The organism is Streptomyces sp. C10-9-1 (assembly GCF_024497955.1).
Taxonomy (GTDB): Bacteria; Actinomycetota; Actinomycetes; order Streptomycetales; family Streptomycetaceae; genus Streptomyces; species Streptomyces sanyensis.
Genome location: NZ_JANHKP010000001.1, coordinates 461,374 through 519,044 on the forward strand (window position 1 = coordinate 461,374; position 57,671 = coordinate 519,044).

Here is a 57,671-nt window from a genome sequence, read left to right on the forward strand (position 1 = left end):
GGAGCAGGGGTGCGGGGTCCTCGCCCAGGCGCCGCGCGGCGTCCGCGAAGGCCCGTTCGACGAGACCCCCGTCGGAGACGGTGGTCCCGGCCATGTCGAGGACGACGAGGCCGACGGCGGCGCACGGGGCGGTGGCGGAGGGGACGGGGTTCACGGGGTTCACCAGCCCAGTTCGTTCGCGGTGGTCTCGGCGATGGCGGGAGCGCAGGTCATGCCGCGGCCGCCGGGCCCGGTCACCAGCCACACACCGTCACGGACACGCTGGCGGTGGACGATCCGGGCGGGGTCCGTGCACTGCGCGTACACCCCTGCCCAGCGGCGGCGCACGGGAGGCAGCGGACGCCCGAGGAATCCGCCCGCGACACCGGCGAGGTGCTCGTAGGGCTCCTCCTCCGTGTCGAAGGCGAAGGGCTCCTCGTACGCGTGGGTGTCGCCGACGGTGAGCCCCCCGTCGAGCCGCTGGACCATCAGCAGCTGCATGCGGTGGGCGGCGGGGACGGCTTCCTGCGGCTGGACGGCGTCGAGGGTCCGGGCGTCGTAGGCGGGGTAGTAGCGGAAGCTGTCGGCGTCGGCGACGGAGGTGGGCAGCGGCTCGCCGAGCGGGGCGGTCTGCATCATCTGAAGGCGGACGCGGCGGACCGGGACCTCCCCGGCCAGGTCGCGGACGAGGCCGCCGAGCCGGGCGCCGGTGCACAGCAGCACCGTGTCGCCGCGGTGGACCTCGCCGTGGTCGTCGCGGACGGCGCACTCCCCGACGGCCTCGCGCACCTCGCGGCCGGGGAGGAAGGTGTACCGCCCGGTGGCCCGGAGCACCCGGCGCAGGGCGAGCTGGGCGGTGCGCGGCTCCACGGCGGCGTCCCGGGAGCAGTGCAGCGCGGCCCGGAACCCGCCGCGCAGGGCGGGGTTGACCGCCCTGGCCCGTTCCGCGGTGAGCAGGGTGAAGCCGCGGTCGGCCGCGTCGGGGCGGGCCGCGGCGGCCTCCGCGACGGCGTGCTCCGCCTCGGTGCGCACGGGAGTGAGGGAGCCGTTGGGCCGGAAGCCGAGCGCCGGGACGCGGCGGCCGATCTCCTCCCACAGTTCGCGGGCGCGCAGGGCGGTCCCCAGTTCCCGGCCTCCGGCGCGCCCGCTGACCCAGATCTGCCCGAAGTTGCGGCAGGAGGCGCCCCGGGCCTCCTGTTCCCTTTCGAGGTGGACGACTTCATGGCCGCGCTCCAGGGCGTGCCAGGCGTGCAGGGTGCCGAGCACCCCCGCTCCGACGATGACGACTCGCTGTGTTCTCACACCCCGAACGCTCGACGCGCGGGGTGTCCCGGCCGGATCGCGGGGGCGGCCGTCCGGTGAACGGGCCGTCACGTTTGGACCAGACCCGTTACTTTTCCGTGATCGACGGGGAGCGCGGAGGAGGCGGCCCGGCTCGGGCCGTCAGCCGTCCAGCCGGGTGGTGAAGCTGAAGCGGTCCCCCCGGTACAGCGTCCGGACCCTCTCCAGCGGCCGCCCGCCCGCGTCCCGGGAGAGCCGGTGCAGCAGCAGCATCGGCAGCGCCGGCGGGGTGCCGACGAGAAGCGCCTCGCGCGGCGTGGCGAGCACGGTCTCGATGCGCTCCTCGGCGCCTCCGAGGGCCAGCCCCGGCCGCTCGCGGAGAAAGGCGTAGAAGGAGGAGTCGGGGTCGAACTCCTCGTCGAGGCGGGGCACTCGGGCGACGGCGACATAGGTGCTCTCCAGCCCGATCCGCTCGTCGTCGGCGAGCAGCACGCGCTCCATGTGCCACACGCCCTCCCCCTCGGGCAGGTCCAGCTCGGCGGCGAGCGGGCCCGCGGCGGCGAGGCGCTCCAACCCGATCAGCGTGCGGCCGGGGCGGCGGCCCTGGCGACGGACGCCCTCGGTGTAGCTGGAGAGGGAGAGCGGCTGCTCCAGCTTCGGCCCCGCCACGACCGTGCCGCGCCCCTGCCGCCGGAGGCGGCCTTCCAGGACGAGTTCGCGCAGCGCCTGGCGCAGGGTCTCGCGGGAGACCCCGTAGCGGACGGCCAGGTCGCGCTCGGCGGGCAGGGCACCGCCCTCGCCCAGCCCGTCGACGAGGGCGACGAGATGCGCCTTGACGGCGTAGTACCTGGGGACGCGGCCGTGCTCCGGGATGCCGGAGCGCACGGGGGCGCCGGGACTGGTGTCGTGCGGTTGCTCCACGGGGCGGATCCTGCCGGACCCGGGTGAACGGGCGGTGCCGCGGGGGCCGCGCACGCGGGCGCGGCGACGGGGCGGGAGGACCCCGGGGATCGCGAGGCGCCGTCCGCGGGGCGGTGCGGAAGCCCGTCCGCTGCGGGCTCCGGGGATGTGAGTTCGCTCACCGGACACCCCGTCACACCGCGGGGTGTGACCTGACCGTGCATCAGAACCCGCCGCGGCCCGTCTGGCCGAGATCCGAGGGCGCACCCGCCGGGCGGTCCCCCTCCCCCGGGACTCCCCCGCACCCCCTCCGAGCCGCCACGGGCCCGGCAGGACGGCGGTCCGGGCCCCGGGGGGCGCCCGTCCCGGCAGGGGCGCGGACGGTTCGCGACACGAGCGGCGAAGTGTCCGAAACTATCGGCTCAGGGCATGTGCCACCGCAATCACGGAGGTCGGCGGACCAAGAGTTCCCTATCGCTTAGCGATCCGTATACCGGGACAGGTCCATACCAATACCCGTAGGTGTGTGATCATGAGCGCCGCCAGGTGAACCAGGTACACAGCGTCGTGTGCTGGACATTTCGATCCACGCTCGACTGGAGAGCCCTTATGGCATTGACAGGGGAAGCCCTGCTCGATTCCGCGGAAGACCTTCCCGGCGGCGCAGCCGCCACCGGGACCACGACCCAGGCGGCGACCGCCCGCACGGCGGAGCGGACGTTGCCGAACGCACATCGCGAACCACTCCACGACACCGTCGTCGTGATCCCGGCCCGGAACGAGGAGGCCGAAGTCCTCGGCTCCCTGGAGTCCCTGGCCGCCCAGACGCACCGGCCCGACCTGATCCTGGTCGTGGTCAACAACTCGACGGACGGCACCGAGCGGATCGCCCGCGAGTTCGCCGGGCGCCCCGGCGCTCCGCGGACCCGGGTGCTGTCCCTGCCCAGCAACCCCCACAAGAAGGCCGGGGCGCTCAACCACGGCCTCGCCCGCCTCGCGGAGGAGGGCGGGAACCTGACCGGCGCCGCCCGCTACGTCCTCGTCATGGACGCCGACACCTCGCTGCACCCCCGTTTCCTCCAGCGGGCCAGGATGGTCCTGGAGTCCGACCCGCAGCTGGGCGGCGTGAGCGCCACCTGCTACGGCCGCAGCGGGCTGTGGCGGACCCCCTGGCAGCGCTACCTCGCGGGCATGCAGATCATCGAGTACGGGCGGTACGCCCACACCCGCTCCCGCAGCGGCCTGCACACGATGGCGGGCGCCGGGTCGTTCTACCGCTCGGCGGCCCTGCAGCACCTCATCGACGCCCGCGGGGAGGTGTTCTGGCAGCACAGCGGCAACCTGGTCGAGGACTACGAGACCACACTGTCGCTGAAGGAGGCCGGCTGGCGGGTGACGGCCAACCAGTACTGCGTCGCCTACACCGACCTGATGCCCGCCCTGGGCGACCTGGTGCGCCAGCGGGAGCGGTGGGTGCGCGGCACGCTGGACATCATGCGCCAGCGCGGCTGGACGCGGCACACACGGCTGTCGATCGTCCAGTACGTCCTCGGGCTGCTCGGCTTCGCCTACAGCCTCGGCTGGGTCGCCGTCTGGGCGGCGCAGTCGGTCGCCCAGGGGCAGCCCGCCGGGGACCCGCTCTGGCTGCTGCTCCTGCTCGCCTGGTCGCTGTTCTCCGCGGTCCGGGTGGCCCCCCTGGGCTGGAAGGCCATGCTGGTGTGCGCGCTGCTCCTGCCGGAACTGGTCTTCCAGTTCATCCGGACCTACTGGATGGGCACCTCCCTGTGGCGCTCCTACACCTCGGGGGCCGCGACATGGGCGTGACGCGCACCCTCTCCGCACTGGGGCCCCTCGGGCTGGTCTTCCTCGGCATCAGCCTGGCGATCCTGCTGTTCAGCGTCGCCTGCTACCTGGCCTCGTTCGCCCGCAGGCGGCGCGACGCCCGCGCCGTGCACGAGCGCGCGGGGCGGCCCCCCGCCGTGTTCCCCTCCCGCGAGCCGTCGCCGCGGTGAGGTCCGCCCCCGGGCGGGGCGGGGCCCGGCCCCCGCCCCGCCCGGTGACCGGCCGACGGCCCCGGACCGGCCGTCGCCGGACCGGCCCCTACCGGATCGGGTGAACTGTTCCCGAACCCCTGGGTGAGCACGTACCCCTGTGCTAGCGTCCAGGCCGCGATCGCACCCCAACGGGTGGACGGACAGCGGTCGTTGACACACGGGGGCAGGGCATGAACGCATCGCCGGCATCGGCACCCGAACGCCTGCTGCACGACGCGGTGGTCGTCGTCCCGGGCATCATGGGCAGCACGCTGCGGGACACCGAGACGGACACCCCGTTATGGGGCGTGGGAAGCATCCTCGGGTACTCCGCGCGCCTGCACGCCGACCGGCTGCGCGCGCTGCGGGTCACCGACGCCGAACGCGGCGGGGCGGTCCGGGTCGAGGCCACCGGACTGCTGGGCGTCGCGGACTGGCTCCCGGGCCTCGGCGGGGCCCAGCCGTACGGCGAGCTGGTCTCCCGGCTCCGCCGCGAGGCCCTGGACCGGGCCGCCGTGACCGCCTTCCCCTACGACTGGCGGCTGTCGGTCGAGCACAACGGCGCCCTGCTGGCCGCCGCCGTCCGCGAGCACCTCGCCGCCTGGCGCTCCCACGGCGCCCACCGCCGCCACCTGTCCGAGCACCCCGAGGCCGGTCCGGCCAAGGCCGTCATCGTCGCCCACTCCATGGGCGGGCTCCTCGCCCGCGAGGTGGTGCGGGACGAGGAGGCGGCCGCCGAGGTACGCACGGTCATGACCGTGGGCACCCCCTTCGGCGGCTCGGTGAAGGCCGCCGTGATGCTCAACTCGGGCCGCGGCGCACCGCTCGGCCTGCCGCCCGGCGTCCTGCGCGAGGTGACCCCGACCATGCCGGGGCTCTACGACCTCCTGCCCGGCTACCGCTGCCGCGAGGAGGACGGGGACATGCACGCGCCCGGGGTGGACGACATCGTGGCCCTGGGAGGCCGCCGCGACCTCGCCGAGGCCAGCACCGCCTGGCGGTCGAGCCGCTCCGGCACCCTGCTCCCGGACCATGTGATGGTCGTCGGCATCGGCCAGCGCACCTGGCAGAGCTACCGCATGCAGGGCACGGCCGCCGTCGCCCAGCGGTACATGCTCCGCCGCGACGGCGAGCGCCCCCTGCTGGACGGCGACGGCAGGCCGCGGTGCGAGGACCGCACCGGGGACGGCACCGTCTACCAGTTCGCCGCCCATCTGCCGGGCTCCGGCGCACGGCCCGTGCACGTGTACCAGGAGCACGGCGCCCTGGTCCGCAGCGCCTCCGTCGTCGACCTGGCCCGCGGCCTGCTGCGCGGGCTGCGCCACACCGACGGGCTCGGGGCGATGCTCGGCGGGGAGGGCTTCGGCCTGCACGTGCCCGAATGGGTCGCCGAGGACGAGCCGTTCACGGTCGAGGTGAGCGGTCTGGACCACGGCGCCGCGGACCCGGAGTGCACGGTCCGGGAGATCGGCGGCCTGGAGAGGGTCGGCCACCCTGGGCTGAGGCCGCTGCGCGGCACCCGGTCCTCCTGGTCGGCGCTCCACCGCACCGACGGGCCCGGGCTGTACGAGGTGGAGGTGCGCGGCGGGGCGGAGCCCTTACGCCGCCTGGTGGCGGTCCTCGCGGCGGTGCCCGGCTGACGCGATGAGCCCGGAGTTCACGCCCCGCCCCGGGGCGTCCGCCCCTCCGCCGCACCTGCGGCCGGGGACGGTCCCGCACCCCGCCGCCCCGCCCGGCGCGCCGTCCTTCGGCGCCCGCGCCCATCCCCTCCCGGCCCAGGACGACGGCGAGGTCGCCGACTCCTTCGACGTCCACGCCCTTCCGGTCGGACCGGTGAGCTGCTACCCGGAGGTGGACACCCGCGGCGAGGCGGACCGGGTCACGGCCGTGCTGCGGCGCCTGGGCGGCCGGCCCGCGCCCGGTCCCGGCGGGCGTCCCGGGCCTGCCCTGCTGCACTCGCTGTCCGAGGCGGACGACGCCCTGGCCCGCTGGGCCGGTGAGTACGGCGACCGGGCGGCGCGCCCCTCGGTCCTGCTCTGGATCGGACACGGGGTCGCGCAGCGGTCCGGTCCGGCGCTGCTGGTCCCCGCGGGCGCGGGCCGCCGGGACGACGCCCGGGTGACCCCGGACCTGGTCGCCCACCACCTCCACCGCGAGCAGCAGCTCCGCGACACCGAGGAGGGCCACTGGGCCGTCGTGGTGATCGAGGCCTGCAACGCGGCCGGCTTCGCCAAGGAGCTCAACGCCCGCCTCCTCACCCGGGACCTCTCGCCCTGCTCCCTGCTGCTCGTGGGCTCGGGCAGGCCCGCCGCCCAGGGCTACCTGGGCGCCTTCCGCGCGGCGCTGGAGGGCTACCTGGACGAGGTGACCTGCCGCGACGAGGTGTTCAGCCTCCGGGATTTGCAGTGCCGGCTGAAGGGCCGCCAGGTCTGGGCGGAGATCATCGGAGAGGAGACCGCCCGGGAGCTGCGGTTGCGGCTGCGCGACCGGGTCCCCCTCGCCGGTGCCGTCACGGTGGCCGAACAGCGGCGCCTCCAGGCCGAGTTCGACGGAGCGCCGGAGCGCTCGGCCTTCGAGCACGCCGCCGTCGGGCCCGGCTTCCTGGAGGTGGTCCCGGACTTCACCGGCCGCACGGCCGCCCTGGACGCCGTCTCCGCGTGGTACGCGGACCCGGGCGCACCACCCGTGCTCGTCGTCACCGGCCCGCCCGGAACGGGCAAGTCGGCCCTGCTCGGCGAGGTGCTGCACCGCTTCGCCGCCACGGCCCGCAGCTCCCCGGACCGGGCCCGGATCGGTGCGGTGCTGCGCCTGACCGGGAGCACCCCGGAGGACGTGTCCGGGCAGCTCGCCCGGGCGCTCGGCGCCCCGCTCCCCCGCGCCCCGGAGCCCTCCGCCGCGGGCCCGGGGGACGGCGAGCGGGAGGGGCTGCGGCGCCGCCTCGCCGACCGCGCCGCGCCGACCGCGCCGGCCCTGGTCATGGCCGACGCCCTGGACGAGGCCCGCGACCCGGTACGGGTGGGCGCCCTGCTGAGGGAGCTGACCGAGGCGGCGGGCGTCCGGCTGGTCGTGGGCACCCGCCCCAGGCCCTACGGGGAAGAGGGCACCGGCGGGGCCCGGCTGGACCTGCGGGCCGTCCTCGGCTCCACCACGGGCCGGGCCCGCGTCCTCGAACTGGCCGCCGACCCCGACGCGGCGGCGGACTACGCCGCCGACGGCGTGCGCCGCATCCTCGGGGAGCACCCGGTGCAGGACGCGGCCCGGGCGGAGGCCGCCGTCGGGCGGGTGCGCCGGGCGGTCCACGCGCATGTCGCCGGCGGGTCCTGGCAGTTCCTCCAGGCGGCCCTGGCCGTGCGGGAGCTGGAGCAGCGCCCCGGACTCCTCGCGGGGGACGAAGCCTCCGCGGCCGGGCTGGAGCAGGTCCTGGCCAGGGACCGCACCGGGCTCTTCGGCGCCGCGCTCGACCGCATCACGAAGGGTCTGCCCGCCGCCCGGCCGCTGCTGGCCGCCCTCGCGCTCGGGCAGGGCCGCGGGCTGCCGCGCGCCGACGGCGTGTGGGTCCAGGCGGCGGCGGGCATCGCGGGCGGGGCCGACACCCCCGGCAACGAGGACGCCTCGCTCCTGCTGAGCCGGGCCGCGGCCTATGTGCTGCTGGACGGGGAGGACCGGCGCAGCGTCTACCGGCTCGGCCACCGCACCTACGCCGAGCAGCTCCAGGCGGCGACCACGGCGGAGGAGCGCCTGGGCATGCTGGGCGCGCTGCTGGAGCTGGCGGACCGCCAGTGCGCGGCCGGGCAGCCCGTCAGCCCGCATCTGCGGACCCGGCTCGCCCAGTACGCCGCCGACTGCGGCGCGCCGGGCTGGAAGGCGCTCGCCGGGCACCCCGCGGTGCTGGACCGGCTTCCCGTGGCCGCCCTGGGGGCCCTGGCGCTGGCCCCGGGCGGGCGGCGGGGCGTGGCGGCGGCCGCCGAGCTCCCCGCAGAGCTGCTGGGCACCGTCGCCTCGGCCCACCTGATCGACCGGGCGGGCCCCGGGGACCGGCCCGGGCTGCGCCAGCTGGGCGGGCTGCGGGCCACCGGCCGGCTGCACCCGGCCGGGTCCGGGGCCGCCTGGGAGGTGTGCTGGGGGCGGCTGCGTCCCGCGCCCCCGCACCTGACCCTCGACACCCCGGACGGCGGGGTGTCTGCGCTCGCCGCCCGGCCCTCGGCGCCGTGGCTGGCCACCGGCTCGCTCGACGGGACGGTGGTGGTCTGGACCCCGTGGACCACGCACCGGCCCGCGCTGCTGCTGCGCGGCCACGACCGCCCGGTGACCGCGCTGGCCGCCCACGGCGGGCCGGAGGGGCCGGGCGTGCTGCTCGCGGCCTACGACGACCGCACCCTGCACCGGTGGGACACCGGTGCGCCCGAGTGCGCGCCGGCGGCCCTCGCCTCGCCGGAGGCGGTCCGGGTGCTGGTCGCCCTGCCCGACGGCAGCGGGCGGTTCGCCGCCGCCGGGGACCGCGGCCACCTCGCCCTGCTGGGACCCGGTCCCGGGTCGGTGCGGACGGTTCCCGGCCCGGCGGCCTCGGACGTGGTCGGACTGGTCCCGCTGCCCGGGCCGGGCGGCGGGCAGTGGCTGGCCGCCGCCCACCGGTCGGGCGAGCTCGAACTGTGGGACGTGACCGGGCGGGAGGCGTCCCGGGTGGCCTCGGTGCGCACCCGGGTGCCGCTGACGGCGCTCGCCGCCGTCACGGACGCCTCCGGGGCCCGCTGCCTGGCCACCGCCACGTCGTACGGGGACACGGGCGACGTGCGGCTGTGGCGCGTCGACGAGGCGGCGGGCCGGGTCGCGCTGCTGTCCTCGGGCGCTCCCGCGCCGGCCGCCGGCGCCCCCGGCGGCCGGGTGCTGGCCACCCTGCCGACGCCGCGGGGCGACGCCCTGGTCGTCGCCGGAAGCGGGAGCCCCCCGGTGCTCCTCCGTCCCGGCGGCGGCCCCGGCCGGACGGTGGGCCGGGGCGACGCGGGCGGCGCCACCGACGTCGCGGTCCTGGCCGGTCCCGGCGGCGGGCACGTGGTGGCGACGGCGGCCCTGCGCGATCCGCGGGTGCGCCTGTGGGCCCCCGGCCCGATGGACGGCACCGCCTCCGGCCGCCCCGCCGGGGCGCCGCGCGCCGCGGCCCTCGCCCGGTGGTTCGCCCCGGACGGCACCGAGACCGTGGTCGTGGCCGAGGAGGGCGGCGCGCCGGGGCTGCGTGTCCTGCGCGCGGCGGACGGCCGGGAGACCGCGCCCGGGGCACCGCCGCCGTCCCCCCGTGCGGGGGCGGGCCCGCCGGCGCCCGCCCCGGTCGCCGCCCGGCACCGGGCGCGGGTGATGGGCTGGGCGGAGCTGGAGGGCGCGGGCTGCACGGGGCGGTGGGCCAGCCTGGGGCGTGAGGGGGACCTCCGGCTGTGGCAGGAGCGCGCCGGAGGCCGCTTCGAGGAACTGCGCCGCGTCCCCCTCGGGTCCCCGGGAGTCGCTCTGGCGGCGCTGCGCGGCGGACGGCTGGCCGTCGCGGTGGAGGACGGGGTGGCCGTCCTCGCGACGGCCGCCGGGGAGGCGTGTGCGGCGGACGGCGGGGGAAGGGAGAGGACGGATGACTGAGGGTCTCGGCTCGGAGGAGATCGCCGACGTCCTGGAGCAGCTGTTCACCGGCCGGAGGGCGGTCTACGCCCCGGAGGGCGAGGTGCCCTACACGCTCGTCGGGGCGGTGGAGGAGGTCATCCCGGGGGAGCTGGTGCGCTTCGTGCTGCGCCACCCCGGGCTCGAACGCGACCGGGAGGTGTCGCTGTTCCTCCATGTCCACGGGGTGGTCGGCGAGTTGTGGGAGCACGAGGTCCGCAACCTGCTGCGGCTGCGGATGCTGGGCCATCCGGCCCTGCCGCTGATCGAGGACGGCAAGTTCGACCAGTCGCACCGGGTGGCGTTCATCATGACCCGGCAGGTCGGCAAGCCGCTCCCGGCGGAGGGGTGGCAGGACGTCCGCGCCTGGGCGACCACCTACCCGGTGGCCGCGTTCGAGCAGTTCAGCCTGCTGGCCGACGCGCTCAGCCAGCTCCACGGGACGCGGATCGTGCACCGGAACCTGACCCTCGGCGCGATCCGGATCACCCAGGTGGAGGGCAAACCCGCCCAGGCGGCGCTGTCGCTGGCCCGGTTCGAGCTCAGCGCGCTGCTCAACAACCTCCTGCAGGTGGTCAGCGGCCCCAGCGGCCGGGGGACCTACGACGACGCCATGCGGGCCCTGTTCCACACTCCCCCGCCGGGGATCGGCCGGGGCCAGCACCTGGCCTACCTGGCCCCGGAGAACTACCCGTGGGTCTTCGGGGACCTGCGCTCCCGGCGCCTGGACCACGGCAGCACGGACGTGTTCGGACTGGGGGTGCTGGGGTGGGAGCTGTTCGTGGACTCCCTCACCGAGCGGCTCCCCGAGGAGTGCGCGGCCGTGGACCGGGCCGGGCCCGAGGAGACGGCCGACGCGCTGCTGCGCCTGCACTCGGCGATGCGCACCGTCCTGCACACCGACACCCGGCTGCCGCGCCCGCTGAGGACCGCGCTGCTGTCGATGCTCGACCCCTCCCCCACCAGCCGCAGTTCGTCCTTCGAGGCCTCGGCGGCCCTCCAGCGCGACTGGACGGCGGTGTCCCTGGCCCTGGAGCCGCCCGCGGAGGGTGTCCGCCCCAGGCTGGTGGCCTTCATGCCGGAGCAGTCCGTGACCACCATCCACGAGACCCGGGGCTGGACGGACCACCGCACCGACACCCCCGAGGGCTGCCGGGAGCTCGGGGAGTTCCTGGCCGAGGAGCTGGCCCAGGCCGAACTCGTCCACTGCCCCGGCGGCGCCGAGGGCTACGTCCAGGGAGACGACCGCAGGGCGCTGGCGGAGGCGCAGTGGGTGCTCATCGGCACCCAGGCGGTGTGGTTCTGCGCGTACCTGTACGACGAGACCGTGATGCGCCGGCGTATCGCCACCCACAAGGACACCCTGGTCATCAAGTACCTGGTGGACAAGCGGTACGCGGGCGATCTGCTGTCGACGTGGCCGCGGCGCCGGATCGGCAAGTTCGACCTCGTGCCGTTCTACGTGAGCAAGTCGCTGGCCGACGAGCGGCGGGGGCGGCCCTCCTGGGAGGACCTGACCTCCGCGGTGGCCACCGAGCGGGTGCTCCAGGACAGCGAGGTCCAGTCGATGCTGCGGGCCTTCTCCTTCATGCTGGAGTACCGGGGCGCGGTGCTGCGCGCGCGGAGCTACCCGTACCGGCTGGTCGACGACGAGCAGGGGCGCCTGGTCCTGACGCACGACAAGGACCGGGACCGCCGCTGGCTGCACGGCGACCCGCTGCTCACCGCCTACGCGTCGGGAGGCAGGCGCCGCCCCCCGCTCGGCGACTTCGTGCAGCAGCTCGCAGGCGAGAACGAGTTCGCGCAGCTGGTGCTGGCGGAGGACCGCAACACCGGGCAGGGGACGGGCTTCGCCGGCCCCTACTTCGGCGGCCGGACCACCCGGGTCCGCATCGCCCGGCGGCTGGACGCCGACTCCTTCGTGGTGGACGCCCCGGCCCAGCGCCGGGCACTGCCCGAGACCGGCTGGCTGCGCCCGGACGAGGACCGGGGCACACAGGTCCAGTTGCGGCGCGAGGCCCGGGGCTACGACTCGCTCGTCCACAAGGCCGGGCTGGCGCGCACCCTGCACCGGCCGCGGTCGATCGCGCTGCGCGGCGGCCGGGCGCCGGCGACCGCGGACCGGGAGGGCACCCGGCTCCAGGGCAGGGCGCCGCAGATCGTCTCCGACATGCTGAAGCTGCACCCGTTCTACGCCCTCCAGGGTCCGCCGGGCACGGGCAAGAGCACGGTGGTCGCACGGGCGTTGCGGGACTACCTCGGCGGCGAGTACGGCGCCCGGGTCCTGGTGAGCGCCCAGTCCAACGACGCCCTCGACCAGCTGGCGGGGAAGATCGTCGAGGAGCTGGGGCCGCGGATCGAGGACCGCTCGCTGCTGGTGCTGCGCGAACTCTCGCGCTCCAGGGACCCGCAGGACCTGCCGCCCGGCCTCCGGCGCCTGACGGCCGAACCACTCGCGGAGGACATGGTCCGGCACATCGAGCAGCGGGTGGCCGACGGCTGCCGGGGGGCGGAGCCCGGCGAGGAGGACCTGATGCGCCGCTGGGCGGCCGTCGCGCGGGCCGACATGGTGGAGCTGACGCAGCGGATCACCTCGGGCGCGGACGTCGTGCTCGCCACCTGCTCCGTCGCGGGCGAGCTCACCGACGAGGTCCGCGACCCGTCCGACATGTTCGACTGGGTCATCATCGAGGAGGCCGCGAAGGCGTGGCCCACCGAGATCGTGATGCCCCTGGTCCTGGGGGTGCGCTGGACACTCATCGGGGACTACCTGCAACTCGGCCCGCACCGGGCGCAGGACGTGGAGAGCTTCCTGCACGGCCTCGCCTCCAACCAGCACGAGCGGATCCGCCTCCACTACGACCAGCGCGAGAGCTATCTGGAGTTCGTGCAGCTGTTCAGGCGCTTCTTCGACGGATACACCCCGGGCAGGCCCGCCGACGCGGCCCGCCCTGCCGACGTCCTCGGGATGCAGTTCCGGATGCATCCGACCATCGCCCTGCCGTTCGCGACCGCGTTCTACCCCTCCGGTCCGGACGGGGACCCGTCGGCACCCGCCGCGGGGGCACCGGAGTCCCGCACGTTTCTGCGGTCCGCCCCCGACCTCGGGAGGGTCCATGGCCACCGCAGGCCGGAGTACCTCAGGGACGCCCCGCTGGTGTGGCTGGACACCTCGCGGCGCGCGGGCTGCGGGGACATCGGCCACTGGTCCAACCCGGGCGAGGTGGAGGTGGTCGAGGAGCTGGTGCGGGAGCTGGGCCTGGCCGAGCGGACGGACGACCGGCAGCTCACCGTGCTGACCCCCTACCGGGGGCAGGTTCGGGCCCTGGAACGGGACTTCCTGAAGGGGCGGGTGCACACCGTGCACTCCTTCCAGGGCGGGGAGGCGGAGACCGTGGTCGTCTCCCTGGTGCGCAGCGTGGACCGGGGCCCCGACCCCCGCCGGAACGTCGGCCACACCGCCCTCCCCGAGGTCGTCAACGTGATGCTCTCCCGGGCCCGGAGCCTGCTCGTGGTGGTGGGGAACCTCGACCACTTCGAGCGCCACGGCGGGAAGGACTGGGAGACCGTCATCGGGGTCTTCCGCGAGGTGGGGCGGGTGGTGGACGCGGCGACGGGCGAGATCATGCCCCGGCGGGCCCCCGGGGAGGGGCCCGCGGCGGCCCGGGAGGGCACGGCCGGGCAGCCGCCCGCGCAGGCGCGGCCCGAGAGCGCCGCGGGCGAGGCGGCGGAGGAGAGCCGGTGACCGAGACGACACTGATCGCCGTCCCCTGCCGGGTGATCACCCTGCGGGTGGAACTCGGCGACGACTCGGGGGCGTCCACCCTGGAGTCCCTGGTCCTGGAGGCCGTGGACGGCGGCCGACGGACCGTCGGCGAGCTGGGCCGGCTGTTCTCGCTGCCGCACCGGCTGATGCTGGACGTGGTGCACGGACTGTGGAGCCGGGGGTTCCTCGCCGTGGACTTCTCCACCCACTCGCTCCGCAGCACCGCCCGGGCCGACCAGGTGGCCCCCCGCGGCGAGGACGGCCAGCACTCCCTGGCGACCAGGGTGCGGCAGCGCCGGTTCCTCTTCGACCCGGTGACCGCGACCGTCCTTCCCCACGAGCAGGGCCACAGCCGGGTGCCGCACGGAGCCCTGGAGATGCCGCTCGCCCGGGGGATCTCCGAGGACGACCTGCCCCAGACGGAGCTGCTGCGCGCCGTCCGGCACGCCGTCGACAGCGACGGGCGGCGGCGCAGCGACCACCACCGCGTGCTGAACGTGTCCTTCGCCAACCCCGTTCTCAGCCCCCCGCACGCGGTGTGCTGGCGCACGGTGGAGACCGTGGTCAAGCGCGACCCGGCCAGCGGGCTGGTCGCCGCCGTGCCCGTCTCCCCTCCGCCCGGCTGGGGCAGGCGGGCGCTGGAGCTGTTCCAGGCGCGCATCACGGACCTGGTGCGCAGCAGGCCCGAGAGCCGGTTCGTCCGCCTGCTCAGCGAGCGCCAGATCCCGGAGGCGCACAGCCCCCAGAGCCTGCGCAGCCAGCTGCTGGAGCTGGAGGGTCTGGCGAGGGAGCTGACCCGGGCCGCGGACGAGCGGGTCCCCGCGCTGCACGACGAGCTGACCGGCCGGGCGCTGCGGGTGTGGGAGGAGGTGGCCGAGGCGCGGCGGGCCAGGTGCTCGGCGCAGAGCGTGGCCGCCGGGGCGGGTGTGGACTGGGTGGTGCAGGACCTCGTCGAAAGCGCCACCCGCCAACTGGTGCTGGCGGTACCGGAGATCACCTACGACGCGCTGCACCCGGTGCTGCCCCTGCTGGAGCTGGCCGCGAAGCGCGGCGTCACCCTGGTGTTCCTGTGGGGCAGCCACCCCTACGCCAAGCTGGAGGCGCGGGTGGCCACTGCCCTGTTCGACCTCCAGGCGCGCTTTCCGCAGGCGGTGCTGCTGGAGCAGCGCAGCAGCGGCAGCGCAGCCTCGGTCGTCGTCTGCGACGACCGTGCGGCGTTCGTCGGCTCGCGCAGCGTCCTGTCCGGCGACACGGGCTCCGGGGTGCTGGTGGGGCCCGCCGACGGCGAGGACGGGCAGCCGGAGTGCGTGTCGGAGCTGCTCGGCTGGGCGCGGCGGACCTACCCGTACTGGGAGACGGGCCGGGGCATCGCCCTGGCCCCGGCGGACTTCGGGCGCCGCGAGGGGGCCGCGGAGAGGGGAGGTCCGCAGCGGCCTCCCCTGCCGGAGCTGGAGGAGAGGTGGGACGAGGACCCGGCCGCGCACCGGACCGGCTGGGCGGCCGCCTGGGGACGGGTGCTGCGCCGGCTGGCGGAGGACGTGGACGACGTCCACCGGGGCGCGCCGGTGGTCCGGGTCGCCTGGGACGGCATGTACGTCGAGCTGGCGCAGCGGCTGGCGTCCGGAGCCGTCGAGCGGCTGGCCCTGACCGACGACACCGCCGACCCCGACGGCGCGGAGGAGCAGCTCGCGGAGCGGCTGTCCGGGCTGCGCGGGAAGGGGGTCGTGGTGCACCTCCAGCATCCGCCGTCCTCCGAGGCCCGCAGGCGCGAGGGCGCCTACGCGGAACTGCTGAGGCGGCTGGCCACGGAGCGGACACTGCGCGCCACCAGGGCCCGGGCCCGTGCGGTGCTCAGCGACCACGAGGTGGTCGTCGGCAGCCACCACCCGCTCGGCGGCGGGGGCACGGGCCCGGCCCGCGGCCGCCCGCCCGGGGAGCTGGGTCTGCACATCGTCGGCACGGCCTTCACCGCGGACTTCGCCCGGGAACTCGGGATCCCCGACTGGTACGGCGTCGGAGGTTCGGCGGAGCCGCCGGTCTACCTTCCGCCGCTGCCCGCGCTGGACGCCGCCCCGGTGCGCGACGACCCGTGGGCCGTCCTGGACAGCCGGCGGGAGCGGGGGGAGCCGCCGGAGGTGCTGCGCCGGGAGGCGGCGGGCCTGCTGCTGGGGGGAACTCCGGGCGAGCGGGAGCGCCGCACCTGGGCGCGGTGGCTCGCGGACGACGCCTGGGCGCGGGGGGCGTTCGTGGAGGCGCTGCTGCTCACGCCGTTGCTCGGCGGGCCGGCGGGGGCCGGGGCGGACCTGGCCGCCGCGGCCGTCCCGGTCGAGCACGGGCCGCTGGGCTACCGGCTCTACGCCGGTGCGGTGGAACTGGCCTCGGCCCCGGCCGGGCACCGGGCGGTCGCCCTGGTGGGGGCCGTGGCGGAGATGCTGATGCACGGGGACGCCACGGGCGCGGAGGTGTGCGAGGTCCTCCTCGAAGGCCCCGCCGCCGAGGGGCTGCCGCCGTCCTGGGTGCGCCTGGGGGGTGCGGCGTGCGCCTACTTCCGGCAGGAGCCCGTACCCCTGCCGCTCCAGGAGGCCAACGAGTGGGCGGCCCGCCAGGCGCGGCTGACCGACGTGCGCGAGCGGTGGGAACGCCTTGGGGCGGAGCTTTCCGACTTCGAGCGGATCAGCCACCACTTCACCTTCCAGGACGGCGAGAAGCTCCACCGAGGGCTGTTCAGGGACGGCCGGATGCTGGCCGTGATCCGGGACGCGGCCCGCCAGGAGCAGCCGCCCGGCCACGCGGCCGGGGCTCTCGCGGCACTGCCGCGGAGCGAGCTGGAGGCCCGGGCGGTGATGGACCGGGTCTCGGCGGAACTCGGGGTGCGCAAGATCGAGTGGCGCCACCACATGGCGTACGCGGGCCGGATCGCCGAGTTCCTGCGCGAGGCGCGCGCGCTGGCCGGGCTGGGTGGCGACGGCACCGGCCGGGACACCCGCAGGCTGCCCGTGCTCAGCGCCGGGCAGCGGGAGTTCGCCCGGCAGCTGGACCGGGAGTGGCACGCGCTGCTGGCCGAGTCCCACGCGCTGGGTGAGCCGGCCCGCCATCCGGCGGCGGCCCTCCTCCAGGCGCTGTCCGCGCTGCCGAAGGCCGGACAGGAGGGCGCATGAGCGCGGAGGGGACGCACGCCGGTGCGGTGGACCGCGCCCTGCTGGAGGACTGGCCGGGCCGCTTCCGGTACCCGGGGGTGCTGATCGCCCTCACCGCAGGGCCGGAGGAGCCGTGGGACGCCGCGGAGCTGGCCCGTTCGGTGCTCGCCCGCATCGGCGGCCGCCCGCCGCGGGTGGTGTGCACCGAGCTCATCGAGCAGGGCGAGTTCGACGCGGCGGAGTACCTGCTCGCGGGTTGCCCGGAGCTGAGGGGGCACGAGGCCGGGGCGCTCGGGCGCAGGCTGCGCGCGGCGAGGTCGGCCGCGGAGGAGGACGTGCGCCAGCGGGTGGCCGCTCTCCGGCGCCGCGCCACGGCGGCGGGTGTCGCACCACAGGAGGTCGACACGGTGGAGCTGGCCGCCCGCGCCCGCCGCCGGACCGCCGCGGTGGACGGCGAGCTGGCGAGGGCGGGGCGGGCGGTGGAGGAGCGGCTGGCGCCCGTGGAGCGCGAGCTGCGCGACCTGTTCGCCCGGCAGGCAGGCGACGGGAGCCCGGCCGCCGGGGCGGGCGGCGGGCGGGTCGGGGCGCTGCTGGACGCGGGCGAGCTGGTGGCCGCGCGGACCCTCATGCAGCGGGAGCCGATCGGCTCGCCGATCCCCGAGAGCGCCGCCCGGCCGCCGCTGTGGGACGACCGGTGGGACCCGGAGGACGTCCTCGAGTACCACCTGAACCCCTCCGCCGCGCGGCCCCCGGAGTTCGCCACCTGGGCGTGCGCCGATGACGGCGGGGCCGCCCTGCTGGCCGCCTACGACCTGCTGAACCGGGACGACTCGGCCGCGGCGGCCGAGGCCTTCGCGGACGCCTTCGGCCGCTTCCTGGGAGCCGAGGGGGGCGGGGCGGTGGCGCACCGGGTGCCGGGGACCCGCTTCCATCTGACCTACTTCGACGGCCTGTTCGGCGGTGAGGGCCTGTCCGGGCTGCATCCGACCGGGCGCGTGGACCTGTACGTCGGGGGGCCGGGCGCCCAGGCCCTGCCACCCGGGCTGGCGGGGCAGGCACCGCATGTGGCCGTGGCCCCGGGCCTGGCGGCCCAGGAGTACACCGACCGCCAGGCGACGGCCGTGCTCTCGCTGCGGGACCTGCTGCGGCTCGTGGTGCTCCACCGCGACCGCCCGGCGGCCGCGCTCGCGGTGGTGGCACGGCAGTGGCCGGTCTCCGCGCTGGTCGGCCGCCGCGCCGCCGATCTGGCGGGCGTGCTCGGGCAGGAGCCCGCCGCCGCCTGGCGGACGCTGCGCTGGATCGCCCACCTCTCACTGGGGTACGGGCCCGACGCGGCGCAGGCCATGGAGAACTGCACCGCCATGGATCCGGGGTCGCTGGGGGTGATGCTGCGCTACGCGGAGCACCTGGCGGCGGACTCGGGCTCCGGGCCGTGGTCGGCGGAGGGCAGCGGCTGGCAGCGGGACGCGGCCCTGGTGCACGCGCTGCGCGAGGAGCTGGTGGGCCGCTGCGGCAGTCCGGAGGCGGAGGCCGCCTGGTGGGCGGCGCTGGCGGCGTGCGATCCGGCGGACGGGCAGCTCAGCCGGGAGAACCTGCTGCTGACGGTGGAGCTGTACGCGGACCGGCCGGAGGCGCCGCGGCGGGTGGCCGGGGGCCTGCGGGAGCTGGTGGCCGCCGGTCTGCTGGCCGCCGACGAGGGCGTCGGCGGCGAGGAGCGGCTGCGGGTGCCGCTGAGCGGGATCGCCCGGATGCTCCGGGCGGATGCGGACCAGCAGGTGGCCGGAGCACTCGCCCGGCTGCGGCCCTCCGGCGCGCCGCGGTCCGGAGGGGACGCGGAGGAGGGGGCGGCCGGGGAGGAGGCGCTGTCCGTCTGGGAGCGCAACCGCTTCGCCACCGTCCCGTCCGCGGCCCGGTACGGGGAGGCGGAGGCCGCCGGTGCGGACCGCGGGGCCCTGGCCGCGCTGCGCGCCGAGGCCGAACGCGAGCTGCACGGGCAGGACCCGGAGGAGCTGGTCCCGGACGGGCGTGCGCCGGGCACCGAGCTGGCCCCGCTGCTGTCGGCGCTGGAGGCGCAGTGCCGTGCGCGCTACCCGGGCATCCGGATGGACGTGCGGTGCCCGTCGGCGCTGCGTGCGGGTGTGCCCGGGCCCGTGCTGCGGGCCGTGCTCTTCGAGGTCCTGGACAACGCGGGGCGCGCGGCGGCAGCGGTGGAGGGGGGCCTGGTCCAGGTGGTGGCGACCTCGGAGAGCCCGGAGGCGCTCGTCGAGGTGCAGGACAGCGGGTCCGGCCTTCCGGCGGCCTCCCGCGGCCGCCGGGTCTTCGCCCTGAGTGCCGCGGGACGGCAGGAGGGGCGCAGCGGGGGCCTGCACCGGGCCCGGCGCTTCCTGCGGGCCTTCGCGACGCCGTCGGTGGAGGCGGAGCTGGAGGTGTTCCAGTCCTCGCATCCGACGCTCACGGGGGCGGCACTGCGGCTGGTGCTGCCGGAGCACCCCGGCGGGACCTGACGGCGCGGGGCGGCGGTGCGGGGGCGGGCCTCCTCCCGCGGGCTCGCCCCCGGGAGGGGGCCGGGCCGAGCCCGCGGGTAAGACCCTCTCGGCGACCGCGCCCCTGGCCCCGGTCTGCTGCCTGTAAGACCCTCTCGGCCGCTGCGCCCCTTGTCCCCTATATAGGGGACAAGGGATCGCGCCCGTCCGGACGCCCCACGGGAAGAACACAGTTTCGAAGCACTGCGGGGCGTCGGGTTCTCCGAGGCTCGGGCCACCGCTAGAGTGTGCGAACGCGCAGAGCGGCGCGGGGGCCGGTCCGGTACGCCCGGACGGCGCCGGTGGCGGGCTTCGCGCTCGCCGTACCGCACGTCCCCGGAGGTTCCGCAGCATGACCGCTGCCCTGCCGCTCCCGCGACCTCCCCCGCACCGGCGCCGCCGCCCGCTCCGCACCCCTCCCACGGCCCTCACCCCGGCTCGGTTCCCCCGGGTGCGGAATCCGTCGCGAACCGCCGGGAGACCCGGCCGAATCATCGCGGTTCCGCCCGCGCCCGCCGTGTCCGGCGGGCGGACCCTGACGCTCCGCTGTCGCCGGTACCGCCGCCCCCGGAGCCGTCCGCATCCCCGCCGCGAAAGACCGCAGAGTCCGCCGCAACGGCCTCACCGGCGGAAACACGGGGTGCGACGCCTAGACCACTCAGGATCAGGTGTCCGATACATGGATCCTTCTGTTCATATAACGATCACGTCACCGACCCAGCAGATTCGAAGATTACTCGCCGTTATGTGATGTGCGTCACTAAGGATCTCGTAAGGACCGTGGTAGACATGCGCCACTCCGCAGTCGGCGCGCCCCACGCGTCGGAGCAGAGTGGCCGGCTCCGCCGGTAGCAAGACCAGGGTGCCGACGGCCGAGTCCGCGGCCCGCCGAGCACCACGGGTCGCCGAACGAACAACGGCGTTCGCTCCCAGCCCCGCACACCGACCGGTGTGGACACCCCTCCGCACACCGGCCCTGCGTCATCGAGGTAAGCCAACGTGTCACTTGAGTCCATGACCGAATCCGTCGACTCCGCCGTCAGCGGGTTCTTCGAGCCCGTAGCGAAGTGGCTCGGCGAAGTCGTCTTCTACTCGGTAAACATCAACGGAACGGCCCTCCCCCTGATCGTGGCCTGGCTCGTGGTGGCCGGTCTGGTCTTCTCCACCTGGTTCGGGTTCATCCAGATCCGCAAGTTCCGGCTCGCCGTGGACGTCGTCCGCGGCAAGTACGACGACAAGAACTCCGCCGGTGAGGTCAACCACTTCCAGGCCCTGACGGCCGCCGTCTCCGGCACCGTGGGCCTCGGAAACATCGCCGGTGTGGCCGTCGCCGTCTCCATCGGTGGCGCGGGCGCCACCTTCTGGATGATCCTCTGCGGCCTGCTCGGCATGGCCACCAAGTTCGTCGAGGTCACGCTCGGCGTGAAGTACCGAGAGGTGCACGCCGACGGCACCGTCTCGGGTGGCCCGATGCACTACCTGCGCAAGGGCCTGGTGGACCGGTTCGGCCCCGGCGGCAAGACCTTCGGCAAGATCCTCGCCGTGCTCGCCTCCGTCATGGTCCTCTTCTTCGGCCTCTTCGGCGGCAACCTGTTCCAGGTCAACCAGTCCTACGCCCAGCTCGTCTCCGTCACCGGTGGCGAGGACGGCCTGATGGGCTCCTCGACCGGCGCGCTGTTCTTCGGTCTGGCGATCGCCGCCCTGGTCGGCATCGTGCTGCTCGGCGGCATCCGCTCCATCGCCTCGGTCACCAGCCGCCTGGTGCCCGCCATGGCCGGCATCTACATCGTCGCCTGCCTCGTCGTGATCCTGGTCAACGTCACCGCCGTCCCGGCGGCCGTCGGCACGATCATCGAGGGCGCCTTCAACCCCGAGGGCGTCGCGGGTGGTGTGATCGGTGCACTGATCATCGGCTTCAAGCGCGCCGCGTTCTCCAACGAGGCCGGCCTCGGCTCCGCCCCGATCGCGCACTCCGCGGTCAAGACCAAGCACCCCGCCAGCGAGGGCCTGGTCGCCCTGCTGGAGCCGTTCATCGACACCGTCGTCATCTGCACCATGACCGCGCTGACCATCGTCATCGCCAACCCCGCCAGCTGGGGCGAGGCGCGTGCCGGTGAGTCCATCGGCGGTGTGACCATCACCTCGGACGCCTTCGGCACCGTGATGCCGTGGTTCCCGTACATCCTCACCCTCGCGGTGATGCTGTTCGCCATCTCCACGGTTCTCACCTGGGGTTACTACGGTCTGAAGTCCTGGACCTACCTCTTCGGCCGCAGCAAGGCCAGCGAGATCACCTACAAGGCCATGTACACGGTCGTCGCCGTGGCGGGCTCGCTGCTCACCCTCCAGACGCTGATCGACATGGCGGACGCGGTGCTCTTCATGCTCGCCGTCATCAACATCGTCGGCCTCTACCTCCTGGCCCCGATCGTCAAGCGGGAGCTGGACAAGTTCCTGGCCTACGTCAAGTCCCGCGATGCGGGCGAGAAGGTCGACGGCGGCGAGGACGAGGACGAGGAGCCGGCGAAGGCCACCGTCTGATCCCCTCTCGCCACACGGCCGAGAACGGGCCCGTCCTCCCGCACCCGCGGGGGACGGGCCCGTCCCGTTCCCCGCGGGTGCCCCCGGGGTGGCGCCCGGCCGGGGCCTCACCCGCCGGGCGGCCCGGAGGGAAGGGCCGCGATCCGCTCCGCGGCGCGCGGGCGGTCAGCACCCGCCGGGGCACCGGAGGACCGGTCGGGCCCCGACAATTAGGGCATTCGACCCATTGACCCCCAGGCCCGCGAAGCGTTCCATGGACATAAAGGAAAAATAAGGCGGCTGGCAGGAGGTGTGGCCCACCATGACCACCCGATCCGACATCGAACAGCACCCGGACGTCGCCGAGATGCGCTCCCGCTTCGAGCGGGCCACCTCGAACCCCACGGCCCAGTCGGTCGAGACCCTGGCACTGATCACCGGCGTCTACCTCGCGGCGTCCCCGTGGATCGCCGGGTTCAGCGGTCTGACGGCTCTGGCCGTGACCAACCTGATCCTCGGCCTCGCCTACTGCGCCTGCATGGGCGGGTTCGCGTCCGCCTACGAGCGCACGCATGCGATGGCGTGGACCGCCTGCGCGATCGGCGCGTTCACGATCATCTCCCCGTGGGTCGTCGCCGGGAGCGTCGACACCACCCGGACCGTCGTCAACAACGTGATCGTCGGTGCGGTCGCGCTGCTCTGCGGCCTGGCGATGGCCGCCGGCGGGCGTCGTGGGCGCGGCGCCGCGTCCTTCGGCCCCTCCGCGATGAGCTGAGCGGCCTCCCGCCCGCTCCGCCCCTCGCACCCGCGAGGCCCCGGTCGCCCGGGGCCTCGCGGGTGCGTCCGCCCGTCGCGGCTCAGGAACCGGGGCCGGGCGTCCCGCCGCTCAGCCGCTCGCGGTCGTCCGGCCGGACCTGGATGACGAAGAGCGCGATCAGCGCGGCGATCACGGCGAGGACGGCCGCCACCACGAAGGCGGCCGAGACCCCGGCGCTGAGGACCTCGTCGCCCCAGGGCGGCGGCAGTTCACCGGTGCGCCGGAACAGCAGCAGCTCGGCCGGTCCGGCCTGCTCCAGGAAGGCCGGGACCTGGCGCTCGGCCTCCTCCGCGCTGACCGTGCCGAAGACCGTGACCAGGATCGACAGGCCCAGTGAACCGCCCACCTGCTGGGTGGCGTTCAGCAGCCCCGAGGCCGCGCCCGACTCGTGGTGCGGCACCCGGGAGAGGGCCATCAGGGTCAGGGACACGAACTGCATGCCCATGCCGAGGCTGAAGACCAGCATCGGCCCGAGGATGCTGCCGGCGTAGGTGGAGTGCACGTCGGTCAGCGTGAGCCAGCCCAGGCCCGCGGCGGACAGCAGCGCGCCGGTCACCATGAAGGGCTTGGGCCCGAACCGGGGCAGCAGCTGCGAGGCGGTCCCGGCGCCCACCGCGATCACCGCGCTGACGGGGAGGAAGGCGAGCCCCGCCTCCAGCGGGCTGAAGTCCAGGACGTTCTGGACGAACAGCGTGAGGAAGAAGAACATCCCGAACATCGCGGCGGCGAGGCAGAGCATCATGCCGTAGGTCCCGGCCCGGTTGCGGTCGGCGAACATGTGCAGCGGGGTGATGGGCTGGCGCGAGCGCCGCTCCACCGCGAGGAAGACCGTCAGCATCGCCACGGCGACGCCGAAGGACGCCAGGGTGAGCGGGTCGCGCCAGCCGTCCTGGGCGGCGCGGATGAACCCGTAGACCAGGGCGGCCATCCCCAGGGTGGAGGTCAGCGCGCCGAGCAGGTCGAAGTGGCCGGGGTGCCGCTCGGACTCCCTGATGTAGCGCGGGACGGCCAGCACGATCAGCAGGCCGATGGGGACGTTGACGAACAGCACCCAGCGCCAGTCCAGCCACTCCACCAGCATCCCGCCCGCGAGCAGCCCGATCGCGCCGCCGCCCGCCGAGACCGCCGCGAACACGCCGAAGGCCCGGTTGCGCTCGGGGCCCTCGCGGAAGGTGGTGGTGATCAGGGCGAGTGCGGTCGGGGAGGCGATGGCGCCGCCGACACCCTGCAGGGACCGGGCCGCGAGGAGCTGGCCGGGGCTCTGGGCGAGGCCGCCCAGCAGCGAGGCGAGGACGAAGAGCAGCACACCGGCGACGAACACCCTGCGGCGCCCGAGGATGTCGCCCGCCCGGCCGCCGAGGAGGAGGAGACCGCCGAAGGTGAGGGTGTAGGCGTTCACCACCCACGACAGGCTGGTGGTGGAGAAGTCCAGCGCGGTCTGGATGTGGGGCAGGGCGATGTTCACGATGGTGATGTCGAGGACCACCATCAGCTGGCAGGAGGCGATGACCAGAAGGGCGATGCGCTTGCGTCCGGCCTCCCCCGCGTCGGGGCCGTGGACGGTCGGCGTGGCGGGCTGGGGGGTGGTCATGGCGCATCGTGTCCCGGACCGGGGATCCCCCGCCGTCCGGGTCCCCCGTTCGGCGGGTCGGTGGGCGGGGCGTCCACGGTACGACGTTAGGTCCGGCCCCCCGGGGCCACCACTCGATCTTCGCCGGGTGGCACGGGGGTTCCCCTTCCGCGGCCGGGACCGCGCGTCCCTCCGGGCACGCGCACACCCGACCGCCCGGTCACGGCAGCACGGCGGTCCCGTCGATCTCGACCAGGCACTCCTCGTCCCACAGCCGGACCACTCCGACGACGGCCATGGCCGGGTAGTCCCGCCCGGCAAGGCGCCGCCAGAGGCGGCCGAGTTCCCCCGTGTGCGCCCGGTAGTCGGCCACGTCGGTGGCGTAGACCGTGACCCGGGCGAGGTCGTGCGGGGTGCCGCCGGCCGCGGCGAGCGCGGCGAGCAGGTTGGTCAGCGCCGTCTCGAACTGCTCGGGCAGCGTGGTGCCGACGACCCTCCCTTCCGTGTCCAGCGCGGTCTGGCCGGCGAGGAACACCAGCCGGGTGCCGCTGGCGGTGACGGCGTGGGAGAAGCCGGTGGGGGGCGAGAGTTCGGCGGGGTTGTGGCGCTGGAGGGTCATGGGGCGGTCTCCTCGGGGCGTGCGCCGGGTCCGGCGGAGTAGAGCTCCTTGGCGATGATGGTGCGCTGGACCTCGGTGGCGCCCTCGTAGATCCGGGGGGCCCGGACCTCGCGGTAGAGGTGCTCCAGGAGGTGACCGCGACGCAGTGCCGCCGCGCCGTGGAGCTGGACGGCCGCGTCCACCACGTACTGCGCGGTCTCGGTGGCGAACAGCTTGGCCATCGCGGAGCGCCGCGGCACCTCGGGCGCGCCCTCGTCGTAGGCCGAGGCCGCGGCGTACACCAGCAGCCGCGCGGCCTCGGTGCGGGTGGCCATCTCCGCGGTGGTGTGCGCGACGGACTGGAGGTCCTTCAGCGCGCCGCCGAAGGCCCGGCGGGCGGCCGTGTGGGCGAGCGCGGCGTCCAGCGCGGCCTGCGCCATGCCGACGGCGAAGGCGCCGACGCTGGGGCGGAAGCGGTTGAGCGTGTCCATCGCCACCCGGAAGCCCCCGTCCGGGGCACCGAGCACGTCCTCGCGGGAGACGGGCACCTCGTCGAAGGAGAGGGTCCCGATCGGGTGGGGGGAGAGCATGTCGAGGGCGCTCCCCGTCAGCCCGGGCCGGTCGGCGGGGACGAGGAAGGCCGTGACGCCGCGGGCCCCGGCGTCCTCGGTGGTGCGGGCGAAGACGGAGTAGAAGTCGGCCTCGGGGGCGTTGGAGATCCAGCACTTCTCCCCGCTCAGCCGCCAGCCACGACCGTCCGGGCGGGCCTTGAGGGCCAGGGCGGCGGCGTCCGATCCGGCGCCGCGCTCGCTCAGCGCGAAGGCCGCCACCGCGCGCCCGGCGGCCACCTCGGGGAGCCAGCGGGTCCGCTGGGCTTCGGTGCCGGCCCGGACCACGGGCGAGGCGCCCAGCCCCTGGAGGGCGAGCGCGGTCTCGGCCTCGGTGCAGGCGTAGGCCAGGGACTCGCGCAGCAGGCACAGTTCGAGGGCGTTCGCCGCCACGAGGCGCTCCAGGAGGCCGAGTTCGCCGAGGGCCGCGACCAGGGGGCGGTTGACGTGCCCGGGTTCGCCCTGCTCGGCCAGGGGGAGCAGCCGCTCCCGGGCCAGGGTGCGCAGCTGCGCGCACCGGGCGAGCTGCTCGGGATCGAGTGAGAATGCGGGCATGCGCGGCCCCTCCTGCGGCGGTCGGGACCGGGCACCAGACGCCCGGCCCGGCTTTCACCCGCACGGTATCGCGGACTGTTGACTGTCGTCACCATAGCGATACGCTCCAGCAGCGGCCGCTTCCCGCCCGCCGGGCGGAGTGCCGGCCGCGCCCGTCCGCGGCCGCCGGGGAGCCGCACCCGGTCACCACGCTGCATGCCGGGCCCGGGCGCCGCACCCCGGGCGGCGCCCGCGCACCCACCACCCGCTTCGCTACCCCACCACCCGCCAGGGGGCGAGACCATGGAGCTGACACCCTCGGCCCACCTCGACACCTTTCCGCGCGACCATCTGCCGCCCCCGGGCACCTGGCCGGACCTGCTGCACGAACTGCCCCGGCTGCGCTACCCCGAACGGCTGAACAGCGCGGCGGAACTGCTGGACGGCACGATCAGCCGGCACGGCGGCGGGCGGCCCGCCTTCCGCGGCGCCGACGGCACGGTGTGGTCCTACGCGGAGCTGCGGTCCCGGGTCGACCGGATCGCCGCGGTGCTCACCGGGGAGCTGGGCGTGGTGCCGGGGAACCGGGTCCTGCTGCGGGGGCCGACGACCCCCCATCTGGCCGCGTGCTGGCTCGCCGTGCTGAAGGCGGGGGCGGTCGCCGTCACCGTCCTGGCCCAGCAGCGGGCGGGCGAGCTGCGGACGGTCTGCGAGATCGCCCGGGTGGGGCACGCCCTGTGCGACGCGCGCTCCCTGGGCGAGCTGGCCGCGGCGGCCGTCCCCGGACTGCGGGTCACCTCCTTCGGCGGCGGGGGCGCGGACGACCTGCTCACCCTCGCCGAGAAGGCCCGCGACCGGCCGTTCCGGGCCGTGGACACCGCCGCCGACGACGTGGCGCTCATCGCCTTCACCTCCGGTACCACGGGGCGCCCCAAGGGGTGCATGCACTTCCACCGGGACCTGCTCGCCGTCGCCGACACCTTCTCGGCCGAGGTGCTGCGCCCGGAGCCCGGGGACCTCTTCGCGGGCAGCCCCCCGCTGGGGTTCACCTTCGGGCTCGGCGGTCTGGTCCTGTTCCCCCTGCGGGCGGGGGCCTGCTCGCTGCTGCTGGAGCAGGCCGGGCCCGCTCAGCTGCTCGCGGCGATCGCCCGCCACCGGGTGTCCGTGCTGTTCACCGCGCCCACCGCGTACCGGGTGATGCTCGACGAGCTCGACGGACACGACCTGGACTCGCTGCGCCGCTGCGTGTCGGCGGGCGAGAACCTGCCCGAGGCCACCTGGCGGCGGTGGCACGAGCGCACCGGGCTCCGGCTGATCAACGGCATCGGCGCCACGGAGCTGCTGCACATCTTCATCGCCTCCGCCGACGAGGGCATCCGGCCCGGCACCACCGGCGTCCCGGTGCCCGGCTGGCAGGCCCGGGTGGTGGACGCCGAGGGCGTCCCGGTGCCGGACGGCGAACCGGGCTGGCTGGCGGTGCGCGGGCCGGTGGGCTGCCGCTACCTCGCCGACCCCCGCCAGCGGGAGTACGTGCGCGGAGGCTGGAACATCACCGGCGACACCTATGTGCGCGAGCCCGACGGCTGGTTCCGGTACGTCGCCCGCGCCGACGACATGATCGTCTCGGCCGGGTACAACATCGCGGGCCCGGAGGTCGAGGACGCGCTGCTGCACCACCCCGACGTGGCGGAGGCCGCCGTGGTGGGCCGTCCCGACGAGCTCCGGGGACAGGTCGCCACCGCGTACGTGGTGCTCCGCGAGGGCGCCTCTCCCGGCAAGGACACCGAGGAGGCGCTGGCCGAGGCGGTGAAGGAGCGGCTGGCCCCGTACAAGTGCCCGCGGGCCTTCGTGTTCCTGGACGCCCTGCCGCGTACGCCCACGGGCAAGCTCCAGCGGTTCCGGCTGCGCAGCCTAGAGTGAGCGCGTGGCCGAGCAGCACACCCCCCGATCCCTGATCGTCACCCTGTACGGCGCCTACGGGCGCGAGCGACCGGGCCCCTTCGCCGTGGCCGAGCTGATCCGGCTGCTGGGCGCACTGGACGTGGACGCCCCCTCGGTGCGCTCCTCCGTCTCGCGGCTGAAGCGGCGCGGACTGCTGGTGCCCGAGCGCACCGCCTCGGGCGCCGCCGGGTACGCGCTGTCCGCCGACGCCCGCCAGCTGCTGGACGACGGGGACCGCCGGATCTTCGCCGGGTCCCCCGCCGATCCGGGCGAGGGCTGGGTGCTGGCCGTGTTCTCCGTCCCCGAGGCCGAGCGCGCCAAGCGCCATCTGCTGCGCTCCCGGCTGGCCGGGCTGGGGTTCGGGGCGGCGGCGCCCGGGGTGTGGATCGCCCCGGCGCGGCTGGCCGAGGAGACGCGCCACACGCTGCTCCGGCTCCGGCTGGACGCCTACGTCGACCTGTTCCGCGGCGAGCACCTGGGGTTCGCCCCGACGGCCGAGGCGGTGGGGCGCTGGTGGGACCTGCCGGCCATCGCCAAGCAGCACGAGGAGTTCCTGGGACTCCACGAACCGGTCCTGCGCGTCTGGGAGGAGCGCGGGGACCCCGCCGCGCGTCCCCGGGACGCGTACCGCGACTACCTGACCGCGCTCGACCTGTGGCGCCGCCTGCCGTACGCGGACCCCGGACTGCCCGCGGACCTTCTGCCGCAGGGCTGGCCGGGTGCCCGGTCCGCGGCGGTCTTCGCGGCGCTGCACGGGCGGCTGCGGGACGCGGGGGCGGTCTTCGTGCGGGCGTGAGGGCGGTCCGCGCGGACGGGAGGGGCCGGCCGGGGGGCCGGGCCGGGCCGGTCCTCGCCCCGGCGGTTCAGGGCAGGGTCAGCCGGGGCTTGGGCCCGTCGGTGCGGCCGGTGGGCGGGGTGCGGCTGCCCGCCCGGTAGGGCAGGGGCCAGACGGCGCCCTCGCCCGTGTACCCCTGCTCCGCGGCGGCGTGCAGGGTCCAGTGCGGGTCGTACAGGTGCGGGCGGGCCAGTGCGCAGAGGTCGGCGCGGCCGGCCAGCAGGATCGAGTTGACGTCGTCCCAGGAGGAGATCGCGCCCACGGCGATGACCGGCACGCCCGCCTCGTTGCGGATCCGGTCGGCGAACGGGGTCTGGTAGGAGCGGCCGAACTCGGGGCGCTCCTCGGGGACGACCTGGCCGGTGGAGACGTCCACGGCGTCGGCGCCGTGCGCGGCGAGGGCCCGGGCGAGGTCCACGGCGTCGTCGGCGGTGGTGCCGCCGCTCGCCCAGTCGGTCGCGGAGATCCGCACCGTCATCGGCCGTTCGGCCGGCCAGACCTCCCGCACGGCCTCGAGGACCTCCAGGGGAAAGCGCAGGCGCCGCTCCGGCGAGCCCCCGTAGGCGTCGGTGCGCCGGTTGGTCAGCGGGGAGAGGAAGCCGGACAGCAGGTACCCGTGCGCGCAGTGGAGTTCGAGGAGGTCGAAGCCGCTGCGCGCCGCCCGGCGGGCGGCGGCGGTGAACTGCTCGCGGATCCGGGCGAGTCCTGCGCGGTCGAGGGCGTGCGGCACCTGGTTGACGCCGGACCGGTAGGGCAGCGCCGAGGCCGCGCTGAGCGGCCAGTTGCCCGCGTCCAGGGGCTGGTCGATGCCCTCCCACATGCGCTTGGTGGAGCCCTTGCGTCCCGAGTGGCCGAGCTGCACGCCGATGGCCGTGCCGGGCGCCTGCCGGTGGACGAAGTCGGTGACGCGCCGCCAGGCCGCCGCCTGCTCCTGGGTGTAGAGGCCGGCGCAGCCGGGGGTGATGCGGCCCTCGGGGCTGACGCAGACCATCTCGGTCATCACCAGCCCGGCCCCGCCGAGGGCCCGCGCCCCCAGGTGGACGAGGTGGAACTCGCCGGGCAGCCCGTCCTCGGCCGTGTACATGTCCATCGGCGAGACGACCACGCGGTTGCGCAGGGTCAGCCCGCCCAGCCGGAAGGGGGTGAACATCGGCGGGGTGCCGGGCGGGCAGCCGAACTCGTCCTCCACCGCGGTGGTGAAGGCGGCGTCCCGCAGCCTGAGGTTGGCGTGGGTGATCCGGCGGCTGCGGGTGAGCAGGTCGAAGGCGAACTGGCGCGGGGGCCTGCCCAGGTGGGTGGCGATCTCCTCGAACCAGCGCAGGCTGGCGGCCGCCGCGCGCTGGGTGGACTCCACCACCGGGCGGCGCTCCTCCTCGTAGGCGGCGAGCGCGGCCGGCAGGTCGGGGTGCTCCTCGATGCACGCGGCCAGCGCCAGGGCGTCCTCCACGGCGAGCTTGGTGCCGGAGCCGATGGAGAAGTGCGCGGTGTGGGCGGCGTCGCCCAGGAGCACGACGGTGCCGTCCGACCAGCGCTCGTTGACCACGGTGCGGAAGGCGGTCCAGGCGGAGGAGTTGCCCCGCAGCGCGCTCCCGCCGAGGGCCCCGGCGAAGATCTCCGCGCAGCGGGCGGCCGAGCGGGCCTCGTCCATCGCGTCGAAGCCGGCCGCCCGCCAGACCTCCTCGCGCATCTCGACGATGACGGTGGAGGAGTCCTCGGCATAGGGGTAGCCGTGCAGCTGCATCACGCCGTGCCGGGTCTCGGCGATATCGAAGCGGAAGGCGGGGAAGGCGGTGTCCGCGGCCAGCCAGATGTAGCGGCAGCGGTGGGTGGTCACCCGGGGCCGGAACACCTCGGCGCGGTCCTCGCGGGTGGCGCTGTGCACCCCGTCGGCGGCGATCACCAGATCGTGACGGGCGGCCAGTTCCCCGGTGGGCGGGGCGGGGGTGCCGAAGCGGAGCCGGACGCCCAGCGAGGCGCAGCGGCGGTGGAGGATCTCCAGCAGCCGCCGGCGGCCGAGCGCGGCGAAGCCGTGCCCGCCGGAGGTGTGGCGGTGCCCGCGGTGGGTGATCTCGACCGTGTCCCAGCGGACGAAGTCGTCCCCGAGGGCCCGGTGGACGACGGGGTCGGCGTGCTCGATGCCGCCGAGGGTCTCGTCGGAGAGCACCACGCCGAAGCCGAAGGTCTCCTCGGGGGCGTTGCGCTCCCAGACGGTGACCTCGCGGCGCGGGTCGAGCCGTTTCAGCAGGGCGGCGGCGTAGAGCCCGCCGGGGCCCCCGCCGACGACGGCCACGCGCAGCGGGGATGCGCCGGCCGTCCCCGGGGCGGGGGCGGCACCCGCTGCCGGCGCGGCGGTCATCAGCGGCCCTCCCAGCGCGGCGGGCGCTTCTCGGCGAAGGCGGCATGGAACTCGGCGTAGTCGCGGCCGTTCATCAGCAGCGCCTGGGTGGCCGCGTCCATCTCCACGGCCGCGGCGAGGGACATGTCCAGTTCCGCGGTGAGCAGGGCCTTGGTCTGGGCGAGGGCGAGGGAGGGGCCGTCCGCCAGGCGGCGGGCGAGGGCGGCGGCGCGTGCCGGGGCCTGCCCCTCGTCGGCGAGTTCGCTCACGAGGCCGATGCGCTCGGCCTCGGGGGCGCGCACGGGCTCCCCGAGCATCAGCAGCCGGGTGGCGTGGCCCAGTCCGACGGTGCGGGGCAGCAGGTAGGCGGCACCCATGTCGCCGCCGGAGAGGCCGACCCGGGTGAAGAGGAAGGCGAAGCGGGCGGACGGGTCGGCGACCCGGAAGTCGGCGGCGAGGGCGAGCACCGCCCCGGCGCCGGCGGCGACGCCGTGCACGGCGGCGACCACGGGGAACGGGCACTCGCGGATCGCGCGTACCACCTGGCCGGTCATCCGGTTGAAGTCGAGGAGCTCCGCGGTGTCCATGGACAGGGTGGCGCCGATGATCTCGTCCACGTCCCCGCCGGAGCAGAAGCCGCGGCCCTCGCCGCCCAGGACCAACGCGCGGACGGAGCGCTCGCGGGAGAGTTCCGCGAGCAGGTCGCGCAGGTCCGCGTAGGCGCCGAAGGTGAGGGCGTTGAGCTTCTCCGGCCGGGCGAGGGTGACCGTGGCGACACCGTCGTCCCTGGTCAGCCGCAGATGGTGCCACTTCTCGGTGGGCTGTGCGGAACCGGTAAAGGGACTCATCGAGTGCTCCTTCGGCGGGCGGTCTGCTGCCTGCCCCGAAGCTATCACTTGTTCCTGACTGTCGTCACGAGTGCGCTATAGGCCGCACGGGAGGCCGCGGCGGAAGGGGCCCGGGACGGCACAGGACCGTGACAGTGCGGCGATCCGGTAGCGGTTCCGGCACGACCCGGCACCGGGTGCCTCCCGGGCGCGCCCGCGCCCGGGAGGCACGCCTACGGTGGGGCGACGACCACCAGCGAACGGAGCGGCGCCGTGCTCCACGAACCGGTTTCCCCGCCTTCCGCGCCCGCGGGCCCCCAGCCCTCCGCCCGGCGCCTGGCACTCCCCCACGCCCCCGTGGCGGTGCCCCTCGCCCGGGCGGCGGTCAGGGCGGCACTGGCGGCGGCCGGGATTCCGGCGGACCGCGACACGGCGGAGCTGCTGACGGCGGAGCTCGTCGCCAACGCGGTGGAGCACACCCCGGGCGGGACGCCCATCGAGCTGGTGGTGGAGACGCTCCCCCGGGGCTGCCGGGTGGAGGTCCGCGACGCGGGGCCGCCGCTGCCCGACCCGGCGCCCCGCGCGGGGTCGCTCTGGCGGGAGGACGGTCGCGGACTGGTGCTGCTCGGGGCCCTCAGCGCCACGCACGGCCACCGGTGCACGGAGGACGGCAAGGCGGTGTGGTTCACGCTGTCCGCACGGCACTGAGGCCACCCCGGCGGCGGGCCCACGGCCCGCGGGGAGCCCCATCGACCGGGGGGCCCGCACGACCCGGGGGGATCGGGGACGGGCTCAGGGGGCGGCGAGGGTGGCCACCATGACCGCCTTGATCGTGTGCATCCGGTTCTCCGCCTCGTCGAACACCACCGAGTGCCGGGACTCGAAGACCTCGTCCGTGACCTCCAGCTCGGTGAGCCCGTGACTCTCGTGGATCTCCCTGGCCACCTCGGTGCCGAGGTCGTGGAAGGCGGGGAGGCAGTGGAGGAACCGCACCTCCGGGTTGCCCGTCGCCCGCAGGACGTCCATGGTGACGGCGTAGGGGGACAGGGCCTTGATGCGCTCGGCCCAGACCTCCTTCGGCTCGCCCATCGACACCCACACGTCCGTGGCGACGAACCCGGCCCCGCGGACCCCTTCGCCGATGTCCTCGGTCAGGGTGATGCGCGCGCCGCTGACCGCCGCGGCCTCGCGGGCGGCCGCCACCACCTCGGGTGCGGGCCAGTAGGACTCGGGGGCCACGATCCGCACGTCCATGCCCAGCAGCGCCCCGGTGACGAGGTAGGAGTTGCCCATGTTGAAGCGGGCGTCGCCGAGGTAGGCGAGGGAGACCTCCTCCAGCGGGCCGGCGCCGTGCTCGGTCATGGTGAGGACGTCGGCGAGCATCTGCGTCGGGTGCCAGCGGTCGGTGAGCCCGTTGTAGACGGGCACGCCCGCGTACTGCGCCAGCTCCTCGACGGTGCCCTGGGCGTCGCCCCGGAACTCGATGGCGTCGAACATCCGCCCGAGGACGCGCGCGGTGTCCCGCACGGACTCCTTACGGCCGATGTGCGCACCCGCGGGGTCGATGTAGGTGGTCGAGGCGCCCTGGTCCGCGGCCGCCACCTCGAAGGCGCAGCGGGTGCGCGTGGACGCCTTCTCGAAGATCAGGGCGATGTTCCTGCCGCGCAGGCGCCGCTCCTCGGTGCCCGCCCGCCTCGCGGCCTTGAGCTCGGCGGCCAGGGCGACCAGCCCGCGGAACTCCTCTGCCGTGAAGTCCAGCTCCTTGAGGAAGTGGCGGCCTGCGAGATGAAGGGCCATGGGTGACTGCTCCAGGGATGCGCGTCGCGGCGAGGGACGATGGAAGTCTATACGAAGCACTGCATCTATATACAGCCCCCTGGGGCCCGGGAAACCCGCTCGCCTCCGGGCGCCCCCAGGGGCGCCCGGAGGCGACCGCACTACTGTACGGAATCCCGCTCGACGGGGCAGCTCATGCAGCGGGGCCCTCCCCGGCCGCGCCCCAGCTCGCTGCCGGGGATCTCGATGACCTCGATGCCCTGCCGGCGCAGGTGGGTGTTGGTGGTCACGTTCCGCTCGTAGGCCACGACCACACCCGGTTCGACGGCAAGGACGTTGCAGCCGTCGTCCCACTGCTCGCGCTCGGCGGAGTGCACGTCCTGGGTGGCGGTCAGCACCCGGATGTCCTTCATCCCGAGCGCCGCGGCGATGGCGTCGTGCATCTGCTCCGGCGGGTGGTCGCTCACCTTCAGGCCGCCCGCGGTGTCGGCCGGCTCGATGGTGTAGGAGCGCAGCATCCCGAGCCCCGCGTACTGGGTGAAGGTGTCCGCGTCGACCATGGTCATCACGGTGTCGAGGTGCATGAAGGCCCGCCGCTTCGGCATGTCGAGGGCCACGATCGTCCGGGCGGAACCCGCCGCGAACAGGCCGCGGGCCAGCATCTCCACGGCCTGCGGGGTCGTCCGCTCGCTCATCCCGATCAGCACCGCGCCGTTGCCGATCACCAGCACGTCCCCGCCCTCGATGGTGGAGGGGTAGTCGTCCTGCCCCTCGGACCAGTGGTGGAACGGGGCCGCGCGCTCGCCCGCGAAACGCGGGTGGTGCTTGTAGATGGCCTCGAAGTGGACCGTCTCGCGCTGCCGGGCCGGCCAGCGCATGGCGTTGATGGAGACGCCGTCGTAGATCCACGCCGAAGTGTCCCGGGTGAAGAGGTGGTTGGGCAGCGGCTGGAGCAGGAAGTCGTCCAGCTCCATGGCGTGGAAGCGGACCGAGGTCGGCTCGGTGTGCCCCGCCAGGAACTCGCGCTTGGTCATCCCGCCCACCAGCGCCTCCACCAGGTCGGCGGTGGGCATGGCGTCGAAGGCGTCGCGCAGGTGCCCCGTCGCCAGGGGCCCGTACTCCTTCTCGTCGAAGACGCGGTCCAGCACCAGGCCCCGGGCCGCGGGGAGGTCCAGCGACTCGCGCAGCAGATCGCCGAACAGGTGCACCTCCACCCCCCGGTCTCGCAGCACGTCGGCGAACCCGTCGTGCTCCTGGCGGGCGCGGCGCACCCACAGCACGTCGTCGAAGAGGAGCGCGTCCTTGTTGCTCGGTGTGAGCCGCTTCAGTTCCAGATCCGGCCGGTGGAGGATGACCTGGCGCAGGCGGCCGGTCTCGGAGTCGACGTGGAATCCCATGCCCCCATCCTCACCGCGCCGGGGACCGTTCACCCGGCGAACGGCGCAGCTCCTCCCCCCCCCGGCCGCCGCCGGGCCGGGAGAGGGCGCGCCGCGGCGGTCGGGCCCGGCGGCGGGGGCGGTGCCCCGGCCGCCGGCGGTGGCGCCCGCCCGGCGGCCGGGGGCCCCGGTGTCACAGCCGGGGGTCGACCGGCTCCGACTCCAGCGCGAGGACCGCGAACACGGCCTCGTGGACCCGCCACAGCGGTTCCGCGTCGGCGAGCCGGTCCAGCGCCTCCAGCCCGAGCGCGTACTCGCGCAGCGCGAGTGAGCGCTTGTGGCCCAGGGAGCGCTGCCGCAGCCTCTCAAGGTTCTCCCGGCGTGTGTACTCCGGGCCGTAGACGATGCGCAGGTACTCGCGTCCGCGGACCTTCACACCGGGCTGGACCAGGCGTCCTCCGGCGTTCCTGGCGAGCGCCTGGAGCGGCTTGACGACCATGCCCTCCCCGCCGCGGCCGGTCAGCTCCAGCCACCAGTCGGTCCCCGCGCGCACCGAGTCCTCGTCTCCCGTGTCCACCAGCAGGCGGCGGGTGATCCGCAGCAGACCCGTGGGATCGTGCTCGACGAGGCGGTCCAGCCAGGCCAGTTGCCGGTCGTGCGGGACCGCCGCGAGGCTGCGGCCCTCGGCCGCCAGGATCTGGAAGGGTGCGAGGTTCACCCCGTCGAGCCCCTCGGTGCTCCAGCAGTAGCGCCGGTAGGCGTCGGTGAACGCCGTCGCGTCCGCCGCCCGGGCGGCCTGGCGGGCGCGCAGCTCGCCGAGCGGCACGCCCCGGGCGGCGGCGGCGTCCAGCGCACCGAGCGCCGTCGGGAACACCGCGCCCGAGGCCGCGCCGACCGCGGCGTACTGGGCGCGCAGCAGACCGCTCGCCTTGAGGGACCAGGGCATCAGCTCGCCGTCCAGCAGCAGCCAGTCGGTCTCCAGCTCCTGCCACAGGCCCGCGGCGCCCACGGCCGCACGCAGCCGCTCCAGCACCTGCTCCGCGACCCGGGGGTCGTCGAAGAACGGGCGCCCGGTACGGGTGTGCAGGGCTCCCGTGGGGCCCTCGACGCCGAAGCGGCGGGCCGCCGCCCGCGCGTCCCGGCACACCAGCGCCACGACCCGGGAGCCCATGTGCTTCTCCTCGCACACGACCGTGCCCACACCGTCCGCGCGGTACTGGGCGAAGGCCTCCGCCGGGTGCTCCAGGTAGCCCTCCTGCCGGGTGGTGGCGGTGGGGGCCATCGTGGGCGGGAGGTAGGCGAGCAGCCTGGGGTCGACGGCGAAGCGGCTCATCACCTCCAGCGCCGCGGCCGCGTTCTCCTCCCGGACGGCCACCCGCCCCATCTGCCGGGTCTCCACCGCCCGGCGGCCCCGGACGTCCGCCAGGTCAAGCGGCCGGCCCTCGCGGCCGCCCGGCGCCTCGCTGGTCATCGGGCGGACCGGCTCGTACCAGGTCCGCTCGGCCGGGACCTCCACCAGCTCCCGCTCGGGCCAGCGCAGCGCGGTGAGCTTGCCTCCGAAGACCGCACCGGTGTCCAGGCAGATGGTGTTGTTCAGCCAGGACGCCGTCGGCACCGGGGTGTGCCCGTAGACCACCGCCGCGCGCCCCCGGTAGTCCTCCGCCCACGGGTAGCGCACGGGGAGGCCGAACTCGTCGGTCTCCCCGGTGGTGTCACCGTAGAGCGCGTGCGAGCGGACGCGGCCGGAGGTGCGGCCGTGGTACTTCTCCGGCAGCCCCGCGTGGCAGACCACCAGGCGGCCCCCGTCGAGGACGTAGTGGCTGACCAGTCCCTCGACGAAGGCGCGTACCCGCTCCCGGAAGGCGGGGTCCCTGGCGTCCTCCTCCTGGAGCTGGGCGATGGTCTCGGCGAGGCCGTGGGTGTGCTGGACGGCACGCCCCCTGAGCCACCGGCCGAGCTTGTTCTCGTGGTTGCCTGGGACGCACAGGGCGTTGCCCGAGGCCGTCATGGCCATCACCCGGCGCAGCACACCGGGGCTGTCGGGCCCCCGGTCGACCAGGTCGCCGACGAAGACCGCGGTGCGCCCCTCGGGGTGCACGCCGTCCACGTAGCCGAGCCTGGCCAGCAGGGCCTCCAGCTCGGAGGAGCAGCCGTGGACGTCGCCGACGATGTCGAAGGGGCCGCTCAGGTGGCGCAGGTCGTTGAAACGGCGCTCCAGGACCACCTCGGCGGCGTCCGCCTCGGCGGGGCCGCGCAGCACGTGCACCTTGCGGAAGCCCTCGCGCTCCAGACCGCGCAGCGACCTGCGCAGTTCGCGGCGGTGGCGGCTGATCACACGGCGCGGCACACCGGCGCGGTCGGGACGGACGGCGTTGCGGGCGGCACACACGTCCTCGGGCATGTCCAGGACGATCGCAAGGGGCAGCACGTCGTGCTCGCGCGCCAGTCGCACCAGACTCCGGCGGCTCTCCGGCTGGACGTTGGTGGCGTCGACGACGGTCAGGCGTCCTGCGGCCAGGCGCTTGCCGACGATGTAGTGGAGCACGTCGAAGGCGTCGCCGCTCGCGCTCTGGTCGTTCTCGTCGTCGGCGACGAGGCCGCGGCAGAAGTCGGAGGAGACGACCTCCGTCGGCTTGAAGTGCTTCCTGGCGAAGGTCGACTTGCCGGAGCCCGTGGCGCCGACGAGGACGACCAGGGACAGGTCGGTGACGGGGAGGCGGCGCGGGGCTCCGGTGGAGGCCGTCGGCGTCTCCGGTGCCGCGGCGGCGGTCCGCGCGCCGGGCTGCCGCTCCGCGTCCCGCGGAGCACCGGGGGTGGGGCTCGTGGATTCCATGGGGTCCGTCGCCGGGTCGGGGGCGCCGTGGCCCGTGGGGTTGCCGCCGGTCATGCGTTCTCGCCCTCCTTCTCCGTGGCGCCGGTCCGCGCCTGCGGCTCGTCCCCCGGCCGCGGGCCGGCCGGTGTGCGCCGCGGTGCGTCCGGTGGGGTGGCGTCCGCGGCCGTCCGCTCGAAGACGGCCATCTGGGTGGGTGGCCCCACCTCGGGGTCGTCGGGGCCGACCGGAGCGAACCGCACCCGGTAGCCGTGCCGTTCGGCCACCGAGCCCGCCCAGGCGCGGAACTCCGCGCGGGTCCACTCGAAGCGGTGGTCGGCGTGGCGGACCCGGCCCGCGGGCAGCGTCTCCCAGCGGACGTTGTACTCGACGTTCGGCGTGGTGACGAGCACGGTGCCGGGCCGGGCGGTGCCGAACACGGCGTGCTCCAGGGCGGGCAGCCGCGGTGGGTCGAGGTGCTCGACCACCTCGCTGAGGACGGCGGCGTCGTAGCCGGTCAGCCGCTTGTCGGTGTAGGCGAGCGAGCCCTGGACGAGGCTGACGCGGGAGGCCTGGCGCTCGCCGAGGCGGTCCAGCCTCAGTCTCCGGGCGGCGACGGCGAGGGCGCGTACCGACACGTCCATGCCCACGATCTCGGTGAAGCGGACGTCCTGGAGCAGGGCCTGGACCAACTGGCCCTGGCCGCAGCCGAGGTCGAGGACACGGCTCGCGCCCGCGGCGCGCAGCTCCGCGAGAACGGCCTCGCGGCGCTGCACGGCCAGCGGCACCGGGCGGTCCTCGGTGTCGGACGTCTCGTCCACGGCGTTGTCCACGTCCTCCAGGCGCAGGTCGTCCGCCTCGGCGAGGCGGATCAGCTCCAGCCGGTCCATGGCCTGCCGGGTGAGGCTCCAGCGGCGCGCCAGGTAGCGGCTGGTGATGAGCTTCTGCTCCGGGTGGTCCGCGAGCCAGCCCTCGCCGGCGCGCAGCAGCTTGTCGACCTCGTCGGGGGCGACCCAGTAGTGCTTGGCGTCGTCGAGGACCGGCAGCAGGACGTAGAGCTGCCGCAGGGCGTCGCGCAGGCGCAGTTCGCCCTGGAGGACGAGCCGGACGTAGCGGGAGTCGCCCCACTCGGGGAAGCGCTCGTCCAGGGGGACCGGTCGGGCGTCGACCTGCGCCCAGCCCAGCGGCTCGAAGAGCGTGCGGACCAGCTCCGCACCGCCGCGCGCGGGCACGGCGGGGAGTTCAACGCGCAGCGGCAGGGGGGCGGCGGCGCGGTCCGGCAGGGCGTTGCAGACGCCTCGCAGCGCGCTCTTGAACACCGTGCTCAGGGCGACGGCGAGCAGGGAGGAGGCCGCGTACGGGCGGTCGTTGACGTATTGGGCGAGCGCCGTGTCGGGCGCGCCGCCGCGCCCCTTGCCCTTGCCGCGCCGTACGAGTGCCACGGGATCGACCTCCAGCAGGAGGGCTGCCGTGCAGCGCTCGGCGGAGGCCTCCGGGTAGAAGACGTGCGCGGTGCCGTAGGCGGTGGAGAACGCCTGCGCGTTGTCGGGATGCTTGTGCAGCAGGAAGCCGAGGTCCGTCGCGGGGTTCTCCGGGGTACCGGTCGTACTGATCGTCAGGAACACCCGTGTGATTATCGCGGGTTGCCGGTGCGGCGACCACGCGTTTTCGCCCGTCGGGGGCCGTGGGGTCCGCCGGCTGCCGCACGCTCCGGCCGGTGGGTGCGGCGGCACGGCCGCGCCCGCGGGCCACCGGTACCGGGGCCGGTGGCCGCGGCCGCGGCCGCGGCCACCGGGTCCGCGTCACGGCGGGCGGCGCAGCAGCGGGGCGAGGGCGGCGATGCGGTCCGGGCCGACCCGGCAGCAGCCGCCCACCAGCCGGGCCCCGGCGGCGCGCCAGGAGCGCACCGGCGCGGAGTCGAACGCCGCTGCTCCGCGCCAGGTACGGGCGACGGGGTCCCAGTGCTCGCCGCTGTTGGGGTAGACCACCCCCGGTCTGCCGGTGACGGCCGCCGCCACCGCCAGGGCCGCCCCGGCCTCCGCGGGATCGCAGCAGTTGACCCCGACGGCGGCGACGCCCCGCCGCCCCGCGGCCACCGCGAAGGCCTCCGCCAGGTCCTGTCCGGCCCGGGTGCGGCCGTTCTCGACGGTGTACGAGAGCCAGACCGGCACCCCGCAGCCCTCCGCGGCCTCCAGCAGGGCGTGCGCCTCCTCGGCGTCGGGCACCGTCTCCAGGGCCAGCACGTCGGGCCCGGCCGCGGCGAGGGCCTCGATCCGGGGGCGGTGGAAGCGCTCCAGTGCGCCGGGGGGCAGCCCGTAGCGGCCGCGGTACTCGCTCCCGTCGGCGAGGTGTGCCCCGTAGGGGCCGACCGAGGCGGCCACCCAGACCTCGCGGTCCGCCTCCTCGGCCGCCGCCCGGGCCAGGGCGACGCTGCGGGCCATCAGGTCACCGGCCTCGCGTCGGCCGGTGCCGCGGCGGGCGAAGCCCTCGAAGGTGGCCTGGTAGCTGGCGCCGATGAGCACCTGGGCCCCCGCGCGCGCATAGGCACGGTGCGCGGCCAGGATCTGCGCCGGGGCGTCGGCGAGCAGCCGCGCGGACCAGAGTCCGCCGCCCAGGTCGCAGCCCTGCGCCTCCAACTGGTTGGACAGGCCCCCGTCGAGGAGGAGGGTGTCCTCGGCGAGCGCCTCGGCGAGCGTGCGGGTGGGCTGCACGGCGTCCTCCCTTCCTCGTGCGCCTGCGGGGCCGGGCCCGGCGGCCGCGGGGCGCCGCTCCGGCGCGGGGACCGAGCGCTCGGGGACCGGGGCCGGGTCGCGCCCGGGCCGGTGCGGGCTCCCGGTACCGGGGCCGTGGGCCGCCCACCGGCCCGGGCCCTGGCGCGGGCGCTCGAGGACCTGCGGGACGACGGGGTGCGGGCGCCCTTGCCGGCCACGGTACTCCGGCCGCCGCCGGGAGCGCCGACGGCGGCCGCGGGGCGCGTCAGCCCAGCTGGGACTGCACGGCCGAGGAGATCAGCTCAAGGTGGTCCAGGTCATCGAGGTCCAGTACCTGGAGGTAGATCCGGGAGCACCCCGTCTCGGCGTAGCGACCGATCCTGTCCACCACCTCGTCGGGGGAGCCGGCCAGCCCGTTGGCCCGCAGTTCGTCGACCTCCCGGCCGATGGCCGCCGCGCGCCGGGCCACCTCGGCGTCGTCCTTGCCGACGCACACCACCAGGGCGTTGGAGTAGACGAGGTCGCCGGGAGCCCGGCCCGCCCGGGCGGCGGCCTCGCGGACTCGGCCGAACTGGCGCACCGTGTCCTCGATCGACGCGAAGGGCAGGTTGAACTCGTCGGCGTAGCGGGCGGCCAGCCGCGGGGTGCGCACCGCCCCGTGGCCGCCGATCAGCACCGGGACCCTTGCCTGGGCGGGCTTGGGCAGGGCGGGCGAGTCGGTGAGCCGGTAGTAGGTGCCGTCGAAGTCGAAGGTGTCACCGGTCCCGGTGCCCCACAGCCCGGTGATGATCGCCAGCTGCTCCTCCAGCCTGCCCATCCTCTCCTTCGGGAACGGAATGCCGTAGGCGCGGTGCTCCTCCTCGAACCAGCCTGCGCCGAGGCCGAGTTCGATCCTGCCCCCCGACATCCGGTCGACCTGGGCCACCTGGATCGCGAGCACGCCCGGGTGGCGGAAGGTGCCTGCCGTCATCAGCGTGCCCAGGCGGATCCTCCGCGTCTCGCGGGCGAGCCCGGCCAGGGTGATCCATGCGTCCGTCGGCCCGGGCAGCCCGTCGGCCGATCCCATGCGGAGGTAGTGGTCGGAACGGAAGAAGGCGTCGAAGCCCAGGTCCTCGGTGGCCTTGGCGACGGTGAGCAGCGTGTCGTAGCTCGCGCCCTGCTGGGGCTCGGTGAAGATGCGAAGATCCATGCACCCATCCTGCACCGCACCCCTGCCCGCGGCCGGTCAGCGGGGGCCAGCGCGCCCACGGACGGCCTCGGGAGGGGCGGCCTGGTGCACGGAGAGCCTGCGCAGCATCTCCCTGACCCGGTCCCCGGATTCGTCGGCGATGTCCATCGTCTCGATGCACTGCCAGTAGAGCCCCTCGTCGTCGGTGGCGCAGGCGACGCCGACCAGGACGATGCCCAGTTCGCCCAGCAGGCCGAGCAGCGCCGTCAGCACCGCGGCCGGGTCCGCGACGCCCGTCATCCGGGCGGCCCGCAGGCCGGAGGCCCGCACCGCCGGGTGGTCGGCGGGGGCCCCCGCCCGGGCCGCCGTCTCGCTCAGCGCCCGGGCCTCCCCGCGGAGATCGGGAGGCCCCCCGGCGGCGATGACCCCTCCGACGGCGTGCGCCAGCGCCTGGATCTGCCAGGCCTCGGCGATCACCTCCGCGACCTCCGTACTGCGCTCCAGCGCCTGCCTGCTGCTGCCGATGAGCCGTAACGCGTCCATCCCCGCACCCCGTTCCGACGACTGCCTGCCCTCCTACTTCACTACCCAGAGTGAAGGTCATCGACCAGAAAAGCCAGGGGAATTCGGAAATCTGTGGACAGCCAGGCAGTTGTGGATACTTCGATGACTCCGAAGAGTGACGAACTAGTCGAGAGGGAACCGGCTCTCGTTGCGTTCGACCTTCTCGCGCAGCGCCTGGCCCGGGTCGACGCCGAGCACCTCGCAGAACTGGAGCAGATAGGCGAGCACGTCCGCCACCTCGTCGCGGACCCGGTGCGCCGTCGACTCGTCCTCCATCACCGCCGCCGACTCCTCGGGGGTCAGCCACTGGAAGATCTCCATCAGTTCGGCGGCCTCGACGCTCAGCGCCGAGGCGAGGTTCTTCGGGTTGTGGTACGTCCCCCAGCCGCGGGCGGCCGCGAACCCGACCACCGTCCGCTGCAGATCGGCCAGGTCCGGTCGCTCGTCTCTCGTCATGCCCCCAGGTCTACCACCGCCGCCCCCGGGACCCCGCTCGCACAGGAGCCGTCCGCCACCGCGCCGAGGAGGCGGATGTGCCCCCGGGCGCACATCTCCGCGGCCAGGGCGGTCAGATGGCGGGCCTGCGCGGGGTCGAGGCCGCGGTCCAGGCCGTCCGCCAGCACCGTGAGGGACTGGTAGGCCTGCGGCACCTCGGCGACCGCGTCCACGGCCAGCACGCCGGGGCCGGTCAGCAGGACCAGCGCGAGCGCGAGGTAGCGCAACTCCCCCTCCCCCAGCCGCCCGACGGGGGTGTCCGGACGGCCCGGCCCGCGGGCGAGGAGCGCCCGGACCGTGCCGTCGTCCGCCGCCTCCGCACGGACGTCGGCCACCTCCCCCGCACAGCCCAGCCGGGCCGCGCCCACCAGGCGCGCATGCCGGCGGGCGCACTCGCTGCGGGTGCGGTAGAGGACCTCGGCGAGGTTGTCGCACCCGCGCCGCAGCCGGCCCGGACCGGCGGGCACCGGGGCCCGCATGCGCTCGGGGCGGGGATCGCACGAGAACACCGGCCGCAGCGCCATCACCACCTGCTCGGCGGCGGCCAGCACGCGGAGCTGTGCCGTGGTGCGGCCCGCCACGTGCAGCGGGAGCAGCGCGGTCGCCAGCCGGTCGTCGGGCAGCGCGGCCCGGGTGACGCCTCCCGTGCCGGAGGTGTGCCAGCTCGCCTCCACGCTGCGCCTGCGCGGGTCGCGCAGCGCGGTCGCGAGCAGGACCCGCCCGCCGCAGGTCAGCCGCTCCCCGACGATGCGGAGCTCCGGCTCGACCTGGACGGCGAGGTCGAGGAGCACGGGCCCCTCGGGGCCGTCGGCCGTGCAGCCGAGGCGGAAGCCGCGCCGGCCCTGGCGGTCGGGCCGGGACCACTCCGGCACGCACCCCGCCGGATCGGGTACCGAGCGGTCGAGGCCCCGGCCGGCGGCGAGCCGGGCCAGGGCCTCGAAGGCGTGCAGGGCCGTGGTCTTGCCGCTGCCGCTGCTGCCCGCGAAGAGGGTCAGCGGGGCGATCGGCAGGGTGGCCGCGCGGTGGGCGCGGAAGGCCGAGAGCCGCAGTTCGGTGACGGACGGGCGGGCTGCTCCCGGGGCGGCCGGGCGCGGGGCGCCGGGGCGGGCCGGAGACGGCGTGGAGTCCATGGGCCGGACCGTACGCAGCAAGATCCACGAGGAACCGTTCCGGCGCCTCGGGCTTCCTACGAATGGGGTACGGCAGCCTCCGCGGAACCGTCGACCTCGGTCCCGGGAGGCGCCAGCAGGAAGACGTTCCGGTCCACCCGGTGCATCGCGCTGCCCAGGCCGAAGACCACACCGCTGCTGAAGTCGAGGATCCGCTTGGCCACGTCGGCGTCCGCGGCGGTCAGGTCGAGCAGCACCGGGGTGCGGTCGATGAGGTACTCGGCCACGTCCCGGGCGTCGGAGAAGACCTGCACCCTCAGCACCACCAGTCGGCGCTCCCCCTCGGCGGTGCCGCCGTACTCCCCGGGAACGGTGCGGTGGTCCGCCCGCGACGGCCATGCGTCCCGGCCGCGCAGCGGCACCACCCGGGCAAGGCCCTCCCACTGCTCGTCGGTGACGTCGTACCTCTCGTACCTACTCATGGGACCATCCTGGCGCCCCTCACCCGTTCGGCCCAACTGCGACACGGGGTGAGGGGCACCGGGCGGCGGGGGTCAGCCGCGGGCGAAGACCGCGACGGTGCGCGGGGGCACCGTGAAGGTGCCCGAACCCCGGTCGTAGGCGGCGGACTTCACCACCGGGTCGGAGCCGTGCCGCTGCACCGGGTGGAGGACGTAGCGCTCACCGGCGAGCGGGGCGAGCTCCTGGTCCTGCCGCTCGGCGGTGGCGTTGAAGACGACCACCAGCCCGCCCAGCCGCATGGTGACCACGCCCGGTGTCTCCCCGGGGCCCGACAGCGGGAAGGACAGCTCCCGCTGGACCCGGCGGGCCGTTCCGAGGGAGAAGGCGTCCTCCGAGGTGCGGATGCGCAGCAGGTCCCGGTAGGCGGCCGAGGCGTGCGTGATCTGCGGGCAGCCGGCCTTCAGCGACGGGTCCGCCAGCAGCGGCCTGGCGTGCGGCCACTTGGCCTCGTTGTCCGCGGCCGGCGGAAGGCCGCGGCCGAAGCCGTTGCCGTCCCGGCAGTCCCAGTGGATCGCGTTGAACCAGTCGCCGCTGTCGTAGGAGTTGCGGTCCAGCGACTTGGAGCGGAGCAGGTCCGTCCCCGCCTGGGAGAGCGCGGGGCCCTGCGAGAGGGCCGCGGTGGCCATCGCGAGGACCTGCATCCTGGCCCGGTCCGCGGGCGGGGTGCCGGGCGGGAGCTTGTAGGCCAGGGCGTCGTAGAGCGTCTCGTTGTCGTGGGCGTCCGCGTAGGCCAGCGCCTCGCCGGGGGCGGCGGCGTACCCGGCCGGGGAGCCGTTGTAGTCGACCTCGGCGCCCGTCACCTCGCGGCCGGAGGTGTCCGTGAACCGGTAGGAGGCGAGGTTGCCGGACAGGCCGACCTTCAGCAGGTCCTGGTAGTGCAGCAGCCGGGCCTTCTGCTCGGCGGGAGTGCCGTTGGCCGGGGAGCCGTTGGGTTCGGTGTACAGGCCCGACGCGAAGCCCTGCACTCCGGGGTCCTCGTCGAAGGGGCCTCCGCCGCGTACCGCGTCGCGGGCCCGGTCGGAGAAGGTGGCGATGCCGGTGCCCGCCATGTTCTCCTGCGTGGCCTGGACGAAGCGGGCGTCGTCGGCGACCTCGCCGAAGTTCCAGCCCTCGCCGTACAGGACGACGGCCTTGCCGTCGACGCCGTCGCGGGCCGGGGTCAGCTCGTCCAGGGCGGCACGCACGGCGAGGATGTTCTCCTTGGGGTGGTGTCCCATCAGGTCGAAGCGGAAGCCGTCGACCTTGTACTCGCGCGCCCAGGTGACGACCGAGTCCACCACCAGCTTGCCCATCATGGCGTTCTCGGGCGCGGTGTTGGCGCAGCAGGTCGACGTGGCGACGGAGCCGTCGGCGAGCAGGCGCTGGTAGTAGCCGGGCACGATCCGGTCGAGGACGGACTTCCCGGACTGCCCGGCCGCCACGGTGTGGTTGTAGACCACGTCCATGACCGTGCGCAGGCCCTGCCCGTTGAGTGCCTGCACCATGCGGCGGAACTCGACGGTCCGGCGGGTGCCGTCCGGGTCGGTGGCGTAGGAGCCCTCGGGGACGGTGTAGTGCAGCGGGTCGTAGCCCCAGTTGTAGGCGTCCTTCGCCGCCGACTCGGCCACGCACGCCTGCTGCTCGGCGGAGTCGGGGGCGTAGACCGACAGCTCGCAGGCGGGCTCGCCGCGGTCCGCGGGCTTCTCGGGGATGGTGCCGATGTCGAAGGCGGGAAGCAGGTGGACGTAGGAGGTGCCGGCGTCGGCCAGGGCGCGCAGGTGCCTGGAGCCGGCGCTGTCGCGGTCGGTGAAGGCGAGGTAGGTCCCCCGGAGCCGGGGGTCGGCGGTGGAGTCGGCGACGGAGAAGTCGCGGATGTGCAGCTCCTGGATCTGCGCGTCGCGCAGCGGGACGGCGGCGGGTTTGCGCAGCCGGTCCCAGCCGGCGGGCGCCAGTGAGCGGTCGGCGAGGTCGACCACGATGCTCTTCTCGGAGTCGGCGGTCAGGGCCAGCGCATAGGGGTCGGTGACCGTGTTGGTGACGACCTTGGCGACGCTGGGCGCCCAGACCGTCACCCGGTAGCGGTAGCTCTGCCCCTTCCAGCCTCTGCCGCCTCTCACCGACCAGACCCCGCTGGCCTCGTCGCGCCGCATGGGCACGGTGCGGCCGCCGATCTCCAGCGCGACCCGCTGGGCGGTCGGCGCCCAGAGCCGGAGGGTGGGCCGTCCCCTGCGGTCGAAGACGGCGCCGAGTTCGGCCCGGGTGGCCTCGGCCGCGTACAGGTCGTCCAGGACGCCCGCGAGCTGCACGCCCGTGGCACCGAGGACCGCGCCCGCGGCGGTGTGGCGGGCGGCGACGACCTGCCCCCTGAGCGCCTCGCGGACCCGGTTGCGGTCGCGTGCGTCGACGGTGAAGGCGTTCTGCCCGGCGAGGTGCGGGAAGCGCTTCCGCTGGGCGTCGGTCAGCTGCCCGGGATGCAGCCGCAGGACGCGGTGCTCGCCGCTCAGGGTGCCGTCCTCGACGGAGATCCCCCCGTCGCGGGCGTACAGCAGGGAGGTGGCGGCCGCCGCGTCGCCGCCGTCCCACACGAGCGTGTCCCGGTCGATCCAGAGCGCGTAGGAGGTGCCGAGGTCCAGGGCCGCGCCGCCGCCCTTCGGCTGGGGCAGCAGGTACCTCTCCTGCCCGGCCAGCAGCCACACCTCGTGGCCGGTGGCGCCGAGGTCGAGGGACTGGTCGGCGGGCAGGTCCTTCTCGTCGCCCCGGTGCACGATGTAGGAGAGGGAGGTGGCGCCGGGGGCGAGGGGCACCTCGAAGACCGCGCCGTAGGCGTCGGTGCGGACCGGCCGCAGCGGCGCGGACCAGTCGGTGGGCTCGGCCGCGCCGGTCCAGGTGTGCAGGCCCCAGCCCTCGTAGTCGCCGTCGGGGCGGTGGTAGTGCAGGGTCGCGGTGCCGGTGTCCGGCGGCGGGTAGGCGCCTTCGGGGGCCTGCTCCAGGACCTCGGGGCTGCCCTGCTCGATCCAGACCTCGCCGGTGCGGGTCAGGTCGATGGCGCGGTCGGCATCGGTGTCCTTGACCCCGTCGCGGTTCACGGGGATGAAGCCGACGGAGGTGGCACCGGGCCTGAGCTTCACGTAGGCGAAGGCCCCGTAGGCGTCGCGGCCGGTGAACGGCTTGCCCGTCGGCCAGGGTGTGGACTCGCCCTCGGCGACGTCGCCCCAGGTGTACAGGTTCCAGTCCGCGTAGTCGCCGTCGGGGCGGTGGTAGTGGACGACAGCGTGGTCGCGCTCGACGGCGGTCGGCGGCCGGGGGACCTCGGGTGCGCCGCTGGTGGTCGCGGCGGTGGCGCTCGCGGTGCGTCCGGCGCTGTCCACGACGACGGCCTTGTAGCGCAGCGGCGTTCCGGCGGGGGCGTCGATCCGGTGGGTGACCCGGTAGGGAGCGTGGTCGGCCGAACCGAGCACCTTCCAGCGGCCGTTGCCGGTCTGCGCGGCGAAGACGACCCGGTCGGGCCGCCCCCCGGTGACGTCGGCGGTCAGCGCGACGGTGCCGGTGGCTCCGGCCTCCGGGGCCTCCAGGGTGAGGGAGGGCGGCTGTGCGGCGTGGGCGAGCGGACGGGCGGCCTTCAGCACCAGGGTGCCGAGGGCGGGGACGGTGACGCGCACCCGTCCGTCGGACCCGCTGGTGGCCCCGGTGCCGACGCCGTGGAGGGCACCGAAGGGCATGCCGGCGGAGCCCGTGGGGACCTCGACGGTACGCGGCTCGGTGGAGCTGTTCGCGGCGACCAGGTACTCGGTCCGGGTCCCGGCGTCGATACGGGAGAAGGCGTACACGGGGCCCTCGGCGAGGCGCTCCTGCTGTACGCCGTCGCGCAGGGCGGGGTGGCGGGCGGTCAGCCGGGACAGCTGCGCTATCTGGCGGTACAGCGGGTGGCCGGTGTCGTAGGCGTCCTCGGCGTGGGTGCGGTCGGTGCCGATCAGGTCGTCGTCGAGGTAGTCGGCGGTCCCGGACGCGAACAGCGGCTGGCGGGCGTCCTTGTCGCCGCCCGCTCCCGTGAAGCCCTGCTCGTCGCCCGCGTAGACGACCGGGTTGCCGCGGGTGAGGAACATCAGCTCGTTGGCGAGCCGGTAGCGGCGCAGCAGTTCGGCGTCGTCGGCGCGGGGGTTGTCCTGCTTCAGGAAGGTGCCGAACCGGCCCATGTCGTGGTTGCCGAGGAAGGGCACCGACTCGTAGGCGTTGGCCTTGTCGGTGGTGTAGCGGTAGTCCTGCGCGAAGAGCTCCGCCAGCCTCCGGGCCGGTGCGCCCTGTGAGGAGAAGGCGCGGGCGGCCTCCTGGAAGGGGAAGTCGAGGGTGGCGTCGAGGCGGCCCTCGGTGACGTAGGGGGCGGTGACGGCGGGGTCGGCGGAGTAGACCTCGCCGAACATGAAGAAGTCGTCACGACCGCGCCTGGCGGCGTAGGCGTCGAGCGCCGTCGCCCACTGGGTCCAGAACTCGGTGTTCACGTGCTTGACGGTGTCGACGCGGAAGCCGTCGATGTCGAAGTCGCGCACCCAGCGGCGGTAGATGCGCTCCATGCCCTCGACGACCTCGGGCCGCTCGGTCCACAGGTCGTCCAGTCCCGCGAAGTCGCCGTGCCCGGAGGACTCGCCCGCGAAGGTCGAGTCCCCCCGGTTGTGGTACATGGCCGGGTCGTTGAGCCAGGCGGGAACCTTCAGGTCGCGCTTGGCGGCGGGCACGACGGGGGTGCGCGGGAAGGAGTCCCGGTCCACGGCGGGGAAGCGGCGTGTCCCGTCGGCGTAGTCGGCGTCGTCGAAGGGGACACCGTCCTTCGTCAGATAGGGGAAGGCGCCCTTGGAGAGGTACCCGTAGGACTTCTCCTCGTAGTCCACGACGTCGGCGGTGTGGTTGGTGATGACGTCGAAGAAGACCTTCATGCCCTTGGCGTGGGCCTTGTCGATCAGCCGCTCCAGGTCCTCGTTGGTCCCGAAGTGGGGGTCGACCTGGGTGAAGTCGGTGATCCAGTAGCCGTGGTACCCGGCGGAGGCGTTCTTCCCCTCGCCCTGCACGGGCTGGTTCTTGAAGATCGGCGCCATCCACAGGGCCGTGGTGCCCAGGCCCTTGATGTAGTCCAGCCGCTCGGTGAGGCCCTTCAGGTCGCCGCCCTGGTAGAAGCCCTTGTCCTCGGGGTCGAAGCCGTGGTCCAGCCGGGTGCCGGTCAGGCCGCCGCGGTCGTTGCGCCTGTCGCCGTTGGCGAAACGGTCCGGCAGGACGAAGTAGAACTGCTCCCGGGTGAGGTCGTGGCGGGCCGGTTCGGCGGCCAGGGCCCTGTCCGAGGGTGGCCGGGGCGGCTTGGGCGCGGCGCTCGCGGGGACGGCGGACACGAGGGCCGCGACCGTCGCCGCCGCGAGGCCGCCGGCGATCAGGCGCCGCCGCTTCGGGGGTGAGGGTGTCAAGGCGGTGTACTCCTGGGTGAGGGCGGGGTGGGGAGGCGCGCCGGTGGGTCCGGCGCGGTTCCGCCCCGCGCCCGGCCGGGCGCGGGGCGGTGGGCCGCGGTGCGGCCGAGGGGGCGGGGGTCAGGGCCGCCAGAGGTCGTTCAGGGCGAGGGTGCCGGTGGCGGGGACGGTCGCGGTGCGGTTGGCGCCGCTCTCCCAGGTGACGTTCCCGGCCTGGTCCTTGCGGAGGTACTTGTAGGCGAAGGCGGTTCCGGCCGGGAGGCTCACCTCCCGCTTCCACACGGGGTAGTCGGCGGGGTCGAGCTTCAGCGCCGCGTCCGGGTTCCAGCCGCCGAGCTCGGCGCGGTCGCCGGTGACGTAGATGTTCTGGCCCCAGGTGGTGGTGGCGTTCACCGCGAAGGACGCGGCGGCGACGGGATCGGGGTCGGTGCCCCCGGAGCAGCTGCGGGCGCCCGCGTGCAGCGCCACGGCGGTGCCGGCGGCGAGGGTGGCCGTGAAGCGTCCCGAGCCGTCGACCGTGACGCTCCGCCCGCTCTGCACGTCGCAGTAGGCACCGGAGGGCAGCGAGGTCTGGAAGGTGCGGGTGAAGGCGGAGCCGTCGTGGTTGATCGCCACATAGGCCCGGTCGCCACGCCCGAAGGCGATCCGGTCGCCGCCGTCGTCCCACCAGTCGGTGACGCCCTGCCCGTGGGCGGTGTTGCGGAAGGCGACCATGGAGGAGATCTCGCGCCAGGCGTGCTGGCACGTCCAGCCGTCGCGGTGGCAGGCGTCCACCCGGCCTCCGTTCGGCGGGCCGGCGTCGTGGTCGGTGAACTCGTATCCGGAGTGCACGTCCGGTGAGCCGTAGGGCCAGGCCAGCATGAAGACATGGGCCAGGGTGTAAGCCGAGCCGTCCTTGTAGGTGAGGGTGTCGCCGCCCCGCTCGGTGTCGTGGTTGGCGACGAACACGGCGGACTTCGCGGAGTCCATGAAGCCCCAGGCGGTGCCGAAGTTCTTCAGGTAGGCGAGGTTCTCGTTGCGGAAGACCTGCTTCAGGGCCCGGGCGTAGCGGAACTCCTGGACGTCGCCGCTGCCCAGGTACTCGGACGGGGAGACGGCCTCGCCCTCGCCGTGGATGGCCTCGTGCTTCCAGTGGACCCCCGGGTCGGACAGCCGGGACTTGACGGCCGCGAGGTCGGCCGCGGCCATGTGCTTGGAGGCGTCGATGCGGAAGCCGTCCACCCCGAGCGAGCGCAGGTCGTCGAGGTAGGCCGCGATCCGGTCGCGGACGTACTCCTCGCCGGTGTCCAGGTCGGCGAGGCCGACCAGTTCGCACTCCTGGACGTTGAAGCGGTCCCGGTAGTCGACGACCTGGCTGGTGCAGTTGTCGAAGTCGGGTGCGGAGTAGATCCCCGGGTAGCCGTACTTGGTGTACGGGGAGCCCCCGGTGCCGGTGCCGTTGCCCGCCGCCATGTGGTTCACCACGGCGTCCGCGACGACCTTCACCCCGGCGGCGTGGCAGCTGTCGACCATCGCCGAGAAGGCGGCGCGGTCGCCGAGGCGCCCGGCGATCCGGTAGCTGACGGGCTGGTAGGAGGTCCACCACTGGCCGCCCTGGATGTGCTCCTGCGGGGGTGACACCTGCACGAAGCCGTAGCCCGCGGGCCCCAGCACATCGGTGCAGGCCCGGGCGACGGAGGGGAAGGTCCATTCGAACATCACCGCGGTGACGTCCTTCGCGCCGGGCGGGGCGGCCTCGGCGGGGGTGGGGGGAGCCGTGACGGCGGCGGCGGCCCCCACCATGACGGCGAGCGCTGCGGCCACGGTTCTTGCGGCCATTCTGTCCTCCTGCGGTCGGGGAGGTGCGGATGCGAGGGAAGCCTCGTACGGCAACGCGCCATGCCCGCAAGGCCACATGAGAGGTGTTGCGCAAGAAGTCTGAAACTTGTTGCGGACGTGACCGTACGACCCGGTAGCGACCCGGTCAAGCCTTCGAACCGGTCTCGGTCGGATGCTTCATGTCACCGCGCACACAGGGAAGTTCCGTCTTCGCAAACTCTTTCGCAAGTCATTGCGGTGGTGTTACTTTCAACGGCGACTCCGGTCCGGCCGGCCGGAGGACCCGGTCCGTACCGGGTCCCACGCGCCCGGCCGGCCGGGCCGGTCCACCGGCCCCTACCGCCCGGCGCAGCCCGCAGCCGCGCGATGGCCCGTTCGCCCTTCCGGCTGCCCGGCGCAGCTACGGGAAAGCCCCGCACACGCGCGAAAGCCCCGTGCCCGCCCGGTGACGGGCGGGCACGGGGCCCTTGAGGCGCGGATGCCGCCGGAGTCCGGCGCCCCCTCAGCGGCGCGGGGCCCCGGTGGAGCCGCGCACCACCAGCTCCGGCTGGAAGACGAACTCCGTGCGCTGGACCGGGTTCCCCTCGATCTCCTCGGTCAGCGCGCCGACCGCGGCCGTCGCCATGGCGTGCACCGGCTGCCGCACCGTGGTGAGCGGCGGGTTCGTGAAGGCGATCAGCGGCGAGTCGTCGAAGCCGATCACCGAGACGTCGCGGGGTACGTCGAGACCCCGTTCGTGCGCCGCCCTGATCGCCCCCAGGGCCATCATGTCGCTGCCGCAGAAGATGCCGGTGCACCCCTGGTCGAGCAGCAGCCCGGCGGCCGCCTGGCCGCCCTCGACGGAGAACAGCGTGCGCTGGACGAGGCTCCCCGCCTCCTGTTCGCCGACCCCCAGCAGGGACACCAGCGCCTCGACGAAGCCCTCGGCCTTGCGCTGGGAGGGCACGAAGCGGGTGGGTCCGATGGCCAGGCCGACGCGCTCGTGGCCCAGCTCCACCAGGTGGCGCACGGCCATCCACGCCGCGGCCCGGTCGTCGGGCGAGACGACGGGGGCGGGCACGGCCTCGTTGTAGCCGTTGATCAGGACGAACGGCACGCCCTCCTGGGCGAGCTTGAGGTAGCGGGACGGGTCCGCCGTGGTGTCCGAATGGAGTCCGCAGAGAAAGACGATCCCGGTGACCCCTCGCTGCTCCAGCTGCTCGACGAGTTCGTCCTCCGTGCAGCCGCCGGGTGACTGGGTGCACAGCACCGGCGTGTAGCCGTGTCCCGCCAGGGCCTGCTCGATGACCTGGGCGAACGCCGGGAAGATCGGGTTCGTCAGCTCGGGGGTGATGAGGCCGACGAGCCCGGCGCTGCGCTGGCGCAGCCGCACCGGGCGCTCGTATCCGAGCACGTCGAGCGCGGCGAGCACCCGGTGGCGTGTGGCCGCGGCCACGCCCGCCTTGCCGTTGAGGACCCGGCTGACGGTGGCCTCGCTGACCTGCGCCTGGAGCGCCAGGTCGGCGAGCCTCGGGGCGAGGACGCTGCCGCCCCGAGGCGGCACCACCGTCATACGGCCCACCAGACGGTGGTGTCGGCGGGCACCACGGCCTCGCCCCCCTCGACGGCGACGGTGTCGTTGGCGAGCAGCATCCGCCCGGGGGCGGGGACGCGGACCGGCTCCCCGGTGGTGTTGGCCAGGCACACGAACCCCTCGCGGGCGAAGGCCAGCACGCCCTCGGGGGCCTCCAGCCAGGTCACCGCGGAGCCTGCGCCCAGGCCCGGCTGGGCCCGGCGGACGGCCAGGGCGCTGCGGTAGAGCTCCAGGGTGGAGTGGGGGTCCCCGGTCTGGGCCTCCACGCTCAGGGCACCCCACTGCGCGGGCTGCGGCAGCCAGCTGCCGCCGCTGCCGAAGCCGTAGGAGGTCCCCTCGGAGGTCCACGGGATCGGGACCCGGCAGCCGTCGCGGTAGCCGTCCTGGCCGCTGGCGCGCCAGAAGGACGGGTCCTGGCGGACCTCGTCGGGCAGGTCGGTGACGTCCGGGAGGCCGAGTTCCTCGCCCTGGTAGAGGTACAGGGAGCCAGGAAGGGCGAGGGCCAGCAGGGTCGCGGCGCGGGCGCGGCGCAGGCCGAGTTCGCGGTCGCCCGGCTCGCGGAGCTGGGTGCCGAGGCCGGGCGGGTTGGCGAAGCGGGTGGCGTGGCGGGTCACGTCGTGGTTGGAGAGCACCCAGGTCGCGGGGGCTCCGACGGGGCGCATCGCGGCGAGGGACTGGTCGATGACGGCGCGCAGTTCGGCCGCGTCCCAGTGGGTGCCCAGGTACTGGAAGTTGAACGCCTGGTGCATCTCGTCGGGGCGGACGTAGTTGGCGGTGCGCTCCACCGTCGGCGTCCACGCCTCCGCGACCAGGATGCGCTCGTCGCCGTACTCGGACAGCACCCGGCGCCAGGAGCGGTAGACCTCGTGGACGCCGTCCTGGTCGAAGAAGGGCATGACGTCGTTGCCGAGCAGCTTCAGCTGGTCGTGCCGCCCGATGTCGGGGAGCCCGGGGGCCTTGACCAGGCCGTGGGCGACGTCGACCCGGAAGCCGTCGACCCCCATGTCCAGCCAGAAGCGCAGGATGGAGCGGAACTCGTCGTGGACGGCCGGGTGCTCCCAGTTGAAGTCGGGCTGCTCGGGGGCGAAGAGGTGCAGGTACCACTCGCCGTCCTCGACCCGGGTCCATGCCGGGCCGCCGAAGATGGACTCCCAGTCGTTCGGGGGCAGTGCGCCGTCGGGTCCCTTGCCGGGGCGGAAGTGGTAGCGCTCCCTGAGCGGGGAGCCGGGGCCCTCGCGCAGGGCGCGCTGGAACCACTCGTGCTGGTCGGAGGAGTGGTTGGGCACCAGGTCGACGATGATCCTCAGCCCGAGGGCGTGGCCCTCGCGGATGACGGCGTCGGCGTCCAGGAGACTGCCGAACATGGGGTCGATGGCGCGGTAGTCGGCGACGTCGTATCCGGCGTCGGCCTGGGGGGACGCGTAGAAGGGGCTCAGCCACACGGCGTCGACGCCGAGGTCGCGCAGGTACGGCAGCCGGCTGCGGATGCCCTCCAGATCGCCCATGCCGTCGCCGTTTCCGTCGGCGAAGCTGCGCGGGTAGACCTGGTAGATCACCGCGTCGCGCCACCAGCCCGTGTCCGTGCCGGAGGTGGGGGCGGCGGGGGCGGCAAGGTGCTGGGTCATGTCATCCCTGGAAGTCATGGGGTGGGTGCGGCGCCGGCCCGGGTACAGGCCGGGACCGGCGCCGCGGCTTCATAGGCGCGGGAGGTCGTCGTTGCGGCGGACGTCCCGGTTCGCGGGACGTCCGCTCACGGTCTAGCCCTTGACGGCGCCGGCCGACATGCCGGTCACCAGGTGCCGCTGGGCGAAGAGGAACACGATCATCGCCGGGATGGCGATGAGCACCGAGGCGGCGGTCATCGGCCCCCACTGGGCGCCGTACTGGTTGACGAACTTCTGGAGGCCGCCCGCGAGAGTCATGTTCTCGTCGCCGACCATGAAGGCGGAGGCGTAGGCGACCTCTCCCCAGGCGGTGATGAACGAGTAGAAGGCCGTCACGGCGATGCCCGGCTTGGCGAGCGGCAGGATGAGCCGCCAGAAGGTGCCGAACGGGGTGAGGCCGTCCACCTGGCCCGACTCGTCGATCTCCAGGGGAATGGTGTCGAAGAAGCCCTTCATCATCCAGGCGCAGAAGGGCACGGCGATGGTCAGGTAGGTGATGATCAGGCCGGCCGCGTGGTTGAGCAGGCCGATGGACGACATGATGTTGTAGATCGGCACGATGAGGACGGCGACCGGGAACATCTGCGTGATCAGCAGCGTCCACATCAGCCCCCGCTTGCCCGGGAAGCGGAAGCGGCTGACGGCGTATCCGGTGGTGGCGGCGATGACCACGCCGAGGAGCGTGGTCAGGCCCGCGACGACCAGCGAGTTCCCGAACCAGGTGAGGAACGGGGTGTCGCTGAGCAGCCCGGTGTAGTTCTCGAGGGTCGCCTCCTTGACGAAGTCCGTGGTGGTCGCGTACTTCGCCGGCTTGAGCGAGGTGAGCAGCACCCACACGACGGGGAACACGGCGACCGCGGAGGCCAGCAGCAGGCCTCCGTGCAGGCCGAGCGAGGCGAGCGGGGTGCGCCGCCCGCGGCGGGGGGTGTCGACTGCGGTGGTCACCAGACTTCTCCCTGCTTGCGAAGGGCCCGCCGGTAGGCTGCGGCGACGAGCATCAGGAGCACCAGGATCAGCACGCCCCACGTGGAGGACTGGGCGAAGTCCCGCGGGCTGATCTCGAAGGAGAACCGGTACGCCTGGGTCACGAGGATCTGCGTCGCCTCGCCGGGGCCGCCCCGGGTGAGGAGGAAGATCACCGGGAACATGTTGAAGGTCCAGATGGTGCTGAGCAGCACGACCGTGGTGCTGACCGAGCGGAGACCGGGGAGGGTGATGTTGCGGAACCGCTGCCAGGCGTTGGCCCCGTCCATCTCGGCCGCCTCGTAGAGCTCGCCGGGGATGGACTGCAGGCCGCCGAGGAGCGCGACCATCATGAACGGGACGCCCAGCCAGACGTTGACGGTGATGACGGCGAGCTTCGCCCAGGTCGGGTCGTTGAGCCAGGGCACCGCGTCGATGCCGGCGCCGCCGAGGATCTGGTTGAGCAGGCCGCGGCGCTCGTCGTAGAGGAAGCGCCAGGCGAAGACCGAGACGAACCCGGGCACGGCCCACGGCAGGATGATCATCATCCGGTACAGCGAGCGGCCGGCGATGCGGCGGTTGAGCATGTTCGCCAGGACGAGTCCCAGCACGAAGGTGACGCCCACACAGCAGACCGTCCACACCACGGTCCAGCCGAGGGTGTCGAAGAACTGGCTGCTGGACAGGGCCGCCGCGTAGTTGTCCAGTCCCACGAACTCGTAGGTCGCGGGGATCTCGTTGACGCCGATGGTCCGGGCGACGTTGCGCTCGGTGGCGTCGGTGAGCGACAGGTAGACGCCCCGCAGCAGGGGGTATCCGATGATCACGGCGATCACGATCGTCACCGGGGCGACCATCGCCCACGCGTACCAGTGCGTGGAGAGGGAGCGGCGGAGCTTCCCCGCGGGCCTGCCAGCACGGCGGCTCCGGCCGCGGGCGCTCTCGCCCGCGGCCTTCGCCACCGTCTGGCTGCTGGTGTCCACAGCCATCAGCCGGTCAACCTTCCTCGGTTACTTCCAGTCCTTGAGGAGCTTGCGGTACTCCTCGGCGGTCGCCTTGGCGCCGTTCTCCGGCGTGGTCTGGCCCGTCAGGACCTTGGTGTACTCGGTCTGGAGCGGGGCGAAGAGGGAGCCGGTCTCGGGGATCCAGGGGCGCTCGACCGCCTTGTCGACGACCGGGCGGAAGAAGCCGACGATCTCGTTGGAGGCGACGCCGGGCTGGGAGTAGACCGAGTTGCGGGTGGGGAGCAGGCTGAGCTCCTTGGCGACCTTGGCCTGGGTCTCGGCGGAGGTCATGTACTCGGTGAAGGCGTAGGAGGCCTCCAGGTTCCCGGAGCCCGCGTAGACGGCCAGGTTGTGGCCTCCCTGCGGGGCGCCCTGACCGGCGGAGCCGGCCGGGACGGGGGCGATGCCGAGGTTGGACCTGTCGGCGAACTCGGCGCCGGCGTAGGTGTCCGTCACGGCCCAGGGGCCGTTGATCATCATGGCGACCTTGCCGTCCTTGAAGGACGCCTGCATGTTGTCCCAGCCGTTGGTGGCGTCGGTGATCGCGGCCTTGGAGTCCACCAGGTCCTTGACGACCTTCATCGCCTTGACGCCGGCCCCGCCGTCGACGGTGACCTGCTTCTTCTCCGCGTCGACCAGGTCGCCGCCCTCGCCGTAGAGGAAGGAGAGGAACCAGTAGGCGTCGTCACCGCGGAGGTAGAGGCCGGTCTTGCCGGTCTTGTCCTTGATGGCGGCGGCGACGGTCTTCAGCTCGTCGATGGTCGTGGGGACCTCGACGCCGGCCTCCTTGAAGATCTTCTTGTTGTAGAAGACGCCCATGGAGTCGATGACCTGCGGCACCGCGTAGGTCTTG

General features: G+C 74.6%; 37 protein-coding genes (2 of these 37 only partly in view). 12 read left to right on the plus strand and 25 right to left on the minus strand.

The genetic code is table 11. The annotated features are described in order from the left end of the window. From NPS70_RS01980 to NPS70_RS01990, 3 genes are all read right to left on the minus strand, one after another. Positions 1-166: the beginning of a phosphonatase-like hydrolase gene (locus NPS70_RS01980; RefSeq protein WP_374211920.1), read on the minus strand. The gene continues 557 nt to the left of window position 1, outside the view; the window shows 166 of its 723 coding nt (coding positions 1-166); its start codon is at positions 164-166; its stop codon lies beyond the left edge, outside the window. Then, positions 160-1,281 (minus strand): TIGR03364 family FAD-dependent oxidoreductase, encoded by a 1,122-nt coding sequence (locus NPS70_RS01985; RefSeq protein ID WP_256521963.1) that lies wholly within the window; start codon positions 1,279-1,281, stop codon positions 160-162. The genes NPS70_RS01980 and NPS70_RS01985 overlap by 7 nt, the downstream gene beginning before the upstream one ends. A 141-nt stretch (positions 1,282-1,422) precedes the next feature. After that, positions 1,423-2,181, minus strand: a complete 759-nt coding sequence (locus NPS70_RS01990) for a GntR family transcriptional regulator (RefSeq protein ID WP_256521964.1) — start codon at positions 2,179-2,181, stop codon at positions 1,423-1,425. Between the two features lie 588 nt (positions 2,182-2,769). Here NPS70_RS01990 and NPS70_RS01995 point away from each other — a divergent pair. From NPS70_RS01995 to NPS70_RS02035, 9 genes are all read left to right on the plus strand, one after another. Further along, entirely contained in the window at positions 2,770-3,984 is a 1,215-nt protein-coding gene (locus NPS70_RS01995) for a glycosyltransferase family 2 protein (RefSeq protein WP_256521965.1), read from the plus strand. Further along, on the plus strand, positions 3,975-4,172 hold the full coding sequence (locus NPS70_RS02000) for a hypothetical protein (RefSeq protein ID WP_256521966.1): 198 nt from the start codon (positions 3,975-3,977) through the stop codon (positions 4,170-4,172). The genes NPS70_RS01995 and NPS70_RS02000 overlap by 10 nt, the downstream gene beginning before the upstream one ends. A 212-nt stretch (positions 4,173-4,384) precedes the next feature. Next, positions 4,385-5,833, plus strand: coding sequence for a triacylglycerol lipase (locus tag NPS70_RS02005; protein ID WP_256521968.1), 1,449 nt, complete (start codon positions 4,385-4,387; stop codon positions 5,831-5,833). A 4-nt stretch (positions 5,834-5,837) separates the two neighbouring features. Continuing rightward, positions 5,838-9,812 carry an AAA family ATPase gene (locus NPS70_RS02010; protein ID WP_256521969.1) on the plus strand — a complete coding sequence of 1,325 codons (3,975 nt, stop codon included), beginning with the start codon at positions 5,838-5,840 and terminating at the stop codon, positions 9,810-9,812. Next, positions 9,805-13,575 (plus strand): AAA domain-containing protein, encoded by a 3,771-nt coding sequence (locus NPS70_RS02015; RefSeq protein ID WP_256521970.1) that lies wholly within the window; start codon positions 9,805-9,807, stop codon positions 13,573-13,575. Before NPS70_RS02010 ends, NPS70_RS02015 begins: the two co-directional genes overlap by 8 nt. Further along, positions 13,572-16,754, plus strand: coding sequence for a hypothetical protein (locus NPS70_RS02020; protein WP_256521971.1), 3,183 nt, complete (start codon positions 13,572-13,574; stop codon positions 16,752-16,754). Before NPS70_RS02015 ends, NPS70_RS02020 begins: the two co-directional genes overlap by 4 nt. After that, on the plus strand, positions 16,751-19,237 hold the full coding sequence (locus NPS70_RS02025) for an ATP-binding protein (protein ID WP_256521972.1): 2,487 nt from the start codon (positions 16,751-16,753) through the stop codon (positions 19,235-19,237). Before NPS70_RS02020 ends, NPS70_RS02025 begins: the two co-directional genes overlap by 4 nt. 1,017 nt (positions 19,238-20,254) lie before the next feature. After that, a complete protein-coding gene (locus NPS70_RS02030) occupies positions 20,255-21,796 on the plus strand; it encodes an alanine/glycine:cation symporter family protein (RefSeq protein ID WP_256521973.1) in 1,542 nt (513 codons plus the stop codon). Between the two features lie 301 nt (positions 21,797-22,097). Then, entirely contained in the window at positions 22,098-22,550 is a 453-nt protein-coding gene (locus tag NPS70_RS02035; protein ID WP_256521974.1) for an SPW repeat protein, read from the plus strand. 82 nt (positions 22,551-22,632) lie between these two features. Here NPS70_RS02035 and NPS70_RS02040 read toward each other — a convergent pair whose 3' ends face one another. From NPS70_RS02040 to NPS70_RS02050, 3 genes are all read right to left on the minus strand, one after another. Then, complete coding sequence (locus NPS70_RS02040; protein ID WP_256521975.1) at positions 22,633-24,183, minus strand: MFS transporter; 1,551 nt, start codon at positions 24,181-24,183, stop codon at positions 22,633-22,635. 199 nt (positions 24,184-24,382) lie between these two features. Beyond that, positions 24,383-24,781, minus strand: coding sequence for a RidA family protein (locus NPS70_RS02045; protein ID WP_256521976.1), 399 nt, complete (start codon positions 24,779-24,781; stop codon positions 24,383-24,385). Further along, positions 24,778-25,923 carry an acyl-CoA dehydrogenase family protein gene (locus NPS70_RS02050; protein WP_256521977.1) on the minus strand — a complete coding sequence of 382 codons (1,146 nt, stop codon included), beginning with the start codon at positions 25,921-25,923 and terminating at the stop codon, positions 24,778-24,780. Before NPS70_RS02050 ends, NPS70_RS02045 begins: the two co-directional genes overlap by 4 nt. A gap of 282 nt (positions 25,924-26,205) precedes the next feature. Here NPS70_RS02050 and NPS70_RS02055 point away from each other — a divergent pair, with 282 nt between their 5' ends. Then, positions 26,206-27,822, plus strand: a complete 1,617-nt coding sequence (locus NPS70_RS02055; protein WP_256521979.1) for an AMP-binding protein — start codon at positions 26,206-26,208, stop codon at positions 27,820-27,822. Between the two features lie 4 nt (positions 27,823-27,826). Continuing rightward, the gene (locus NPS70_RS02060) at positions 27,827-28,639 is read left to right on the plus strand and encodes a PaaX family transcriptional regulator C-terminal domain-containing protein (RefSeq protein WP_256521980.1); all 813 of its coding nucleotides are present in this window, start codon (positions 27,827-27,829) and stop codon (positions 28,637-28,639) included. Positions 28,640-28,706: 67 nt separating this feature from the next. On the opposite strand, the gene NPS70_RS02065 is transcribed toward NPS70_RS02060, so the two are convergent. Beyond that, positions 28,707-31,034, minus strand: a complete 2,328-nt coding sequence (locus NPS70_RS02065; RefSeq protein WP_256521981.1) for a bifunctional salicylyl-CoA 5-hydroxylase/oxidoreductase — start codon at positions 31,032-31,034, stop codon at positions 28,707-28,709. Further along, entirely contained in the window at positions 31,034-31,861 is an 828-nt protein-coding gene (locus NPS70_RS02070) for an enoyl-CoA hydratase family protein (protein WP_256521982.1), read from the minus strand. The genes NPS70_RS02065 and NPS70_RS02070 overlap by 1 nt, the downstream gene beginning before the upstream one ends. A gap of 252 nt (positions 31,862-32,113) precedes the next feature. Here NPS70_RS02070 and NPS70_RS02075 point away from each other — a divergent pair, with 252 nt between their 5' ends. After that, the gene (locus tag NPS70_RS02075) at positions 32,114-32,548 is read left to right on the plus strand and encodes an ATP-binding protein (protein ID WP_256521983.1); all 435 of its coding nucleotides are present in this window, start codon (positions 32,114-32,116) and stop codon (positions 32,546-32,548) included. A gap of 84 nt (positions 32,549-32,632) precedes the next feature. Here the strand turns inward: NPS70_RS02075 and argF are convergent, their stop codons facing one another. The 17 genes from argF to NPS70_RS02160 all read right to left on the minus strand — a co-directional run. After that, a complete protein-coding gene (argF, locus tag NPS70_RS02080) occupies positions 32,633-33,637 on the minus strand; it encodes an ornithine carbamoyltransferase (protein ID WP_256521985.1) in 1,005 nt (334 codons plus the stop codon). A gap of 140 nt (positions 33,638-33,777) precedes the next feature. Further along, positions 33,778-35,013 (minus strand): arginine deiminase, encoded by a 1,236-nt coding sequence (locus tag NPS70_RS02085; RefSeq protein ID WP_256521988.1) that lies wholly within the window; start codon positions 35,011-35,013, stop codon positions 33,778-33,780. Positions 35,014-35,185: 172 nt separating this feature from the next. Next, complete coding sequence (locus NPS70_RS02090) at positions 35,186-37,879, minus strand: polynucleotide kinase-phosphatase (RefSeq protein WP_256521993.1); 2,694 nt, start codon at positions 37,877-37,879, stop codon at positions 35,186-35,188. Further along, complete coding sequence (locus NPS70_RS02095) at positions 37,876-39,426, minus strand: 3' terminal RNA ribose 2'-O-methyltransferase Hen1 (protein ID WP_256521994.1); 1,551 nt, start codon at positions 39,424-39,426, stop codon at positions 37,876-37,878. The genes NPS70_RS02090 and NPS70_RS02095 overlap by 4 nt, the downstream gene beginning before the upstream one ends. 177 nt (positions 39,427-39,603) lie before the next feature. After that, the gene (gene mmuM / locus NPS70_RS02100) at positions 39,604-40,512 is read right to left on the minus strand and encodes a homocysteine S-methyltransferase (protein ID WP_256521996.1); all 909 of its coding nucleotides are present in this window, start codon (positions 40,510-40,512) and stop codon (positions 39,604-39,606) included. Between the two features lie 265 nt (positions 40,513-40,777). Continuing rightward, positions 40,778-41,701, minus strand: coding sequence for an LLM class F420-dependent oxidoreductase (locus tag NPS70_RS02105; protein ID WP_256521997.1), 924 nt, complete (start codon positions 41,699-41,701; stop codon positions 40,778-40,780). A gap of 36 nt (positions 41,702-41,737) precedes the next feature. Continuing rightward, positions 41,738-42,223: a DUF6099 family protein gene (locus NPS70_RS02110; protein ID WP_256521998.1), complete on the minus strand. Its 486-nt coding sequence runs from the start codon at positions 42,221-42,223 to the stop codon at positions 41,738-41,740. Between the two features lie 144 nt (positions 42,224-42,367). After that, positions 42,368-42,700: a nucleotide pyrophosphohydrolase gene (locus tag NPS70_RS02115; RefSeq protein WP_256522000.1), complete on the minus strand. Its 333-nt coding sequence runs from the start codon at positions 42,698-42,700 to the stop codon at positions 42,368-42,370. Beyond that, positions 42,697-43,869 (minus strand): AAA family ATPase, encoded by a 1,173-nt coding sequence (locus NPS70_RS02120; RefSeq protein ID WP_256522002.1) that lies wholly within the window; start codon positions 43,867-43,869, stop codon positions 42,697-42,699. Before NPS70_RS02120 ends, NPS70_RS02115 begins: the two co-directional genes overlap by 4 nt. 56 nt (positions 43,870-43,925) lie before the next feature. Next, positions 43,926-44,330, minus strand: coding sequence for a cell division protein SepF (locus NPS70_RS02125; protein WP_256522003.1), 405 nt, complete (start codon positions 44,328-44,330; stop codon positions 43,926-43,928). A gap of 72 nt (positions 44,331-44,402) precedes the next feature. Then, on the minus strand, positions 44,403-49,796 hold the full coding sequence (gene pulA, locus NPS70_RS02130; RefSeq protein ID WP_256522010.1) for a pullulanase-type alpha-1,6-glucosidase: 5,394 nt from the start codon (positions 49,794-49,796) through the stop codon (positions 44,403-44,405). Positions 49,797-49,916: 120 nt separating this feature from the next. After that, entirely contained in the window at positions 49,917-51,614 is a 1,698-nt protein-coding gene (locus tag NPS70_RS02135) for a carbohydrate-binding module family 20 domain-containing protein (RefSeq protein WP_256522011.1), read from the minus strand. Between the two features lie 502 nt (positions 51,615-52,116). After that, on the minus strand, positions 52,117-53,166 hold the full coding sequence (locus NPS70_RS02140) for a LacI family DNA-binding transcriptional regulator (RefSeq protein WP_256522012.1): 1,050 nt from the start codon (positions 53,164-53,166) through the stop codon (positions 52,117-52,119). Next, the gene (locus tag NPS70_RS02145) at positions 53,163-54,812 is read right to left on the minus strand and encodes a glycoside hydrolase family 13 protein (protein ID WP_256522017.1); all 1,650 of its coding nucleotides are present in this window, start codon (positions 54,810-54,812) and stop codon (positions 53,163-53,165) included. Before NPS70_RS02145 ends, NPS70_RS02140 begins: the two co-directional genes overlap by 4 nt. Before the next feature lie 132 nt (positions 54,813-54,944). Further along, positions 54,945-55,796, minus strand: coding sequence for a carbohydrate ABC transporter permease (locus NPS70_RS02150; RefSeq protein ID WP_256522018.1), 852 nt, complete (start codon positions 55,794-55,796; stop codon positions 54,945-54,947). Beyond that, complete coding sequence (locus NPS70_RS02155; RefSeq protein WP_256522019.1) at positions 55,793-56,803, minus strand: carbohydrate ABC transporter permease; 1,011 nt, start codon at positions 56,801-56,803, stop codon at positions 55,793-55,795. Before NPS70_RS02155 ends, NPS70_RS02150 begins: the two co-directional genes overlap by 4 nt. Before the next feature lie 21 nt (positions 56,804-56,824). Continuing rightward, positions 56,825-57,671, minus strand: the 3' portion of a protein-coding gene (locus NPS70_RS02160; RefSeq protein ID WP_256522020.1) for an extracellular solute-binding protein. The gene runs 431 nt beyond the window's last position; only the last 847 of its 1,278 coding nucleotides appear in the window; its start codon lies beyond the right edge, outside the window; the stop codon is at positions 56,825-56,827.

What these genes read in the sequence shown, in the direction of transcription:
- NPS70_RS02070 (WP_256521982.1), bottom strand. Translation starts at nt 31,861, where the DNA reads ATGAGTCCCTTTACCGGTTCCGCACAGCCCACCGAGAAGTGGCACCAT.
- NPS70_RS02050 (WP_256521977.1), bottom strand. Translation starts at nt 25,923, where the DNA reads ATGCCCGCATTCTCACTCGATCCCGAGCAGCTCGCCCGGTGCGCGCAG.
- NPS70_RS02065 (WP_256521981.1), bottom strand. Translation starts at nt 31,034, where the DNA reads ATGACCGCCGCGCCGGCAGCGGGTGCCGCCCCCGCCCCGGGGACGGCC.
- NPS70_RS01995 (WP_256521965.1), top strand. Translation starts at nt 2,770, where the DNA reads ATGGCATTGACAGGGGAAGCCCTGCTCGATTCCGCGGAAGACCTTCCC.
- NPS70_RS02040 (WP_256521975.1), bottom strand. Translation starts at nt 24,183, where the DNA reads ATGACCACCCCCCAGCCCGCCACGCCGACCGTCCACGGCCCCGACGCG.
- NPS70_RS02125 (WP_256522003.1), bottom strand. Translation starts at nt 44,330, where the DNA reads ATGAGTAGGTACGAGAGGTACGACGTCACCGACGAGCAGTGGGAGGGC.
- NPS70_RS02035 (WP_256521974.1), top strand. Translation starts at nt 22,098, where the DNA reads ATGACCACCCGATCCGACATCGAACAGCACCCGGACGTCGCCGAGATG.
- NPS70_RS02045 (WP_256521976.1), bottom strand. Translation starts at nt 24,781, where the DNA reads ATGACCCTCCAGCGCCACAACCCCGCCGAACTCTCGCCCCCCACCGGC.
- NPS70_RS02015 (WP_256521970.1), top strand. Translation starts at nt 9,805, where the DNA reads ATGACTGAGGGTCTCGGCTCGGAGGAGATCGCCGACGTCCTGGAGCAG.
- NPS70_RS02025 (WP_256521972.1), top strand. Translation starts at nt 16,751, where the DNA reads ATGAGCGCGGAGGGGACGCACGCCGGTGCGGTGGACCGCGCCCTGCTG.
- NPS70_RS02115 (WP_256522000.1), bottom strand. Translation starts at nt 42,700, where the DNA reads ATGACGAGAGACGAGCGACCGGACCTGGCCGATCTGCAGCGGACGGTG.
- NPS70_RS02140 (WP_256522012.1), bottom strand. Translation starts at nt 53,166, where the DNA reads ATGACGGTGGTGCCGCCTCGGGGCGGCAGCGTCCTCGCCCCGAGGCTC.
- NPS70_RS02005 (WP_256521968.1), top strand. Translation starts at nt 4,385, where the DNA reads ATGAACGCATCGCCGGCATCGGCACCCGAACGCCTGCTGCACGACGCG.
- NPS70_RS02010 (WP_256521969.1), top strand. Translation starts at nt 5,838, where the DNA reads ATGAGCCCGGAGTTCACGCCCCGCCCCGGGGCGTCCGCCCCTCCGCCG.
- NPS70_RS02085 (WP_256521988.1), bottom strand. Translation starts at nt 35,013, where the DNA reads ATGGGATTCCACGTCGACTCCGAGACCGGCCGCCTGCGCCAGGTCATC.
- argF (WP_256521985.1), bottom strand. Translation starts at nt 33,637, where the DNA reads ATGGCCCTTCATCTCGCAGGCCGCCACTTCCTCAAGGAGCTGGACTTC.
- NPS70_RS02135 (WP_256522011.1), bottom strand. Translation starts at nt 51,614, where the DNA reads ATGGCCGCAAGAACCGTGGCCGCAGCGCTCGCCGTCATGGTGGGGGCC.
- NPS70_RS02120 (WP_256522002.1), bottom strand. Translation starts at nt 43,869, where the DNA reads ATGGACTCCACGCCGTCTCCGGCCCGCCCCGGCGCCCCGCGCCCGGCC.
- NPS70_RS02105 (WP_256521997.1), bottom strand. Translation starts at nt 41,701, where the DNA reads ATGGATCTTCGCATCTTCACCGAGCCCCAGCAGGGCGCGAGCTACGAC.
- NPS70_RS02155 (WP_256522019.1), bottom strand. Translation starts at nt 56,803, where the DNA reads ATGGCTGTGGACACCAGCAGCCAGACGGTGGCGAAGGCCGCGGGCGAG.
- NPS70_RS02145 (WP_256522017.1), bottom strand. Translation starts at nt 54,812, where the DNA reads ATGACCCAGCACCTTGCCGCCCCCGCCGCCCCCACCTCCGGCACGGAC.
- NPS70_RS02110 (WP_256521998.1), bottom strand. Translation starts at nt 42,223, where the DNA reads ATGGACGCGTTACGGCTCATCGGCAGCAGCAGGCAGGCGCTGGAGCGC.
- NPS70_RS02090 (WP_256521993.1), bottom strand. Translation starts at nt 37,879, where the DNA reads ATGACCGGCGGCAACCCCACGGGCCACGGCGCCCCCGACCCGGCGACG.
- NPS70_RS02000 (WP_256521966.1), top strand. Translation starts at nt 3,975, where the DNA reads ATGGGCGTGACGCGCACCCTCTCCGCACTGGGGCCCCTCGGGCTGGTC.
- NPS70_RS02055 (WP_256521979.1), top strand. Translation starts at nt 26,206, where the DNA reads ATGGAGCTGACACCCTCGGCCCACCTCGACACCTTTCCGCGCGACCAT.